The organism is Blautia sp. OM07-19 (assembly GCF_003481595.1).
In the GTDB taxonomy this organism is placed as follows: Bacteria; Bacillota; Clostridia; order Lachnospirales; family Lachnospiraceae; genus Blautia_A; species Blautia_A intestinihominis.
The window spans coordinates 57,672-115,342 of the sequence record NZ_QULA01000005.1; the positions used below are offsets into that span (position 1 = coordinate 57,672).

The 57,671-nt window shown below is 45.5% G+C and carries 50 protein-coding genes and 1 riboswitch (2 of these 51 cut by a window edge); of the genes, 40 read left to right on the forward strand and 10 right to left on the reverse strand.

Going from position 1 to position 57,671, the window contains the following annotated elements; all coding sequences use genetic code 11:
- The 5 genes from DXC01_RS05455 to DXC01_RS05475 form a co-directional block, all read left to right on the forward strand.
- Positions 1–1,002, forward strand: the final stretch of a protein-coding gene (locus DXC01_RS05455) for a penicillin-binding Tp47 domain C-containing protein (RefSeq protein ID WP_118698466.1). Its footprint begins 2,715 nt before the window's first position; the window shows 1,002 of its 3,717 coding nt (coding positions 2,716–3,717); its start codon lies off the left edge, out of view; it ends in the stop codon at positions 1,000–1,002.
- A gap of 85 nt (positions 1,003–1,087) precedes the next feature.
- Positions 1,088–2,878: an FMN-binding protein gene (locus DXC01_RS05460; RefSeq protein WP_022214062.1), complete on the forward strand. Its 1,791-nt coding sequence runs from the start codon at positions 1,088–1,090 to the stop codon at positions 2,876–2,878.
- A 39-nt stretch (positions 2,879–2,917) separates the two neighbouring features.
- Entirely contained in the window at positions 2,918–3,481 is a 564-nt protein-coding gene (locus tag DXC01_RS05465) for an FMN-binding protein (protein ID WP_022214061.1), read from the forward strand.
- Positions 3,481–4,320, forward strand: coding sequence for a 4Fe-4S binding protein (locus tag DXC01_RS05470; RefSeq protein WP_118698467.1), 840 nt, complete (start codon positions 3,481–3,483; stop codon positions 4,318–4,320). Before DXC01_RS05465 ends, DXC01_RS05470 begins: the two co-directional genes overlap by 1 nt.
- 144 nt (positions 4,321–4,464) lie before the next feature.
- Positions 4,465–5,511 carry an FAD:protein FMN transferase gene (locus DXC01_RS05475; protein WP_118698468.1) on the forward strand — a complete coding sequence of 349 codons (1,047 nt, stop codon included), beginning with the start codon at positions 4,465–4,467 and terminating at the stop codon, positions 5,509–5,511.
- Positions 5,512–5,666: 155 nt separating this feature from the next.
- Here DXC01_RS05475 and DXC01_RS05480 read toward each other — a convergent pair whose 3' ends face one another.
- Together DXC01_RS05480 and DXC01_RS05485 are read right to left on the reverse strand one after the other, a co-directional pair.
- On the reverse strand, positions 5,667–6,152 hold the full coding sequence (locus DXC01_RS05480) for a Gx transporter family protein (protein WP_022214058.1): 486 nt from the start codon (positions 6,150–6,152) through the stop codon (positions 5,667–5,669).
- Between the two features lie 30 nt (positions 6,153–6,182).
- Positions 6,183–6,551: a NusG domain II-containing protein gene (locus tag DXC01_RS05485; protein WP_022214057.1), complete on the reverse strand. Its 369-nt coding sequence runs from the start codon at positions 6,549–6,551 to the stop codon at positions 6,183–6,185.
- 329 nt (positions 6,552–6,880) lie between these two features.
- Between DXC01_RS05485 and secA the strand changes: the two genes are divergently transcribed.
- Entirely contained in the window at positions 6,881–9,457 is a 2,577-nt protein-coding gene (gene secA, locus DXC01_RS05490; protein ID WP_118251843.1) for a preprotein translocase subunit SecA, read from the forward strand.
- A 99-nt stretch (positions 9,458–9,556) separates the two neighbouring features.
- Here the strand turns inward: secA and DXC01_RS05495 are convergent, their stop codons facing one another.
- The gene (locus tag DXC01_RS05495; RefSeq protein WP_118698469.1) at positions 9,557–10,789 is read right to left on the reverse strand and encodes a dicarboxylate/amino acid:cation symporter; all 1,233 of its coding nucleotides are present in this window, start codon (positions 10,787–10,789) and stop codon (positions 9,557–9,559) included.
- Between the two features lie 178 nt (positions 10,790–10,967).
- Positions 10,968–11,507, reverse strand: coding sequence for a nitroreductase family protein (locus tag DXC01_RS05500; RefSeq protein ID WP_118698470.1), 540 nt, complete (start codon positions 11,505–11,507; stop codon positions 10,968–10,970).
- A 233-nt stretch (positions 11,508–11,740) separates the two neighbouring features.
- Here DXC01_RS05500 and DXC01_RS05505 point away from each other — a divergent pair, with 233 nt between their 5' ends.
- The 7 genes from DXC01_RS05505 (at position 11,741) to rhaD (ending at position 19,307) form a co-directional block, all read left to right on the forward strand.
- Positions 11,741–12,757: a LacI family DNA-binding transcriptional regulator gene (locus DXC01_RS05505; RefSeq protein WP_118698471.1), complete on the forward strand. Its 1,017-nt coding sequence runs from the start codon at positions 11,741–11,743 to the stop codon at positions 12,755–12,757.
- A 272-nt stretch (positions 12,758–13,029) separates the two neighbouring features.
- The gene (locus DXC01_RS05510; RefSeq protein WP_118698472.1) at positions 13,030–14,304 is read left to right on the forward strand and encodes an ABC transporter substrate-binding protein; all 1,275 of its coding nucleotides are present in this window, start codon (positions 13,030–13,032) and stop codon (positions 14,302–14,304) included.
- A 20-nt stretch (positions 14,305–14,324) separates the two neighbouring features.
- Complete coding sequence (locus DXC01_RS05515; protein WP_199704971.1) at positions 14,325–15,233, forward strand: carbohydrate ABC transporter permease; 909 nt, start codon at positions 14,325–14,327, stop codon at positions 15,231–15,233.
- Between the two features lie 12 nt (positions 15,234–15,245).
- On the forward strand, positions 15,246–16,082 hold the full coding sequence (locus DXC01_RS05520; RefSeq protein WP_199704973.1) for a carbohydrate ABC transporter permease: 837 nt from the start codon (positions 15,246–15,248) through the stop codon (positions 16,080–16,082).
- Between the two features lie 56 nt (positions 16,083–16,138).
- Complete coding sequence (locus tag DXC01_RS05525) at positions 16,139–17,035, forward strand: aldo/keto reductase (protein ID WP_118698474.1); 897 nt, start codon at positions 16,139–16,141, stop codon at positions 17,033–17,035.
- 41 nt (positions 17,036–17,076) lie between these two features.
- Positions 17,077–18,159 carry a Gfo/Idh/MocA family protein gene (locus DXC01_RS05530; protein WP_118698475.1) on the forward strand — a complete coding sequence of 361 codons (1,083 nt, stop codon included), beginning with the start codon at positions 17,077–17,079 and terminating at the stop codon, positions 18,157–18,159.
- Positions 18,160–18,473: 314 nt separating this feature from the next.
- Complete coding sequence (gene rhaD / locus DXC01_RS05535; protein WP_022214046.1) at positions 18,474–19,307, forward strand: rhamnulose-1-phosphate aldolase; 834 nt, start codon at positions 18,474–18,476, stop codon at positions 19,305–19,307.
- Here the strand turns inward: rhaD and DXC01_RS05540 are convergent, their stop codons facing one another.
- Complete coding sequence (locus DXC01_RS05540) at positions 19,308–20,135, reverse strand: helix-turn-helix domain-containing protein (RefSeq protein ID WP_022214045.1); 828 nt, start codon at positions 20,133–20,135, stop codon at positions 19,308–19,310.
- A 101-nt stretch (positions 20,136–20,236) separates the two neighbouring features.
- Between DXC01_RS05540 and DXC01_RS05545 the strand changes: the two genes are divergently transcribed.
- From DXC01_RS05545 to DXC01_RS05555, 3 genes are all read left to right on the forward strand, one after another.
- Positions 20,237–21,040 (forward strand): transglutaminase-like domain-containing protein, encoded by an 804-nt coding sequence (locus DXC01_RS05545; protein WP_118698476.1) that lies wholly within the window; start codon positions 20,237–20,239, stop codon positions 21,038–21,040.
- A 178-nt stretch (positions 21,041–21,218) separates the two neighbouring features.
- On the forward strand, positions 21,219–22,067 hold the full coding sequence (gene dapF / locus DXC01_RS05550; protein ID WP_022214043.1) for a diaminopimelate epimerase: 849 nt from the start codon (positions 21,219–21,221) through the stop codon (positions 22,065–22,067).
- A 411-nt stretch (positions 22,068–22,478) separates the two neighbouring features.
- Positions 22,479–23,279 (forward strand): MBL fold metallo-hydrolase, encoded by an 801-nt coding sequence (locus DXC01_RS05555; RefSeq protein WP_118251878.1) that lies wholly within the window; start codon positions 22,479–22,481, stop codon positions 23,277–23,279.
- 138 nt (positions 23,280–23,417) lie between these two features.
- Here DXC01_RS05555 and DXC01_RS05560 read toward each other — a convergent pair whose 3' ends face one another.
- Positions 23,418–23,693, reverse strand: a complete 276-nt coding sequence (locus DXC01_RS05560) for a type II toxin-antitoxin system RelB/DinJ family antitoxin (protein ID WP_118698477.1) — start codon at positions 23,691–23,693, stop codon at positions 23,418–23,420.
- A gap of 194 nt (positions 23,694–23,887) precedes the next feature.
- On the opposite strand from DXC01_RS05560, the gene prfB reads away from it, so the two are divergent.
- The 6 genes from prfB to DXC01_RS05590 all read left to right on the forward strand — a co-directional run bounded on the left by prfB (position 23,888) and on the right by DXC01_RS05590 (position 31,177).
- Positions 23,888–25,013 (forward strand): peptide chain release factor 2 gene (gene prfB / locus DXC01_RS05565; RefSeq protein ID WP_118251841.1). Its coding sequence is split into 2 segments (ribosomal slippage): positions 23,888–23,962 and positions 23,964–25,013, totalling 1,125 coding nucleotides; the frame shifts between segments, so codons are not numbered across the junction.
- Positions 25,014–25,181: 168 nt separating this feature from the next.
- A complete protein-coding gene (locus DXC01_RS05570; RefSeq protein ID WP_022214039.1) occupies positions 25,182–25,634 on the forward strand; it encodes an ACT domain-containing protein in 453 nt (150 codons plus the stop codon).
- 32 nt (positions 25,635–25,666) lie between these two features.
- Positions 25,667–26,881 carry a homoserine dehydrogenase gene (locus tag DXC01_RS05575; RefSeq protein ID WP_022214038.1) on the forward strand — a complete coding sequence of 405 codons (1,215 nt, stop codon included), beginning with the start codon at positions 25,667–25,669 and terminating at the stop codon, positions 26,879–26,881.
- 22 nt (positions 26,882–26,903) lie between these two features.
- On the forward strand, positions 26,904–28,112 hold the full coding sequence (locus DXC01_RS05580) for an aspartate kinase (RefSeq protein ID WP_022214037.1): 1,209 nt from the start codon (positions 26,904–26,906) through the stop codon (positions 28,110–28,112).
- A gap of 77 nt (positions 28,113–28,189) precedes the next feature.
- A complete protein-coding gene (locus DXC01_RS05585; protein WP_022214036.1) occupies positions 28,190–28,978 on the forward strand; it encodes a DUF975 family protein in 789 nt (262 codons plus the stop codon).
- A gap of 45 nt (positions 28,979–29,023) precedes the next feature.
- The gene (locus DXC01_RS05590; RefSeq protein ID WP_118698478.1) at positions 29,024–31,177 is read left to right on the forward strand and encodes a Tex family protein; all 2,154 of its coding nucleotides are present in this window, start codon (positions 29,024–29,026) and stop codon (positions 31,175–31,177) included.
- Between the two features lie 646 nt (positions 31,178–31,823).
- On the opposite strand, the gene DXC01_RS05595 is transcribed toward DXC01_RS05590, so the two are convergent.
- The 3 genes from DXC01_RS05595 to DXC01_RS05605 form a co-directional block, all read right to left on the reverse strand.
- Positions 31,824–32,618, reverse strand: a complete 795-nt coding sequence (locus DXC01_RS05595; protein WP_118251839.1) for an ABC transporter ATP-binding protein — start codon at positions 32,616–32,618, stop codon at positions 31,824–31,826.
- The gene (locus DXC01_RS05600) at positions 32,618–33,538 is read right to left on the reverse strand and encodes an ABC transporter permease (RefSeq protein WP_022214033.1); all 921 of its coding nucleotides are present in this window, start codon (positions 33,536–33,538) and stop codon (positions 32,618–32,620) included. The genes DXC01_RS05595 and DXC01_RS05600 overlap by 1 nt, the downstream gene beginning before the upstream one ends.
- A gap of 93 nt (positions 33,539–33,631) precedes the next feature.
- The gene (locus DXC01_RS05605) at positions 33,632–34,696 is read right to left on the reverse strand and encodes an ABC transporter substrate-binding protein (RefSeq protein WP_022214032.1); all 1,065 of its coding nucleotides are present in this window, start codon (positions 34,694–34,696) and stop codon (positions 33,632–33,634) included.
- Between the two features lie 363 nt (positions 34,697–35,059).
- Between DXC01_RS05605 and DXC01_RS05610 the strand changes: the two genes are divergently transcribed.
- From DXC01_RS05610 to DXC01_RS05675, 14 genes are all read left to right on the forward strand, one after another.
- Positions 35,060–36,217 (forward strand): BMP family ABC transporter substrate-binding protein, encoded by a 1,158-nt coding sequence (locus tag DXC01_RS05610; protein ID WP_417192302.1) that lies wholly within the window; start codon positions 35,060–35,062, stop codon positions 36,215–36,217.
- Positions 36,218–36,295: 78 nt separating this feature from the next.
- Complete coding sequence (locus DXC01_RS05615) at positions 36,296–37,834, forward strand: ABC transporter ATP-binding protein (RefSeq protein ID WP_022214030.1); 1,539 nt, start codon at positions 36,296–36,298, stop codon at positions 37,832–37,834.
- Positions 37,827–38,906: an ABC transporter permease gene (locus tag DXC01_RS05620; protein WP_022214029.1), complete on the forward strand. Its 1,080-nt coding sequence runs from the start codon at positions 37,827–37,829 to the stop codon at positions 38,904–38,906. Before DXC01_RS05615 ends, DXC01_RS05620 begins: the two co-directional genes overlap by 8 nt.
- A 12-nt stretch (positions 38,907–38,918) precedes the next feature.
- Complete coding sequence (locus tag DXC01_RS05625; RefSeq protein ID WP_022214028.1) at positions 38,919–39,899, forward strand: ABC transporter permease; 981 nt, start codon at positions 38,919–38,921, stop codon at positions 39,897–39,899.
- A gap of 127 nt (positions 39,900–40,026) precedes the next feature.
- Positions 40,027–40,183, forward strand: a riboswitch (FMN riboswitch).
- A gap of 150 nt (positions 40,184–40,333) precedes the next feature.
- On the forward strand, positions 40,334–40,969 hold the full coding sequence (locus DXC01_RS05630; RefSeq protein ID WP_118698479.1) for an ECF transporter S component: 636 nt from the start codon (positions 40,334–40,336) through the stop codon (positions 40,967–40,969).
- 76 nt (positions 40,970–41,045) lie between these two features.
- Positions 41,046–41,651: an NUDIX hydrolase gene (locus tag DXC01_RS05635; RefSeq protein ID WP_022214026.1), complete on the forward strand. Its 606-nt coding sequence runs from the start codon at positions 41,046–41,048 to the stop codon at positions 41,649–41,651.
- A 229-nt stretch (positions 41,652–41,880) separates the two neighbouring features.
- Positions 41,881–44,049, forward strand: coding sequence for a PTS transporter subunit IIABC (locus DXC01_RS05640; protein WP_118698480.1), 2,169 nt, complete (start codon positions 41,881–41,883; stop codon positions 44,047–44,049).
- A gap of 27 nt (positions 44,050–44,076) precedes the next feature.
- A complete protein-coding gene (locus tag DXC01_RS05645; protein WP_118698481.1) occupies positions 44,077–44,913 on the forward strand; it encodes a PRD domain-containing protein in 837 nt (278 codons plus the stop codon).
- 45 nt (positions 44,914–44,958) lie between these two features.
- Positions 44,959–45,216 carry an HPr family phosphocarrier protein gene (locus DXC01_RS05650; protein WP_022214023.1) on the forward strand — a complete coding sequence of 86 codons (258 nt, stop codon included), beginning with the start codon at positions 44,959–44,961 and terminating at the stop codon, positions 45,214–45,216.
- A gap of 60 nt (positions 45,217–45,276) precedes the next feature.
- Complete coding sequence (gene ptsP, locus DXC01_RS05655; protein WP_118698482.1) at positions 45,277–46,908, forward strand: phosphoenolpyruvate--protein phosphotransferase; 1,632 nt, start codon at positions 45,277–45,279, stop codon at positions 46,906–46,908.
- A gap of 227 nt (positions 46,909–47,135) precedes the next feature.
- The gene (locus tag DXC01_RS05660; protein WP_118251832.1) at positions 47,136–47,579 is read left to right on the forward strand and encodes a Fur family transcriptional regulator; all 444 of its coding nucleotides are present in this window, start codon (positions 47,136–47,138) and stop codon (positions 47,577–47,579) included.
- 35 nt (positions 47,580–47,614) lie between these two features.
- On the forward strand, positions 47,615–48,610 hold the full coding sequence (locus tag DXC01_RS05665; protein WP_118698483.1) for a metal ABC transporter substrate-binding protein: 996 nt from the start codon (positions 47,615–47,617) through the stop codon (positions 48,608–48,610).
- Positions 48,611–48,681: 71 nt separating this feature from the next.
- On the forward strand, positions 48,682–49,389 hold the full coding sequence (locus tag DXC01_RS05670; protein ID WP_022214019.1) for a metal ABC transporter ATP-binding protein: 708 nt from the start codon (positions 48,682–48,684) through the stop codon (positions 49,387–49,389).
- Between the two features lies 1 nt (position 49,390).
- Positions 49,391–50,227, forward strand: a complete 837-nt coding sequence (locus tag DXC01_RS05675) for a metal ABC transporter permease (protein ID WP_118251829.1) — start codon at positions 49,391–49,393, stop codon at positions 50,225–50,227.
- A gap of 103 nt (positions 50,228–50,330) precedes the next feature.
- On the opposite strand, the gene DXC01_RS05680 is transcribed toward DXC01_RS05675, so the two are convergent.
- Positions 50,331–50,852 (reverse strand): hypothetical protein, encoded by a 522-nt coding sequence (locus tag DXC01_RS05680; protein ID WP_022214017.1) that lies wholly within the window; start codon positions 50,850–50,852, stop codon positions 50,331–50,333.
- Between the two features lie 261 nt (positions 50,853–51,113).
- Between DXC01_RS05680 and DXC01_RS05685 the strand changes: the two genes are divergently transcribed.
- The 4 genes from DXC01_RS05685 to DXC01_RS05700 form a co-directional block, all read left to right on the forward strand.
- Positions 51,114–54,272 carry a response regulator gene (locus DXC01_RS05685; protein WP_118698484.1) on the forward strand — a complete coding sequence of 1,053 codons (3,159 nt, stop codon included), beginning with the start codon at positions 51,114–51,116 and terminating at the stop codon, positions 54,270–54,272.
- A 67-nt stretch (positions 54,273–54,339) separates the two neighbouring features.
- Positions 54,340–54,888: a DUF362 domain-containing protein gene (locus tag DXC01_RS05690; RefSeq protein ID WP_118251827.1), complete on the forward strand. Its 549-nt coding sequence runs from the start codon at positions 54,340–54,342 to the stop codon at positions 54,886–54,888.
- A gap of 245 nt (positions 54,889–55,133) precedes the next feature.
- Positions 55,134–57,194: an ATP-binding protein gene (locus DXC01_RS05695; protein WP_118698503.1), complete on the forward strand. Its 2,061-nt coding sequence runs from the start codon at positions 55,134–55,136 to the stop codon at positions 57,192–57,194.
- A 122-nt stretch (positions 57,195–57,316) separates the two neighbouring features.
- Positions 57,317–57,671, forward strand: partial view of an ROK family transcriptional regulator gene (locus tag DXC01_RS05700; RefSeq protein WP_118251826.1) — the beginning only. The gene runs 749 nt beyond the window's last position; 355 of the gene's 1,104 nt are visible here — the first part of the coding sequence; the start codon lies at positions 57,317–57,319; its stop codon lies off the right edge, out of view.

Sequence of the window (57,671 nt, forward strand, 5' to 3'; positions counted from 1 at the left end):
GCAAATATTGACAAACAGACACAGAATGGCGTTGATGAGCAGATTACACATCTGAGAGAAGCAATTGATTCACTTGTAAAAGCTGAGTTCAAACTTAACGTTGCTTCAGGAACACTTTATACTCAGGATAAAACATCTACAACCCTCAAGGTAACAACCAACCTGGCAGGAACTGTAACATGGAAATCCAGCAATACAAAAGTTGCAACTGTAGACTCCAAGGGTGTTGTAACAGCCAAAGCAGCAGGTACAGCAAACATCACTGCTACTCTGAATGGAAAAACAGCAACTTACAAAGTAACTGTCAAGAATGCAATGTCCATCAACAAAACAGCTGTCACAGTTTATGTTGGAGGAACACCTGCTTCCTATACACTGAAAGCAACATCTGCAATCGGTGGAACAGTAAAATATGCAACAAGCAACAAGAGCGTTGCAACTGTAAGCTCCAAAGGTGTTGTAACAGCAAAGAAAGCAGGTACAGCAGTAATCACAGCTACAGCCGGAAAAGCAAAGATCACCTGCAAAGTAACTGTTAAGAATCCGAGCATTGCAGCAAAAGCAGCAAAAACAACTATTTATACAAAAGGTCAGACTTCTACAACAATCGCAGTGACCAAGAGCGGTGTTTCCGGAACTGCGAAATTTACAAGCAGCAACAAGAACATTGCAACCGTAGATTCCAAAGGTGTTGTAAGAGCGAAAAAAGCCGGAACCGTTAAGATCACAGTTCAGGTAGGAAAGCTGAAAAAGGTAGTAACGGTATCTGTTAAAAATGCATCTCTGAAACTTTCAAGAACAGCAGCAACAATCAACAGAGGCAAAACAACTACCATCAAAGTAAGTGCAGTTCCAACTGGAAAAGTTACTTACACAAGCAGCAACAAAGGCGTTGCAACTGTAACTTCCAAGGGCGTTGTAAAAGGCGTTAAGAAAGGTACAGTAGTTATCACTGTGAAATGCAGCGGCATGACAGCAAAATTTAAAGTAACTGTAAAATAAAAAGTTATAAAGTCAGCACAAAAGACGGGGGCCGTTTTTTAACAGCCCCTGCTTTTGTACGTTTTGAGATAATACAGGAGACACTATGAAAAAACAGGACAAAAAGGATTTTCCGGACAGAAAAAATTATATCAAGCTTCTTCCGGCAGCGGCAGTGATCGCAGCAGTGGCGGTGACTGGTGTTCAGGGAAAGGCCGGAAGTACGCAGAAAGTACAGTCAGAGAGTGCCGATGTTAAGGATGCAGAAGAACTGACCGGGCTGATTACAACAGCATATTCCTATGAGGATTTTTCAGATGGAACTTCTTCTTCAGCAAAAACAGGCAAAACTGCTTCCAAAAAGGCAAAAGCCGGAATCAAAAAAGGAACGGCAAAAACACTTCCGGATGAATCTCAGAAAACTTCTGCGACAGGACAGGGAACTACATCTACTCCGACTGTATCCGTTCCGGAAGGCGGATATAAGGATGGTACTTATCAGGGAAGCGGCACAGGATTTGGAGGCACGGTCAGTGTTCAGGTAACGATTTCCGGTGGAAAAATTACTTCGATTGATGTTCTGAGTGCCTCCGGCGAAACTCCCTCTTATTTTGCCTCTGCACAGGGGGTGATCAGCAGGATGATCTCCGGTCAGACTCCGAATGTTGATGCTGTCAGTGGAGCAACCTATTCCTCCAATGGAATCATTCAGGCAGTACAGGATGCTCTGTCAAAAGCGGCGAATACAGATGCAAAGACAACACCGACACCAACCGTGAAGCCGGTCGTAACAGCAAAACCAACACCAAAACCGGCATCTATTCCGAAACCGGCAGAAAATGTGACCTATAAAGACGGAACATACAGCGCAGAAGCAGAAGGCTTTGACGGACCGGTTAAAGTGACAATTACCATCAAAAACGGAAAAATCACAAAAATCACAAATACAAATACAGATACGAAGGAATATTTTAGCAAAGCATGGTCTAAGATTCAGCCTGCAATTCTCAAGAAGCAGGGCGTATATGGCGTAGATACCGTAAGTGGAGCAACTTTCTCATCCAATGGTATTCTGGAAGCTGCTCAGAAAGCACTGGCGAAAGCAGAGACAACAACTGCCAAACCGACTGTGAAACCAACAGCTACGCCTACTCCGACAGCAGAACCAGATATCCCAGAACCAGATACACCGACTTCTGAATATCAGGATGGTACTTACACAGGGAGAGCAAGAGGGTATTCTGGATTTGTCTATATTACAGTAACTATTAAGGATGGAAAAATTATAGAACTGACGAATACGAACACAGACACAGATTCTTTCTTTAAGAAAGCATGGAAAGTATTACAGCCTGCAATTCTGGAAAAACAGTCTGTAGATGGAATTGATACCGTAAGCGGAGCAACGTATTCTTCGAATGGAATTCTTGGTGGAACCCAGAAAGCACTGGAAGGTGCAAAAATTACGCCAACCCCAACAGAAACCCCAGTTCCAACAGTGACACCGGAAATTACTGTTACACCAACTCCAACGGTAATACCAGAAGCAACTCCAACACCGGAACCGACTGCTGTTCCGACAGAGACTCCAACACCGGAACCGACTGAAGAACCGGCAGGAAGATACAGAGATGGAACTTACACGGGAAGCGGAGCCGGAAATTATGGAGCAGGAAGCGTAACAGTAACAGTTACTATCTCCGGAGGACAGATTGTTGAAGCATCCTACAGTACACTTGATGATGAAGAGTATTTTGATGAAGCATGGAATTCTATTTATAATCAGGTAATGGGAAGTCAGTCAGCTGACGGTCTGGATGCTGTATCTGGGGCAACTTTTTCCTCACAGGGCATTATTCAGGCATTTCAGAATGCACTGAGTCAGGCTCAGAATTAACACATATTAAAAAATAATCAACAGGAGTAACGAGAAAAAATGAAATACCATAGTTTTTATATGCGAGTTCTGTGCCTGATCCTGATCATCGGCGCAGTCCTGGGCTATAATTTTATGCAGAAAAATGATACACAGGCACAGGAGATCACAGAGCTTACAGACCGCGTGAGTGCGCTGGAAGAACAGCAGCAGGAAATGCTGACTGCCCTCGAAGATGCGGCAAAAGCGCAGGAAGAAGCCAAGGCTGCAGCCGCAAACGCTTCTTCAAAGGAGACAGCAGGTGATATCACAGCTGCGGACAGCAGCAATGCAGACATATCTGATGCTGATAATGTATACAAAGACGGAACCTACACAGGTGAAGCACAGGGATTTGGTGGAACCATTCAGGTTCAGGTAACACTTGCCAGCGATGAGATCACCGACATCCAGGTGACAAGCGCACCGGGCGAGGATTCTGCTTATCTCTCACAGGGAGAGGGCGTTATCAGCTCCATTCTCTCCGCACAGAGTACAGATGTTGATACCATTTCCGGAGCAACCTTCAGCTCTACCGGAATCATCAATGCAGTTGTAGATGCATTAGGAAAGGCGGAAAACTGATGAAAAAAAGGCAGAGAAAAGTCCGTCTGATCCGGGCTGCCATACAGCTTGTATTTTTCATTGTGGCACCGGCACTTTTTTCCACCGCGTTTGCGGGAGTTAAGTCGATCTTTCAGGCGATCGCGGCAGGACAGCCGGTGACATGGAATTCCTTCCTCGATGTTACAGGCGCACTGCTTCTGATCACGGTACTGTTCGGAAGACATTTCTGCGGATATGCGTGTGCCTTTGGTTCTCTGGGAGATGCCATGTACGAGCTGACCTTATTTATCCGCCAGAAAGTTTTTCATAAGAAAGGCAGACATGGATATCCGGAAAAAGTGGTTCGCTGTCTGCAGAAAGTGAAATATATCCTTCTGGCATTTATCCTCCTTTCCATTTTCACCGGATGGTATGCAAACCTCCAGGGAATGAGCCCGTGGGATGTATTTTCCATGCTGACAGCGCGGAAACTTCCAAATGCCTCTTACAAGATCGGAATCATCTTACTTGTCCTGATCCTGATTGGCATGTGTACACAGGAGCGTTTCTTCTGCCAGTTCCTGTGCCCGATGGGAGCTGTTTTTGCGCTGATGCCGATCCTGCCGTCAGCGTTATTCAAAAGAGACCCTTCCAAATGCCCTGCCAAATGCGGTCTCTGCAAAAAACGCTGCCCTGCACATCTTGATATTGACGGAGATACCCCTCTTTCCGGTGAATGTATCTGCTGTCATGCGTGCGAGGCAACCTGCCCGCGTAAGAATATCCAGATCGGACAGGAAGTGGAGGAACTGAAAGAAGAAGCAGCAGTTTCAAAAACACCAGTGAAGCGAGAGAAAAGTGCAGCTGTTTCAAAATAATGGTGAAGTTACTGCGAATAGTAACAAGTTAATAATATATAACTTGCCGCAAAAACAAAACTGTGGTAAGATATAACCGAAAAATTAAAACGCATTCGTTGTATGTCACAGCGGATGCGTATTTCGGTTATAAAGGAGAAATATATGCGTAATTTTCATAAAAAAATCGCCTGTACACTGACAGGTGTGATGCTTTGTGGCACGCTTATGGGAGCAGTGCCGGTTCTGGCGAAAGATGCGGAGAAATATACAAATACAGATTTTGCGATGGATACGGTAGTTTCTGAGACGCTGTATACAACAGGAGATGACCTGAACGCAGAGATCGGAAATAAGCTCCGGGAGATCGAAAGCGGACTTCTGTCCTGGACGGACGAGGACTCACAGATTTCGAAGCTGAATGCGGCAGCGGGGGAGACGACAGAAGTTTCCGATGAGCTTGCCGGGTATCTTGCACAGATCGAGCAGCTTGCTGATGATTCAGGTGGAGCTTTCGATCCGACACTTGGCAAGGTGATCCGTCTGTGGGATATCGACGGCGAGGACCCGCATGTGCCGGAGCAGTCCGAGCTTGAAGCACTTCTTAAGGATGTTGGCTATCAGAACGTGACTCTGGATGGGAACAAAGTCACTCTGGCAGAGGATACCACTCTGGATCTGGGTGCGACCGGCAAGGGGATTGGTTGCGATGTGATCTCAGAATTTCTCAAAGACCAGAAAGAAGTCGAGGGAATGATCCTGAACCTGGGCGGCAGCAGTGTCATGGCTTATGGACAGAAACCAGACGATTCCCCATGGAAAGTAGCAGTCACAGACCCGAGAGACACAGAAGGTGATTATCTCGGCGCGATCACGATCAAAGGCGGCGAGTTCCTTTCTACCTCCGGTGATTACGAGAAATATTTCATGGAAGACGGCAAACGCTACCACCACATCCTGGACCCGAAGACGGGCTATCCGGTATGGAACGGATTAGATTCCGTGACGATCGTCTGCGACAATGGACTTCTGGCAGACGGACTCTCCACCGCATGTTTCGTTCTTGGAATGGATGATGCAATGGAACTGCTGGAGAAATATGATGCAGATGCAATGTTTGTGGATGAAGACAAGAATATCTATTTGACGGACGGGATGAAAGAACGATTTGAGTTAATGAAGAACACCTACACCGTAAAGGTTGTGCAATAGTTCAGGAGCAAATGTGATTTTGCGATGCTTTATTTTGGTGTTAAAATTATTTTGAGCATCGAGAAATGAATTATACTTTAAAAACGATGCATAAGACCAAGGGGACGGGTACAGTGGCGATTTAGTGCCATTGTACCCGTCCCCTTGGGTTTTTCCTAGAACCGAATACGTTTCAAAACCTCACTTGTCAGAGTCCCGATCAGCAATCCGGTGATCACCCCGGAGATCAACAGCGCCGGCGCATAATAAATCAGCCCGGACGTCATCGTGATCAGACTCGCAATAATAAGCTGCCCGATATTATGTGACACGCCCCCGGCGACGCTGATTCCAAGAATGCTGAAGCCAGATTTTTTCTTCATAAGAGTCATAACGGTAAGACTGAGTGCAGCCCCGGCGAGGCTGTAGAGGATACTGAACAGATTTCCAAACATAAACCCGATCACAACGATCCTCACAGCGGAGACAAGTGCCGCTTCCTTCCATGTATATTTCTCAAGGATAAAAAGTACCGCAAGGTTTGCAAGTCCAAGTTTCATTCCCGGAATCCCCGCAAAAAACGGGATCAGCGATTCTACATAGCCAAAGATGATCGCAACTGCGGCAAACAGTCCTAGATTGGCGATTTTTTTCTGGTTCATAATGTTTTCCTTTGTAAAGTAGAATAAGGGTCAGACAACAGTGTCAAATTCCGGTGAGGTTTCATCGGAACCGGAACCCTTTTCCCCCTCGATCACAACTTTGTTCGGCAGGCAGACGATCGTTCCGCCGGTGCTGTCAACGGCTTTCTGTTTTAGGCAGAGATGGTCCGGACAGTCGGCCTCGATCATTTTGACCTCGCCGTTTTTTATTTCGCATACATTGGTATCTCCGATGGAGATCACCTGATCCTTTGAAAGAGAATACGTGCCATATTCTTCACCATCTACCGTGATCCGGATCGAACCGTAATGCCCCTGACGCACCAGATACATCCCGCCCCACAGGATCAGGGCAAAAACTACGATACCAATGATAAATGTCAGTTCTTTTTTCTTCAAATAAATAAACCTCTGTCTTAGATAAATGTTAGTTTGTTACGGTTTACAGGTTCCCATATAGAATCAATCATAGCATATCTGTCTGTGTATGACAAGAAAAAGTTAGCACTAACGAACAGGAGCGGATTTGCCAAAAATCTGGACACATTTTGTTTATTAAAAATTCATTGTTTTCCCTCTATGAAAGTGGTAAAATAGAGAAGATGTGACGTTAAGGTGTTAAGTAAGCCATAACGAGTAACTGCCGGGCGGTCATGAAACCGTGGGCAGGAGTTGTAGAATGGGAAATAAGAAGAACAAACAAGAATAAAGACAAACAGGAGTAAAGTATGAATATATTTTCAAAAGTATTCGGGACACGTAGTGAGCATGAGGTAAAGAGAATCATGCCACTGGTAGAGAAAACAGAATCTCTTCGCCCGGAAATGCAGAAATTAACAGATGAACAGCTGAGAGACAAGACCAGAGAATTCCGTAAACGTCTGGACGAGGGAGAGACACTGGATGATCTTCTTCCGGAGGCTTTTGCAGTTGTTCGTGAAGGTGCGAAACGAGTTCTTGGCATGGAGCATTACCGTGTACAGATCATCGGTGGTGTCATTCTCCATCAGGGTCGTATCGCTGAGATGAAGACTGGTGAAGGTAAGACCCTCGTGTCTACCCTTCCTGCATACCTGAATGCCCTCGAAGGCAAGGGTGTCCATATCGTAACTGTCAACGACTACCTGGCAAAACGAGATGCTGAGTGGATGGGTAAAGTCCATGAATTCCTCGGACTGACTGTAGGCGTTGTCCTCAACGACATGAAACCGGAAGAGCGCCGTGCAGCATACGGATGCGACATTACTTATGTAACAAACAACGAACTTGGATTCGATTATCTTCGTGACAACATGGTTATCTACAAAGAGCAGCTTGTACAGAGAGATCTGCACTATTGCATCATCGATGAGATCGACTCCGTCCTGATCGACGAGGCACGTACACCTCTTATCATTTCCGGACAGAGCGGCAAATCCACCAAACTTTACGAAGTATGCGATATCCTGGCACAGCAGCTTGAGCGTGGTGAAGCCAGCCATGAGATGACCAAGATGGCAGCTATCATGGGCGAGGAAGTTGTCGAGACTGGTGATTTCGTTGTCAATGAGAAGGACAAGATCGTCAACCTCACCGAGCAGGGTGTCAAGAAGGTTGAGAAATTCTTCAATATCGAGAACCTGGCAGATCCGGAGAACCTGGAGATCCAGCACAATATCATCCTTGCACTCCGTGCACACAACCTGATGCATAAGGACCAGGATTACGTAGTTAAGGATGACGAGATCCTGATCGTAGATGAGTTTACCGGACGTATCATGCCGGGTCGCCGTTATTCTGACGGACTTCATCAGGCGATCGAAGCAAAAGAGCATGTCAAGGTCAAGAGAGAGAGCAAGACTCTTGCTACTATCACATTCCAGAACTTCTTCAACAAATATGACAAGAAGGGCGGTATGACCGGTACAGCACTTACCGAGGAGAAAGAATTCCGTGATATCTATGGAATGGACGTTGTAGAGATCCCGACTAACAGACCGGTACAGCGTAAAGACCTCGAAGATGCCGTATACATGACCAAGAAAGAGAAATTCAACGCAGTCGTAGAGGCTGTTAAGGAAGCATATGCAAAGAAACAGCCGGTACTGGTTGGTACGATCACCATCGAGACTTCCGAGCTCATCAGCAAGATGCTCCGCCGCGAGGGAATCCCGCATAAAGTCCTGAATGCGAAGTTCCATGAACTTGAGGCAGAGATCGTTGCACAGGCAGGTCAGTCCGGTGCTGTTACCATCGCGACCAACATGGCAGGTCGTGGTACCGATATCAAGCTCGATGACGTTGCAAGAGAAGCCGGCGGTCTCAAGATCATCGGTACAGAGCGTCATGAATCCAGACGTATTGATAACCAGCTCCGTGGACGTTCCGGTCGTCAGGGAGATCCGGGTGAATCCCGTTTCTATATCTCTCTTGAGGATGACCTGATGCGTCTGTTCGGTTCTGAGCGACTGATGAAAGTATTTACATCCCTCGGTGTTGCAGAGAATGAGCAGATCGAACACAAGATGCTTTCCAACGCGATCCAGAAGGCACAGGAGAAGATCGAGTTCAACAACTTCGGTATCCGTAAAAACCTTCTCGATTACGACCAGGTAAATAACGAGCAGCGTGAGATCATTTATGCAGAGCGCCGTCAGGTACTGGATGGAGAGAACATGCGCGATGCCATCTACAAGATGATCACAGATATCGTAGACAGTACTGTAGATATGTGCTTCTCCGATGATGTAGATTCCGAAGAGTGGGATCTGGATGAGTTCAACACAGCACTGCTCCCGATCATCCCGATCAAGGCTTTAACTAAGGAAGATGTCAAAGGCAAGAAGAAAGACGAGATCAAGCACGAGATCAAAGAAAAGGCTGTCAAACTCTACGAAGCCAAAGAAGCAGAGTTCCCGGAAGCAGAGCAGCTTCGTGAACTGGAACGTGTCGTTCTCCTGAAATGCATCGACAGCAAGTGGATGGATCACATCGACGACATGGAGATTCTCCGTCAGGGAATCGGCCTTGTAGGATATGGTCAGAGAGATCCGGTTGTTGAGTACAAGATGAGCGCTTACGAGATGTTCAACAACATGATCAGTGCGATCCAGGAAGATACTGTCCGTATGCTGTATCATGTAAATGTAGAGCAGAAGGCAGAGCGTGAGCAGGTTGCCAAAGTTACAGGAACCAACAAGGATGATTCCTCCGCAAAAGCTCCTGTTCAGCGTAAAGAAGACAAGATTTATCCGAACGATCCATGCCCGTGCGGAAGCGGCAAGAAATACAAACAGTGCTGCGGACGTAAATTAATGAAAGCATAATAGAGCAGATAATAAAGAAGCTGCATCCCCGTTGGAGTGATTCCGATGAGGATGCAGCTTTTTGCATAGGTGATATTTGATTTTTCAATATCAGAGAGTTTATTTCCCAGCTTTTGCTCTGCGGGCATCTTTCTTTGATTCCAGGTTGGAAACGACCATAGTGCAGGCAGCATCACCGGTGATGTTGACAGTGGTACGTCCCATATCAAAGATACGGTCAACACCGGCAACAAGTGCGATACCGTCGACCGGAAGACCTACAGAAGTAAGCACCATCGCAAGCATGACCATACCGGCACCAGGCACACCAGCAGTTCCGATAGAAGCGAGAGTTGCTGTGAGCACGATAGTCAGCATCTGAGAAAGTGTCAAATGGATTCCGTAGCAGGATGCGATAAAGATCGCACAGACGCCCTGATAGATCGCAGTACCGTCCATATTGATGGTAGCACCGAGTGGAAGTACGAAGGATGCGATCTCACGTTTGGCACCAAGTTTCTCAGTACATTCCAGGTTGATCGGCAGGGTTCCTACGGAAGAAGCACTGGAGAATGCAAACATGATCGCCGGAAGCATGCCCTTGAAGAATTTCAGCGGGCTCATTCCACCGAGTGTTCCGACAGTCAGTGAATAAACAACTACAGCATGTACAACATAGCAGATATAAGCTGCGAGAAGTACCATAGCCAGGGAACCGATGATTGCCGGACCGTTGGTTGCGATAACCGGACACAGCAGGCAGAAGACACCGATCGGGGACAGTTTCAGGATCATTTCCATACATTTCATAAAGATCTCATTCAGATCATTGAATGCGTTTACAACGCGGACGTTTTTCTCACCGACGAGGATGATCGCGAAACCAAGGATGATCGCCATTACGATAACCTGCAGCATGTTTGCTTCTACCATCGGTGAAACGAAGTTGGATGGAAAAATATTTACCAGCGTATCCATGAAGGAAGTTGCCTCAGCAGCCTCATAGGCCAGGTCTGTGGTAGCAACTACAGGAAACAGTCCTTTGAACAGGTTTCCACCGGTTAGACCGATTGTAACGGCAAAAGCAGTTGTGCACAGATAAAAAACAACTGTTTTGAGACCGATAGATCCAACTTTCTTGATATCACTCATGGAAATGATACCGCACATGATGGAAAACAGTACGATCGGAACGACGATAAACTTGATCAGGTTCAGGAAAATCGTTCCAAACGGTTTGATGTAAGATTCGGCGAAGCTGGCATGACTCTGCATCAGAAGACCAGCAATGATCGCCAGGACCAGTGCAATAAAAATCTGCATGGCCAGGGACATTTTTTTCTTTTCTTTCATTAATAGTTCCTCTCTTTCTTTCCCTTTTGTACAGGTTTCGGGTATAAAAAAGGCATCGCAAATAAACGCAATGCCTTCATCGCCATCACCTGACAATTCATTGTATCATATGTACAAAAAAGATACAATACAGAGTCAAAAATTGGCTAAATTTGTATTTGTTGTCTATGACAACGAATTAGAAGAACTTCGCGATCGCATCCAGTTCCTTGCGCGGCGGACGTGCCGGAGATTCGGCTGCCTTGCCAACTGCAATAACAGACACAACAGTTTCTGTCTCTGGAATATCAAGGAGTTCGCGGAGTTTATCAGATTCACGAATTCCCATGATCAGAGTGGAAAGTCCCAGATCTTCCGCTTTGAGGATCAGGTTTTCATTCTGCAGACCAAGATCATAGCATCCCCATCCGTTTCCAAGTTCATTGTCGGCGGTACCATCTTTCTGGAAACCGGCGCGGTCATGTACGAAGGTTGTTACGATCAGCGCAGCATTCTCGGATTTACCCGCATTTCCCGCACCCGGAAGGCAGGTTGCACGGATCTTGTCGACTATTTCTCTGGAAAGAACACAGTAGTAACGTCCTGTCTGAGAGTTTTTCCAGGACGGAGCCTCCTGCGCGGCACGGATCAGCGCTTCCATCTGTTCTCTGGTCACTTTACTGTCAGCCGCATATTTGCGGACAGTTCTTCTGGTTTCTATTAATTTCTGAAATTCCATGGTGAGTCCTCCTTGATGTGATAACTTTGTACAACGTCATTTTAACATAGCGATAAAGGGGATTCAATGAGAAGTTTATGTATGCACAATTCACAAAAACCAAAAGAATAACTTATATAATCTATACAAAGTTGTGTTTTTTTCCAAAAAGCAATTGACGTTCACTTAAGAGAGTGCTACTATGACACATGTAAGGAAAACCTTTTCCTAACAAACCAGCAAGGAGAATCAGAATGGCAGTTACGATAGAAGATATTGCCCGGGAAGCCGGTGTATCGATTGCGACTGTATCCAGGGTGATCAATAAGACGAAGCCGGTAAGTGCAGAACTCCGTGACAGAGTCTACGAAGTGATTGAGAAGAATCATTTCAAGCCCAACAGCCTTGCACAGGGATTGATCACAAAGAAGACCAATACGATCGGTATTATCGTACCGGACATTTCCAATGCAGTTTTTGGTAAACTCACCAAGGGAATCAACAGTGTTTTTGCCCAGGAAGGCTATACTGTTGTCCTCTGTGAATCACAGGGTGAACTTGAGAAAGAACTGAAATTACTGGGAATTCTGGAGGAGAAGCAGATCGAAGGCCTGCTTTTTGCCGGAGTTGATGTAAACCACACTCTGGTAGAGCGCATGCGCAAGAGAAATTATCCGGTAGTCCTGGTGACACAGGAAGCTTCGGAGGATGAGGAAGCAGTGCACACTGTGATCCACAATAATGTGGAGGCGATGTACGATGCGGTGAAGTTCCTTCTGGACAATGGCCATGAGCGGATCGCCTATCTCGGCGGACCGAAGAATGACTTTTCATCTGGCAAGAAGCGTGTCATTGGCTATAAGAAAGCACTGGAAGAAGCAGGAATAGAAGTGAAGGATTCCTACATTGCCCAGGGAGATTTTTCTTTTGAAGCGGGATATCAGGGAATGAAGAAGCTCTATGAGGAGAACAGTAAGCTCCCGACGGCAGTAGTCACCGGAAGTGATGTGATCGCAGTAGGAGCAATCCAGTATCTTGACAACATGAGAGTGAAGATTCCAGATGATATTTCCATCATGGGATTTGATGATTCTGAATTTGCAACTTACATCAAGCCGGAGCTGTCAACCGTGCGGATCTCTTACTATGATGAGGGAGTCAAGGCGGCGGAGATGCTCAGGGAACTGATGGATGGCAGCACAGAAGCACCAATGAAGGAGTATGTGCCCCACAAGATTATCCGAAGGAGCACGACAAAGAGTCTGAACTGAATACAGGAAAGAAGAGCTGTATAGGAGCAGCTCTTACTTTTGAACGAACAGGAAAGCGCTTTCCCTAAAGATTATGCAGATTATACAAAAGAAAATCACAAATATTAGTGATTATAACAAACAGAAAAACGATGAAACCTTATTTTTTTACGACTAAATGTAAACGTTTTCCTAAACGTATAAATATCATTCCGACAGTTCAGAGACATTCTTAAATTAAGAGATCTATAAAAAACACAATATATATTTTCATTCATGAAGGAGGAAACAACATGAAAACAAAACAGTGGAAAAAAGCAGCAGCACTTATGTCAGCAGGAGCAATGACCGCATCCATCTTTGCGGCACCATTGGCAGTAAAGGCAGACGATAAGGTAACAATTTCATTTTCCTTTGACCAGGGCGTTGGCGAGGCAACCCAGAAGATGGTAGATGCCTACAACGAAAGCCAGGACAAAGTGGAAGTACAGACTGTCATTCTCCCGCAGGATGCAAACACAGTTCACGATGATTTTGTAAACAAGCTTGCTTCCGGAGATACCAGTGTAGATGTAATGGGACTTGATGTAACTTATATCAGCGAGTTTGGTTCTGCAGGATGGCTGGCAGATCTCTCTGATCTGGTAGATCCTTCTCTGACAGAGGGAATGCTCACAGGTCCGGTAGAAGGTGCAACGATTGATGGCAAACTTGTAGCAATGCCATGGTTCACAAACTCAAGTGTCCTTTTCTATCGTACGGATGTCCTTGAAGATCTGGGTGCAGAAGCTCCGGATACCTGGGAAGGCTGGATGGAGCTGGCAGACAAGGCAAAAGGTGTAGATGGCGTGGAATATGGAGCTGATTTCCAGGCAGCACAGTCCGAATCTCTTGTATGCAACTGGGTGGAATATGTATGGGGTAATGGCGGAGATATTCTGGACGAGAACGGAACTCCTGTTGCAAACTCCGAAAATAATGTAGAAGCAACAGAGATCATGAAGAAACTTGTTGATGATTATGCACCGGAAGGAATCACAACTTATTCCGAAACAGAGAGTGAGCAGGTATTCAAAGAAGGCAAATGCCTCTTCATACGTGACTGGTCAGGATTCTGGTCAAGCGGACAGGATGAAGGTTCCAAGGTGACAGGAAAAATTGGCGCAACTACACTTCCGGTCGGACCAAGTGGTGAAGATTCTCACACCTGCCTCGGTGGACTTGATCTTGTGATCAACAACAACGTTGACGATGCACACAAAGAGGCAGCAGCTGATTTCATTTCCTACATGGCAAGTGCAGATACACAGAAAGAAATGACTCTGATCTCTTCTCAGCCGCCAGTTGTAAAATCTGTTTATGAAGATGCTGATATCCTGGAAGCAATCCCATTCTACTCTGATTTTGCAGACATCATCGCAACAGGAAAATCCAGACCGCAGACACCAAAATATGCAAAAGTTTCCGATGCGATCCAGAGAAATGTACACCAGGCACTCACCGGCGAGATGGAAGTCAAAGATGCACTTGATACACTCCAGAGCGAACTGGAAGAGCTTACAAAATAATAAAATTTTAAGGGAGAGGAATGAGCACAATGAAAAAGGGACGTGGTTCACTGGAAAAAACAGAATCCAGGGATGCATGGATTATGATGACACCGGCTCTTATTGTTCTGGCGATCGTGGCGGTTTATCCGATACTTCGTACATTCTGGCTGAGTCTCCATGAGATGGTCCTGACTGATCCGACGAGCGGGTATCCGTTCGTCGGACTGGGAAATTATATAAAGATTTTTCAGGATTCCAGAGCATTGACGGCACTTGTATTTACACTGAAATTTACTGTTGTGACAGTATTTTTTGAGACGATTCTCGGCTTTATTTCTGCGATGATCATGAATCAGGGATTCAAGGCAAAAGGCTTCGTCCGGGCAGCGATCCTGATCCCGTGGGCGATTCCGACCTCTGTTTCTGCAATGATGTGGAAATTTATCTACAACGATCAGTATGGACTTTTTAATGATGTATTGTGCCGCCTTGGGGTGATCGATGATTACAAAGCATGGCTCAGTACTTCAAGTGGTTCCTTTATGGCGCTGGTCATCACGGATATCTGGAAAACAGCGCCGTATATGGCACTTCTGATCCTTGCAGGGCTGCAGATGGTTCCGGATGATCTCTATGAAGCGGCAAAGATTGACGGTGCAAATGTAATTCAGCGTTTCATTTATGTCACGCTTCCAAACGTCAAAACGACCGTCCTCGTGGCAATGCTGTTCCGTACCCTGGATGCTTTCCGGGTATTTGACCTGATCTCCGTTATGACAGGAGGCGCGAACGGAACGGAGAGTGTGTCTGTGTACGCATACAATAACCTGATGAAATTCCTTGATTTTGGATATGGTTCTTCCCTGGCAGTGCTGATCTTTGTAGTTGTATTCCTGATCAGCGTGATCTATATGAAATTTATGGGAAACCGTCTGACAGAGATGTAGGAGGTGGACATTGTGCAGAAATCAAAGAGCATAGCAGGAAAAATCTTATTCGCAGTGTTTGTGATCGTTTTTGTCGGAATCATTGTCCTTCCTTTTTTCTGGCAGTTTATGACTTCGATCAAACCTCTGTCGGAGATCTCAGCAATTCCGGCGAAGTGGATCCCGAGCAAGATCCACTGGGACTTTTACAAAAATGTATTTACGAAACATCCATTTGGAAGATATCTGCTGAACAGTTTTATCGTGGCACTTTCCACAACGGTACTCAGCATTCTAATCGGTGCTTCCGCAGCATATGCACTTGCGAGACTTCGCTTTAAAGGTAAAAAGATCATGCTCATGGCGATCTTAAGTATTTCCATGTTCCCGACGATCGCAACCTTAAGCCCGATCTATCTTCTTCTGAAAAACCTGAAGCTTCTCAATACATATGCAGGTCTGATCATTCCGTACATCACCTTTGCCCTGCCACTGTCGATCTGGCTTCTGACGAACTTTTTTGCACAGCTTCCGAAGGGATTTGAGGAGGCTGCAGCGATCGATGGCTGTTCCAGAGGTAAGATTTTCTTCACGATCATGCTTCCTCTGATCAAACCGGCAACTTTTTCTGTGGCACTGATCGTCTTTATCAATGCATGGAATGAGTATCTGTATGCACTGACTTTTATGACAAATGACAATATGAGGACAGTACCGGTAGGTATTGCACTTTTCCCGAGCAATTACGAGCTTCCGTGGGGCGACATTGCGGCAGCGACTGTTGTAGTAACCGTTCCGCTTATCATTCTGGTACTTATTTTCCAGAAAAAGATCATCGCAGGTCTGACCACCGGCGGTGTAAAAGAATAATAGTAGCTGTGAGGGTACTGAACAGTTACAAATAATAAACATCAGGAGTGAGCATTATGAAAAAAATCAAATTATCAGAAAATCTGGAATTATCTCAGGTAGTTATGGGATGCATGAGAATCGCAGATTCCAATCTTACCGAAAATGAACTTTTGGATCTTGTAGAAAAATGCCTGGATATGGGAGTGACCTCCATTGACCATGCACCGGTATACGGCGGCTATACCTGTGAAAAAATCTTTGGAGATGCGGTACTTCGGAAACGTCCGGAACTGAGGGACAAGATGCAGCTTATCACAAAAGCTGGTATCGTATGCCCGGGACATTATGGAAACAAGACCATTTACTATAACAGTACAAAAGAAGAGATTCTGAAAGAAATGGACGAATCTCTGGAAAAACTGGGAACAGATCATGTAGATCTTCTACTGATCCACAGACCTGACCCGCTGGCTGATCCGGCAGAAACTGCAGATGCATTGGAAACTGTTGTAAAGCAGGGAAAAGCCCTGAATATTGGTGTTTCAAACTTTTTGCCGTCCCAGATGACGATGCTTCAGAGTTATCTGAACATTCCGCTTGTGACAAACCAGATGGAGCTTTCTGTCAAAAACACTGAGAACTTCTTTAATGGAGTAGTTGACGATGCATTTACAAGAAGAATCCCTCTGATGGCATGGTCTCCGCTTGGAGGTGGTGATGTATTTAAGAGTACCGATGAAAAATTTGTACGTCTGCGTACTGTACTTACGGCAATCGCAGAAGAGCATAAGACTACGATCGACGCAGTGATCTACGCATGGCTGTTTGTTCATCCGGTAAGAATTGCGGCGATCACAGGAACTATGAATGCAGACAGAATCCAGAAAGCCGTGGATGCGACAGAACTGGAACTTTCTTATGATGAGTGGTATCAGATTCTGGAAGCATCCAGAGGATACGCTGTACCGTGATGAAAATTAGTTGACATAAATGATCTTGGGAGGACAGAAACGTGAGTAAAATTCGTTTTGGACTGATCGGTTCCGGCTGGAGAGCAGAATTTTATATTCGCATTGCCAAAGCCCTGCCGGAAATGTTTGATCTGGCAGCAGTGATGATAAGAAGTAAAGAAAAAGGTGAGGCTTTTTCTGCAAAATTCGGTGTAAAAGTAGTCAATACACTGGATGAACTTGTGGAAAAAGAGCCGGAGTTTGTCGTAATGGCAATCAAAAGAGGAATCGTCACAGAAAATCTGATCACTTTATTTGAGAGAGGGATCCCGGTGCTGACGGAAACACCTCCGGGAGAAGACGTGGAAGCACTGCATCAGCTCTGGGATGCTTATCAGAAATATCAGCCAAAAGTGCAGGTGGCAGAACAGTATTTCCTGCAGCCGCTCTATGCATCCTGGTACAAGGCAATCTGTGATGGAAAGCTTGGTGAGGTAGAAAATATCAATATTTCTTCACTCCACGGTTATCACGGTGCGAGTATCATCCGGCAGTTCCTTAGAACAGGATTTGAGAACTGCAGGATTTACGGAAAACGTTACTGGTTTGATGTGACGGAAACATATGGAAGAGAGGGCATGGTTTTTGATGGAGAGGTTGTCAAATGCTCCAGAGATCGTCTGACGATGGAATTCGACAATGGCAAAGTGGCATATTTCGACTTTTCTGACCCGGCGCAGTATCACTCTTTTATCCGCACCAGACAGCTTACCGTGCAGGGAACACGAGGTGAGATCGATGATCTTACTATTCGCTATCTGAATGCGCAGAATATTCCGGTCACACAGGATCTTCGGAGGATTGATCTTGGCGTATATGGAAATCAGGAATGGTCACATTATGCGGTTATGCTGGGTGAGGAATTTTTGTTCCGTACACCGTTTATCAATGCGAGATTCAACGATGACGAGATCGCAGTTGCTTCCTGTATGGTAAAAATGCATGAGTATATCAACGGCGGTGAAGAATTTTATGGAATGGCAGATGCACTGCAGGATATGTATATCTGCCTCAAGATGGATGAAGCTCTGGAACATCCGGTGACTGTAGTAGAGACTCAGACACAGCCATGGGCGCAGAAATAAACCAAAAAACAGGATCCTGACGTTATAAAATGCTTGTAAACAAAAGCACTGAATCTATCAAGAAACATTTCTTTTGAAGTGATGTTTCTTGATGAATTTGGTGCTTTGTTTTTGTGGTTTTGTGTAGTATTGCAGAAAGAACTGTGAAAACCACATGTGATTTGTGACTATTTTTTGAAAAAACCTCTTTACAAACCACATAAAACAATATATAATGCAGACATAAACAAAAAGAAACCACACAAAATTAAAATAAAACAGGCACAAAACCACAAAGATACAAAAACAACAAAAACAGACAGGAGAGTATTAAAATGAAAATTCTTGAATCTAAATTCGTAAAAGGCTTTATCAAAATGGCAGATGACGGTTATCAGCAGGGATGGCATGAGAGAAACGGTGGAAACTTAAGCTATCGTCTGAAACCGGAAGAAGTAGAGATGATCAAACCGCGACTGAATGCACCGGGAGAATGGGAAGAGATCGGAGTGGAAGTTCCGGGTCTGGCAGGAGAGTTTTTCCTTGTGACAGGAAGCGGTAAATATTTCCGAAACATCATCGTGGACCCGGAAGTATGTCTTGCGATCATCGAGCTGGATGAGACAGGAACGAAGTACAGGATCCGCTGGGGACTTGTCGAGGGCGGCAGACCGACCAGTGAGCTTCCGACTCATCTGATGAACCATGAAGTGAAGAAGAAACTGACAAACGGAAGACATCGTGTTATCTACCATGCACATACCACAAATACGATCGCGCTGACTTTCGTACTTCCACTGGAAGACAAGGTATTCACAAGAGAACTGTGGGAATCCGCAACAGAGTGTCCGGTTGTGTTCCCTGATGGTGTCGGAGTGATCGGCTGGATGGTTCCGGGCGGAAGAGAAATTGCTATCAAAACAGCAGAACTGATGAAAAAATACGATGTTGTCATCTGGGCACATCACGGAATGTTCTGTTCCGGAGAAGATTTTGACCTGACATTCGGTCTGCTCCACACAGTAGAGAAATCTGCAGAGATCCTGGTCAAGATCCTCTCCATGTCACCAAACAAGCTCCAGACTATCACACCGGATAACTTCCGTGCTCTGGCAAAAGACTTCCACGTAAGCCTGCCAGAAGAATTCCTCTATGAAAAAGAAAAATGATCATCGCTGTGTTGGCACTGTTCCGAACTGCTTTTTGTAAGCACGGACAAACGTAGTGTAATCCCGAAAGCCGCTCATCTGGGCGGCTTTCATTATGGGCATTCCCTGGGAGATCAGAGAGCGGGCGTGAAGCAGGCGTTTGCTGACGATGTAGTTGTGGATCGTGTAGCCTGTTTCTTCTTTGAATTTCCGCATCATATGATATTTGCTGAAGAAAAACTTCCCGGCGAGACTGTCGATCGAGAGGTCTTCTGCCAGATTTCGATTAATATATTTCAGAAGCTGCTCCACCTGGGAGTCCGAAGAGTAGGATTTCCGGTCTGGAGCAGTACTGCTTTTGAGGAAAATCCGGTTGATGTAGACCATAAACTGTGTAAAAAGTGCCTCACTTAAGAAATTATCCCCAAACTGGTCACCACGCAGGGACTGCTCGATCTCGGGCAGCAGGTCTTTGAGGCGTTCCTGGAGGGCAGAATCCAGACGGACAAGGTTGAAGCTGCGGTCGTTGGCTTTCTGGAAACAGGTGTTGAGCTCTGGACGTGACAGATCTTCACGAAGCCAGAAAATATAGCGTTCATATGGCACCGCCGGGTCGATCTCCGGCTTGTGGATCGCACCCTGGCTGACCAGAAGAATGTCCTGAGGTTTGAGGTGGTAAGCTTTTCCTTCTATATGATAAGTAACTTTGCCAGAGACAAAGACGATGATCTTGTGAAAATCATGATAATGCCACTCAAACTCCCGGTCTGTACGGTCATTGATATGAAACAGCCGGAAATCCTCCTTGAGATAGCCGGTTTTTGCAAGGGAATACTGCGAATAGTCCATGGGAAGCCCTCCTGATTTGTTTGCTTTCTATTATAAAGAAGTATTCACTGGAAAAGAAGTGGTGTATAATAAAAAATATCATTTTATACAGGGAGAGAACAATGAAGGAGAAAGCATGGAAAAATGTAATAGCTGTATTGATAATAGCGCTGGCACTTATGGCGGGAGGTATAAATGTATCTGCCGCATCCGGGATTACGATTCGACAAGGCAAAGTATATCAGAATAATAAAGTGTATACCGGATGGTTCAGCCAGAATAATGGAAAGTATTATTCTGTAAAAGGAATAAGAGCAAAGGGATGGAAGAAAATTTCGAATAAATATTATTATTTTGACCGAAACAGCAGGCTTATCACGAATCACATTGTCGGCTCAAAAACGACTGGATACTTTTATGTGGACAAAACGGGTGTAAGGGTTACAACGAAAGAAATCCGTCAGGCAGTTGCTTTTGTCATGAGATACTCAAAGGCAACAGATCTGCCTTCTAAACGTCTTAGAACCTGTTTCCGTACACTGCTTAATTATCCTTATTATAATATGACAGATCACGCACCACGGGCAAATCAGATTGCTTCCTGTGCAGGTTACATGTTTACTTACAGAAGAGGTGACTGCTATTATTATGCCTCTACAATGGCATATATTGCAAGAGTTCTGGGCTATGATGCGCGTGTGGCGTGTGGTGCAGTTACTGCAAGAGGACCATATGCCGCATTGTCTCCACATGGATGGTGCGAGGTAAAATATGGAAATGCATGGAAAATGCTTGACTGTAGTATGCAGCGGGCACACACAAACAAGAATTTATGCCTGGTCACGAGAAAACAGTATCCATTTCGCCTGAGATGTGATAGGGTGTGTACAATGAAATCCAGTTATGGAACAATTAAATGGGCATGATTAGGAGGCTGTGAACGGGTCAAACAATAGCATGACCGCATTTTTTGCAAGGTATAGAGCAGTTTATTCTATATACATTGTAAAAAATAGCTTATATACTGGAACTATCGAATGGTTAAATGAATTGCGGGTAACGATAAATCCATAATATAAGCAAATCAAGCGGGAGGGCATAGCAATGACAGACTGCATTACAATGATAAAATATCAGGGACTTGGAAATGATTATCTGGTACTGGATCCGAACAAGAACCGTGTACAGCTTCAGGGCAAAAAGATTGCTCTGATGTGTCAGAGAGGTTTTGGACTCGGTGCAGACGGTGTTCTGTACGGACCGGTGGACATCAATGGAAAAATGGGCGTGCATATCTACAACTCTGACGGAAGCGAAGCGGCGATCAGCGGAAATGGTGTCTGTATTTTTGCAAAATACCTTCTTGACCATGAATATGTCAAAGAGAAAAAATTTGAGATCGAAACTTTGTCCGGTTCTATTGAAGTGGAGTGCCTGAACAGCCGTGCTACAGAATTTCGTGTAAACATGGGAAAGGCATCCTTCCTTTCCAGAGAGATTCCAGTGACTGGCGAGGTGCGTGAGGTTATCAATGAGGACTTTACCTTCAACAACAAAGATTACAAGGCAACCTGTCTGACGATCGGTAATCCACATTGTATCATCTTTATGGATGAGGTAAGTGAAAAAGCAGCCAGAGAACTTGGACCATATGTGGAAAACGCCGATGAATTTCCGGAGAGGATGAACCTCCAGATCTGCCGTAAGATTGACACCGGCAATCTCGACATCGAGATCTGGGAACGCGGCTCCGGCTACACCAAAGCTTCCGGTACAGGAAGCTGCGCCGCAGCAATGGCTGCATACAAACTCGGTTTCACCGAAAACCGCATCAACATCAACCAGCCAGGCGGCATGATCCAGATTGACATCCACAAAGACGGCACCATCTACATGACCGGAAGTGTGGGATATGTTGCGGATATGAGCGTGGCGGAGAGCTTTTTCTCATAAGATACAATTCAAAATATAATTTAATGATTATCAGGCATGTTGGGCATCGGGTGAAGGCAAGCAGGTTATTTCCGATGCCTGATATGTCTGATATATCAAGAAACCGGCATCGATTTACAGGATTAATTTATTTCCGATGCCTGATCGGATCATTATGTCAACTTATTGGCATCGGATTTTCTGGATTATATATTTTTCGATGCTTAAGCGACATATTGTTTCGATGTGAGAATAATAGAAAATTGTTAATGATATAAATAAGAAAAATCTATAATTGATTGCATCAGGGAGACGGCAAATGCTGTTTCCTTTCTTTTGTACTTATGATAAAATATATCAGAAAAATATTGAATCGTAATTGTGAGGGTACTGAACAGTTACAACCGATACGAAAGAGAGGTTCACGCTTTTATGGATATTACAATGCTGGGAACAGGAAATGCAATGGTAACTGAGTGTTACAATACATGTTTTGTGCTGAGAGATGGGGATAAGCATCTGCTGGTTGACGGCGGTGGTGGAAATACACTGCTTGCACAGCTTAAACATGCCGGATTTGACTGGATGGATATGCGCGAGATCTTCGTGACACACAAACACGTAGATCACATCATGGGTGTTGTCTGGATGATCCGTATGATCTGCCAGCATATGAAACAGGGACAGTACGAAGGTGAGGCAACAATTTACGGACACGAAGAGGTCATCCGCATCCTCAAGGAAATGGCAGAGATGCTTTATCCTAAGAAACAGACCTGCTACATCGGAGACCGCCTGCATCTGGTAGTCGTAGAAGACGGAGAAGAAAGAACCATCATGGGACATAAGACGACATTCTTCGACATCCAGTCCACCAAAGCGAAACAGTTTGGCTTCTGCATGGATATGGGCAATGGCGAGAAATTCACCTGCTGTGGTGACGAACCATACAACGAATGTGAGAAAAAATACGCCGAAAACAGCAAATGGCTCCTTCACGAAGCATTCTGTCTCTTCGACCAGGCAGACAGATTCCACCCATACGAGAAACATCACTCCACAGCCAAAGACGCCAGCGAACTGGCAGAGCAGCTCGGCGTACAGAATCTGATTCTCTACCACACCGAGGACAAGAACATCGCCCGCCGCAAAGAACTCTACACAGAAGAAGGAAAGAAATACTTCCACGGAAATCTTTTCGTCCCGGAGGATCTGGAGAGAATAGAATTATAGTACATATAAATCCCCATCATGCATATAAACATTGGAAAGTTTCATGTATGATGGGGACTTGCTTTATTTATCTCTATAATGCGAACCACACTGAGCAATCAAAATTAGATTATTTATTCAAAATCCTGCCATGCTTCATCAGATCATGCTTTTATCATCCATATTTACCTCATGTATCGTACCGCCGGTGGTTTCAAGTTGCTCTATTGACTTCTTAAGTCGTGCAATATTTGCAGGACTGTAGAATGGATCGCTGTCAGCGGTGATCTCGAATGGGATTCTGCGTTCACGAACTGCTTTTTTGGCGAAGACACAGAATGCTGTTGTCATACTCATGCCAATGTCAGAACAAAAGGCTTCAAACTGTTTCTTAAGTTCTGCATCCATACGGATATTTACATTTGTCTGAGCCATTGAAATTCCCTCCTTTATACAAATTTTGATACTTATATTGTATGTAATATTATATACAATGTCAATAAAATGATGAGTTAAAAATGCAAAAATAAAAAATGGATTCGTGGCTTTTCACACTGCAAATCTTGCAGTTTCACCCAATCTATGGTATGGTATTACAGTATATGAATATATAGAAAGAAGGTGAAGCTGTGGTTGAATTAGATCAGTTCAAGAGTATTCTTGCAACATACACAGAACCATTAGTGGAAGTGAGGGATTCACTTTGACCTCGCTAACAAAGAGCAGAGGGTTGAAGAATTAGAGCGTGAAATGGAAGCACCGGACTTCTGGGATGATGCAGAGGTTTCACAGCAGAAGATGAAAGAACTCAAGAGCATGAAGGACGACATGGAGACATACCACAATCTGGAGACCCAGTTGGAAGATATGGAAACCATGATCGAGATGGGCTATGAAGAAAATGATCCGGAGATCATTCCGGAGATTCAGGAGATGCTCGACGAATTCCAGAAGGATTTTGACAGCATCCGTGTTAAAACATTACTGTCAGGAGAATATGACAGCGAAAATGCGATCATCAAGCTCAATGCCGGAGCAGGTGGAACAGAAGCCTGTGACTGGTGTGGAATGCTTTATCGTATGTACAGCCGCTGGGTAGACCGCAAGGGATTCAGTATGGAAGTGCTTGATTACCTCGACGGCGATGAAGCCGGTGTCAAATCCGTTACCTTCCAGGTCAACGGAGAGAATGCTTACGGCTATCTCAAATCCGAGAAAGGTGTACACCGTCTTGTCCGTATTTCTCCGTTCAATGCAGCAGGCAAACGCCAGACTTCCTTCGTATCCTGCGATGTTATGCCGGATATCAAGAAAGACCTGGATGTAGAGATCAACGATGACGACATCCGTATCGATACCTACCGAAGCAGCGGTGCCGGTGGACAGCATATCAACAAGACATCATCCGCGATCCGTATTACACATTTCCCGACAGGAATCGTAGTACAGTGTCAGAATGAACGTTCTCAGCACATGAACAAGGACAAAGCCATGCAGATGCTGAAAGCCAAACTTTTCCTCCTCAAGCAGCAGGAAGCAGAAGCGAAACTTTCCGGTATCCGTGGTGAAGTAACCGATATCGGCTGGGGAAATCAGATCAGATCCTATGTTATGCAGCCATACACCATGGTCAAGGATCACAGAACAAGCGAAGAAACCGGAAATGTAGACGCAGTTCTTGACGGAGACATCGATCCGTTCATCAACGCCTACCTGAAATGGATCGCATTAGCCAAGAAACCGGCTGAATCATAAGGCAAAAAAGCCTTGCAGACTTTGCAGAGGTGTGATAACATATCCCTCATAGGAAAACAGTTGTCTTTTGAAAACGGACATCTCCTGAGAGGGATATGTGTTTCATCAAATGGATAAAGAGTTGCTGTGAACAGTAACGATAAAGTCAGCAGAGACAGGAAGGTCATAATGGGAAAAACAACAGAAAAAAAGAAGTATTTTGTAGTCAGGGAGCGAGCGGTTCCGGAAGTTTTGTTGAAAGTGGTACAGGCAAAGAAATTACTCGATTCAGAGAAAGTGAGCACTGTGCAGGAAGCAGCAGAGCAGACCGGTATCAGCAGAAGCTCCTTTTATAAATATAAGGATGATATTTTTCCTTTTCACGAAGAAGCCAGAGGAAAGACGATCACTTTCATCATTCAGATGGATGATGAACCGGGAATCTTGTCTGTTGTGCTTCAGACCATTGCACGTTTCCATGGAAATATCCTGACGATCCATCAGAGTATTCCGATCAATGGAGTGGCAACCCTCACACTCAGCGTGGATATCCTGCCGGGTGAGGGAGACGCAGAGGCTATGGTGGATGAGATCGAACAGAGAGATGGAATACATTATCTGAAGATCCTCGGAAGAGAATAACTATAAGAAAGAACGCAGGAGGAAACCAAGCTATGGTAAATATTGCAGTATTAGGATACGGTACAGTAGGAAGCGGTGTGGTAGAGGTTATCAACACCAACCATAACAGCATCAATAAGAGAGCCGGCGCAGAGATCAACATCAAATATGTACTGGATCTGAGAGATTTCCCGGGAGATCCGGTAGAGAAAGTCCTTGTTCACGACTATGACGTGATCGCAAACGATCCGGAGGTAGACATCGTAGTAGAAGTTATGGGAGGAATCGAGCCGGCATACACCTTTGTAAAACGTGCCCTCGAATCCGGCAAAAGCGTCTGCACCTCCAACAAAGCCCTGGTAGCCAAACACGGCCCGGAACTTATGGAGATCGCACGCGAGAAAAACATCAACTTCCTGTTTGAAGCAAGCTGCGGTGGTGGAATCCCGATCATCCGTGCACTGAACTCTTCTCTGACAGCAGATGAGATCGATGAGATCACAGGTATCCTCAACGGAACCACCAACTACATGATGTACAAGATGAGCACAGAAGGCTGCGAATTTGATACAGTTCTCAAGGAAGCTCAGGCAAAGGGATACGCCGAGGCAGACCCGACAGCCGATGTAGAGGGATATGATGCATGCCGTAAGATCGCGATCCTTTCTTCTCTGGCATACGGTAAATTCCTGAATTACGAGGATATTTATACCGAAGGAATCACCAAGATCACACCAGAGGATATGCAGTACGCAGAAGAACTTGACATGACGATCAAACTTCTCGGTACCAGCCGCAAGATCGGAGACGATTCTTTCTACGCAATGGTAGCACCGTTCCTGGTAGGTAAGAGCAGCCCGCTTTACAGCGTAAATGACGTATTCAATGCAGTATTTGTCCATGGCAATGTCCTTGGTGATGCAATGTTCTATGGAAGCGGCGCAGGCAAACTTCCGACAGCAAGCGCAGTAGTTGCTGACGTAGTAGACGAAGCAAAGCACCTCCACAAGAACATTATGACAAACTGGTCCAGCAAACCGCTTGAACTGATTCCGATGGATGAAGTTGAGGGAAGATTTTTTGTAAGAGTCGAAGGCACAACCGTAGACCAGGTAGAAGCTGTTTTTGACGACGTTGAGATCGTAAATCTCAAGAACCTCCCGGGTGAATTTGGATTTATCACCACCAAGATGAAACAGGGAGAATATAAAGAAAAAGTTCAGAAATTAAATGGCAGTGTGGTCACTATGATCCGTGTCAAAGACTGACATTTTTTTCGGGGGAGAAACTATGTTAATAGTAAAAAAATTCGGCGGCACTTCAGTTGCAAACAAAGAGCGTATCTTTAATGTCGCCGGAAGATGCATAGAAGAATACAAAAAAGGCAATGATGTGGTGGTAGTTCTTTCTGCAATGGGTAAATACACAGATGAACTCATCACTATGGCAAAGGATATCAATGAGAAACCGCCGAAGCGTGAGATGGATATGCTTTTTACGATCGGAGAGCAGATGTCCGTGGCACTGATGTCCATGGCATTCGATAAACTGGGCGTTCCGTCTGTTTCTCTGAACGCATTCCAGGTCGCAATGCATACTACAAGCGTTCACGGAAATGCAAGACTCAAGAGGATTGATACCGAAAGAATCAAGAGAGAACTGGAAAACCACAAGATCGTTGTTGTGACAGGTTTCCAGGGAGTCAATAAATACGATGATTATACAACGCTTGGAAGAGGCGGCTCCGATACGACAGCAGTTGCTCTGGCAGCGGCACTTCATGCAGATGCCTGCGAGATCTACACTGACGTAGACGGCGTATATACAGCAGATCCGCGTAAAGTTCCGACAGCCCGCAAGCTCAAGGAGATCACTTATGATGAGATGCTGGATCTGGCAACACTTGGTGCCGGAGTGCTCCACAATCGTTCTGTGGAAATGGCAAAGAAATACGGCGTACCGCTCGTGGTACGTTCCAGTTTGAATACAAGCGAAGGAACTGTTGTAAAGGAGGAAGTAACAGTGGAAAGAATGCTGATCAGCGGAGTTGCGCTTGATACAGATGCAGTAAGAATCGCCGTGATCGGTCTGAAGGATACCCCGGGCGTGGCGTTCAGATTATTTGATGTACTGGCAAAGAAAAACATCAACGTAGATGTGATCCTTCAGTCTATCGGACGTGCGGGAACCAAGGATATTTCCTTCACCGTAGATGACAAGGATCTGGATGATGCAATGGCAGTCCTTGATGAAAACAAAGCAAGACTTGGATACCAGGAACTTCATTCTGAGAGAAATATTGCCAAACTTTCTATTGTCGGAGCCGGAATGATGAGTAATCCTGGTGTTGCGGCAAAGATGTTTGAGAGTCTTTATAATGAGGGCGTCAACATTAACATGATCTCCACATCAGAGATCCGCGTGACAGTTCTTATCAACGAAAAAGACGGTGTAAGAGCGATGAACGCAGTACATGACGCATTTAACCTGGCAGATTAAATAAAATGGAAGGAATTTCATCTCTGTGGTTTCAGGGGTGGAATTCCTTCGTTGTTTACAGAAAACAGGAGTCAAAAATGAAAAGAAACCGAAAATACTGGAAAACAAGTGCCAAGGCAGCTCTCAGAGGAAACTGGATCATCGCGATCGCGGGAATGCTGGCTTATATGGCGGTGAACTTTCTGGGAAATGTCCTTTCGCTGGAGCTTTTTCCGGGAAATTCTATGCTGGAGATCGCAGCCGGGCAGATTTTTGTATTTGTTGTGTCGCTGATCGCGATGGTATTCGGTACAGGATACAGCTATATGATGTTGAATATGAGCAGAGGCAGGGAGTTCAGCCTTGGAAATCTTCTGTATATGTTTCATAATCAGCCGGACAGAGTGCTGATCGCGGCATTTGTAATGGCACTTCTGAACACAGTTTCACAGCTTCCGATCTATTTTGCGGTATATCTGACCGATCCAGGAAGCACGATCGAAGCGCAGATGAACTGGATGCAGATGATCATGGGAATCATGATCCTGAGTGTAGTACTGAATGTACTTATCACAGTACCGCTTGCGCTCAGTTTTTATCTTCTGGCAGATAATCCGGAGATGGGAGGAGTAGAGTCCCTGAAACAGAGCATGCGTTTGATGAAGGGACATATCTGGCAGTATCTTATGCTGCAGCTAAGCTTTGCACCGCTGCTGATCGTGTCGCTTCTATTCATGGGGATTCCGCTTCTGTGGGTACTTCCGTATATGGAAGCGTCTGAAACGGCTTTTTACAGAGATATTCTGGGAGAGTTTGATGAGCCGGAGAAGAAGGAAGAGTCTTTTTACAAAAATACGGCATCAGACGATTATAATGCAGAAGCATAGTTATTAAGCAGATTTATTTACGGGCACAAAAGGAGATTTTTATTTATGGATATTATTCAGGTGATAACCGACGAACTTAAAGTACAGAAATGGCAGGTAGAGGCTGCTGTAAAGCTGATCGATGAGGGATGTACGATCCCGTTTATTTCCCGTTATCGTAAAGAAGCGACAGGCTCTCTGAACGATGAGCAGCTCCGTACCCTGCACGAAAGACTTCTTTACCTGAGAAATTTGGAAGATAAGAAAAATCAGGTACTTACAAGCATTGAAGAGCAGGGCAAACTGACACCGGAACTGAAGAAGCAGATTCTGGATGCCAAGACCCTCGTAGTAGTAGAGGACCTTTATCGTCCATACCGTCCGAAGAGACGTACAAGAGCGATCATTGCGAAGGAAAAAGGACTTGAGCCGCTGGCGAATATCATCATGCTTCAGATGACAAAGAAACCGCTGGAAGAGGAAGCTAAAGCTTTTCTTTCTGAGGAAAAAGGCGTAGAGACCGTAGAGGACGCGCTGAACGGAGCGAAGGATATTCTGGCAGAGACGATTTCTGATGAGGCAGATTATCGAATCTATATCCGTGACCTTACCATGAAAAAAGGTTCTGTTGCATCTGCAGCGAAGAAACCGGAAGAGTCTTCTGTATATGAGATGTACTATGAATTTGAGGAGCCGATCAAGAAGCTTGCCGGACATCGTGTGCTCGCCCTGAACCGTGGTGAGAAGGAAAAAATCCTCACAGTCAAGGTAAATGCACCGGAGGAAGAAATTCTTGGCTGGCTGCAGAAGCAGGTCCTGGCAAAGGATAATCCGATCACAACACCGGTTCTCCGTGAAGTAGTGGAGGACAGCTACAAGCGTCTGATCGCCCCGGCGATCGAGAGGGAGATCCGTAGCAGCCTGACAGAAAACGCTGAGGACGGTGCGATCCATGTCTTTGGAAAAAACCTTGAGCAGCTTCTGATGCAGCCTCCGATCGTAGGCAAAGTTGTCCTCGGCTGGGACCCGGCATTCCGTACAGGATGCAAGCTGGCAGTCGTAGATCCTACCGGAAAAATGCTGGATACGACTGTGATCTATCCGACAGCACCGACTAATGAGAAGAAGATCCAGGCGGCAAAAGATACACTTAAGAAACTGATCAGGAAATACAATGTTTCTCTTATTTCTCTTGGAAATGGAACAGCGTCCAGGGAGTCTGAGCAGATCATTGTGGAACTGCTTAAGGAAATCCCGGAGAAAGTTCAGTATGTGATCACGAATGAGGCTGGTGCTTCTGTATATTCCGCGAGCAAGCTGGCAACAGAGGAGTTCCCGAATTTTGATGTGGGACAGAGAAGTGCGGCTTCCATCGCAAGACGTCTTCAGGATCCGCTTGCAGAGCTCGTTAAGATCACACCGCAGTCGATCGGTGTCGGACAGTATCAGCATGATATGAACCAGAAGAAGCTTGGTGAGGCACTGAGTGGAGTTGTTGAGGACTGTGTAAATAAGGTTGGTGTGGATCTGAATACGGCGTCTGCATCGCTTCTGGAGTATATTTCCGGTATCAGCAAGGCGATCGCGAAAAATATCGTTGCGTATCGTGAGGAGAACGGCAGGTTTGAGAGCCGTCGTGAGCTTCTCAAGGTTGCGAAGCTCGGACCGAAGGCGTTTGAGCAGTGTGCAGGATTCGCGCGTATCACAGGCGGCAAGAATCCACTGGATGCAACGAGTGTGCATCCGGAGAGTTATGAGGCAGCGCAGAAGCTTCTGGAAAAACTTGGCTATGCACCGGAGGATATCACGGTTGGCAAGCTGAGCGGAATCTCAAAGCAGATCAAAAATTACAAGAAGCTCGCAGAGGAGCTTGGCGTAGGAGAGCCGACACTTCGTGACATCGTTAAAGAGCTGGAAAAACCGGCAAGAGACCCACGAGATGAGATGCCGAAACCGGTTCTGAGGACGGATGTACTTGATATGAAGGATCTGAAAGAGGGTATGATCCTTAAGGGTACAGTGCGAAATGTGATTGATTTTGGAGCTTTCGTAGATATCGGAGTGCATCAGGATGGACTGGTGCATATTTCTGAGATGAGTGAGAAATATATCAAACATCCGCTTGAGGCAGTGTCTGTTGGAGATGTTGTGGATGTGCGCGTGATCGGCGTAGACCTCAAGAAAAAAAGAATCAGTCTTTCTATGAAGGGAACGAAGTAGGAGACGGTATATGCGTGGTCGTGTGGGGAAGACCGCTCCGGGGCTGGGCGTTTGCTCCGGGGAACGGTTTCGTCACCTAGAAACACTAAGGCGTGGAAAATATGCTAAAACCATACAGAAAAGCCCGCAAACTCGCTGTCGCTCAGACAGAGCGGTCTTTTCTGTATAACGCATATTTTCCACGCCTAACTGTTTCTACGGCTCCTGCAGATGTTCCCCATCTCAAACGCCCAGCCCCTCCGCTCCGCCCCTCAAGACGCACCATAATACCGGAATGGGGATGAAGGGGGACGCGGTACGCGAACGGCCGTAGGCCGTTATGTACCGCTGAATATTTGAAGAGCGTAGCTGCACGCGCGGAACGCGCGGCGGAGCGAACCTAGTTGACCATTTGGCTGGGGGAAAAGTCAGCAGTCAAAAATGGCATGGGAAGGCAAACACTCTGCAGGAGTCCATGGAAGCACTTAGGGATGTTCTGGCTGCGTTATTCATAGAAACTGCACTGTTTGAGCGAAGCGAGTTTGCAGTTTCTATGAATGCTTTTAGCAGACAGGTTATCCCTTAGTACTTCCGGACGACGAAGCCGGTTTGAATTCCCATGCCATTTCTTGACTGCGTCCCTTTAACAACCACACAGCCCACCAAATCAACTCAGCAGAGCGGAGTCATTACTGAATTCCTGGCCGCTGGCTTTTTCGAATTGGTCGAGGAGGTCGCGTACGGTCAGTTTCTTTTTTTCTTCACCCTGGATATCCAGGATGATCTTGCCTTCCATCATCATGATCAGACGATTTCCATGGATGATCGCGTCCTGCATATTATGAGTGATCATCATTGTAGTCAAGTGATCCCGGTTTACGATCATTTCTGTGATCTCAAGTACCTTCGCCGCTGTCTTTGGGTCGAGTGCTGCGGTATGTTCGTCCAGCAGAAGCAGCTTCGGCTTCTGAAGCGTAGCCATAAGCAGTGTCAGCGCCTGTCTCTGTCCACCGGAAAGAAGTCCGACCTTGGAAGTAAGACGGTCCTCAAGTCCCAGACCAAGGATCTTAAGTAATTCTTTATATTCTGCACGTTCTGCCTTTGTGATACCGGGTTTCAGCAGACGAAGTTTTCCACGACGTTTCGCCAGTGCAAGATTTTCTTCGATACCCATTGTAGCAGCAGTACCAGTCATAGGGTCCTGGAAAACACGTCCCAGGTAGGCTGCTCTCTTATGTTCTGATAATTTCGTAACATCAACACCATCAATGATGATATGTCCTTCATCGACCATCCATGTACCCGCAACTGCATTCAGCATGGTAGATTTACCGGCACCATTTCCACCGATAACTGTAACAAAATCTCCTTCATTCAGAGTGAGGTTCAGACCGTTCAGAGCCACTTTTTCATTGATAGTTCCAGGATTAAAAGTTTTGTAAATGTTTTTTAGCTCAAGCATCAGTTGTTACCTCCACGTTTCGTAGGTTTTGAAAAATATTTTGCTTTCCAGTAAGGTACAGCAAGGAAGATCGCTACTACAAGTGCAGACAGCATCTTCAGAAGGTCTGTATCGATTCCGAGCCAGATAACAGTCTGGAGTACCAGATAGTAGAGGATAGAACCAAATGCAACGCTCAGAAGACGAAGAGCAAAGTTGCGGAAGATCTTTCCGAAGATCGCCTCGCCGATGATAACAGCAGCAAGACCGATAACGATCGCGCCACGTCCCATGTTGACATCAGCGAATCCCTGATACTGTGCAAGAAGTGCACTGGAAAGAGCAACCAGTCCGTTGGAGATCATAAGTCCGAGTACCTTGCATACATCTGTGTTGATACCCTGTGCACGGGACATATTCGGGTTACATCCGGTAGCACGGAGAGAACATCCGAGTTCAGTACCGAAGAACCAGTACAGGATCGCGATCAGAACAACGATAAAGATTGCAACGATCAGAATTGTATTCTGATAAAATGGAACATTTTTGACATTTCGAAGGGAAACAAGAAGGTTGTATTTGTTTCCGTTGACTGCCTGGTTTGCTTTGCCCATGATCTTGAGGTTGGCAGAGTAAAGACCAAGCTGTGTCAGGATTCCGGCAAGGATCGCCGGGATTCCCATGAAAGTGTGGAAGATTCCTGTTGCAAGACCGGCAAGCATTCCTGCGCCGGTTGCAGCAAGCATGGATACCCAGATGTTATGACCGCTCATAAGCATCATAACGCAGACAGCACCTCCGGTACACATGGTACCATCAACAGTAAGGTCGGCTACGTCCAGAATACGGAAAGTAAGATAGACACCGATTGCCATGATCCCCCATATCAGACCCTGGGCAGAAGCACCCGGAAGTGCATTGATTAAGCTCATAATGTTCATTTTTATAGTTCCTCCTGATGACACAGAAAGCGAGAAAGGTTATTCCTCTCCCGCTGTCAGTGTGAATTTGTGATTTTAGATTAATTGTCAGAATTATTCAGCTTCTTCAGCAGTATCTTCCTCTGCTGTGTCGTCTGCTGCTTCTGCATCAGCATCCTCGGATGTTTCTTCTTCGTCTGCTGCATCGTCAGCACCGATTGCCACATAGTCATCCGGAACTGTGATTCCAAGTTCGTCACAGATCTCCGGGTTGTATTCTTTGGTGAACTGTGGAGCATATTCGATTGGCATTGTGGAAATGTCTTCTCCGTCAACGAGAACTTTGAGTGCCATTTTACCTGTAGCAACACCAAGGTCATAGTAGCTGATGGAAAGAGTAGCAACACCGCATCCCTGGCAGATACCTTCTTCACCGGCGATTACCGGAACTTTCTCCGGAAGGCAGATGTTGTTGATGATCTCTGTGTTGGAAGCAACTGTGTTATCTGTTGGTACGTAGATCACATCGCTTTCTGTAGCAGCTGTAGTAGCTACGGAAGAAAGGTCGTTGGAATCTGAGAATGCGTAGTAAGTGCAGGTGTATCCTAATTTTTCAAGGGCATCCTTTACTGTATCTACCTGGTACTGGGAGTTTGCTTCTGCGGAGCAGTAAACAAGTCCGACGTTCTTTGCATCCGGGAACAGTTCGTTGAGCATTGCTGCCTGCTGATCCAGTGGAGCAAGGTCAGATGTACCGGAAATGTTGGTTCCAACAGTTCCGTCGAAATCGTCAAGGTCAAGTGCAACACCATATTCGGTAACTGCAGTACCAAGGATCGGGATATCTGCTGTACCAGCTGAAGCTGCCTGAAGTGCAGGAGTTGCGTTTGCAAGGATCAGGTCTACACCGTCAGAAACGAAGTCTGTGATGATAGTAGAACAGGTATTGGAATCACCCTGTGCGTTCTGCTCATCAAATGTAACTTTGTCGCCAAGTTCTTCTGTGATGGCATCCTTGAATCCCTGTGTTGCTGCGTCAAGTGCCTCATGCTGTACAAGCTGGCAAATACCGATGTTGTAAGTTTTATCATCTGCATTATCTGCTGCGAATACGCTGACACCGCCCATGCCAACTACCATTGTTGCAGAAAGAACACCTGCTAAAATCTGCTTTTTCATATTTTAAGTCCTCCTGTTTTGTTGATTCACACTTGAATCGAATTAACTTTTTAAAGTATAACGCTTTAACGCGAAAAAGTCAAGGAGAAATGCTGAGACTTCAGACAAAACCGCCAAAGATTTCCTATTTAAGATTATGCGAAATAAAATACAAAAAAAATTAGGGTGTCAAATAAATAATGCGTTTTTGTTCGAATTTATTGACAATTTGCAGATCGGAATGTATAGTAAAAGCACTTGCAAAGAGGCGTAACAGAAAGTGTTGTGCCTCTTTTGTTCGGTGAACTGTAGGTAGAGGAGTAAAAAGAGAAAATGGAGGAAAGAAGAATGAAAAAAGCATTGGCAATCGGACTTGCAGCAGCAATGGCAGTTTCTATGACAGCACCTGTATATGCAAGTGATGACAGCGAAAGTGGCGCAGGAATCGCAAAGGAAGACATCAAGATTGGTGCGATCTATATCGGAGATGAGAACGAAGGCTATACAGCAGCTCATATGGCTGGTATCGACGAAATGGTAGAGAACCTTGGACTGGATGATTCACAGGTCATCGAGAAAACTCTGATCGGTGAAGACGAAGGATGCTACGATGCAGCAGCAGACCTTGCAGACCAGGGATGTCAGATCATCTTTGCAAACAGCTTTGGACATGAAACTTATATCCTTGAAGCAGCAGGAGAATATCCGGACGTTCAGTTCTGTCATGCAACAGGAACTCAGGCAGCATCAAGCGGACTTTCCAACATGCACAACTACTTCACAAATATTTATGAAGCACGTTATGTATCCGGTGTAGTAGCAGGTCTGAAACTGAATCAGATGATCGAGGACGGCACTATTACAGAGGATAACTGCAAAATGGGTTATGTAGGTGCATTCCCGTACGCAGAGGTTATTTCCGGATACACTTCCTTCTACCTTGGAGCTAAGAGCGTATGCCCGTCCGTAACAATGGAAGTTAAATACACAAACAGCTGGGCAAGCTTCGACCTTGAGAAAGAATGTGCAGATGCCCTGATCTCTGACGGATGTGTTCTGATCAGCCAGCATGCAGATACAACAGGTGCTCCTACAGCATGTGAAGCAGCAGGCGTTCCTTGCGTTGGATACAACATTGATATGACATCCGTTGCTCCTAACACAGCACTTACATCCGCATCCATGGACTGGGGTGTATATTACACATATGCAGTACAGTGCATGCTTGATGGCACAGCAATCGATACTGACTGGTGCAAAGGCTTCTCCGATGGTGCAGACAAGATCACACCACTCAACGAGAACGTTGTAGCAGAAGGAACAGATGAGAAAGTAAAAGAAGTAGAAGACGCACTTGCAGACGGATCTCTTCATGTATTTGATACCTCTACATTCACAGTAGATGGCAAAGAACTTACTACCTATAAGAAAGACGGCAGCGACACAGAATACGTTTCTGACGGATACTTCCATGAATCCGAATATGGTTCTGCACCGGCATTCGATGTAGCGATCGACGGAATCACTTCTATTACAGAATAAGAATTGAAACAGGCAGGGCTGCTCGTCAGCAGCTCTGCTTTTTTCTTGTCTATAGACAGAAAAAAGGAGGGAATGACAGTGGGAGAAACTTATGCACTTGAACTTAAGGATATTTCCAAGCGTTTTGGATCCGTCCAGGCGAATGACCATGTAAATCTCACGCTGAGAAAATCAGAGATTCTTGCGATCCTGGGTGAAAACGGAAGCGGCAAGACAACTCTCATGAATATGATCTACGGAATTTATTATCCGGATGAAGGACATATTTTTGTAAATGGCAAGGAGGTAACAATCTGTTCGCCGAAGGATTCCTACGAACTTGGAATCGGTATGGTACATCAGCATTTCAAACTGGTAGATGTACTGACAGCAGCCGAAAATATCGTCCTGGGTCTGCCGGGCAAGGCAAGACTCAATATGAAAAAGATCACAGAGGATATCCAGAAACTGGTCAACAAGTACGGATTTGACCTAGATCTTTCAAAGAAAATCTACGAAATGTCCGTTTCCGAGAAACAGACCGTCGAAATCGTAAAGATGCTTTATCGTGGTGCCAGGATCCTGATACTGGATGAGCCGACAGCCGTGCTGACACCGCAGGAAGCCGACCGATTATTTGATATCCTTCGTAACATGAGAGATGACGGATGTGCGATCATCATTATCACGCATAAACTGCAGGAGGTTCTTGCACTGTCTGACCGCGTGGCGATCCTCCGTAAAGGCCAGTATATTGACACTGTGGAAACTGCCCAGGCAAATGTGCAGAGCCTTTCTGAAATGATGGTTGGCGCAAGAGTTGACCTGAATATCGAGCGTCCGAAGCCGGAGAATATAAAGCCGCGCCTGGTCATTGAAGGCGTAAACTGTAAGGACAAAGACGATGTCAAAACTCTGGATGATGTAGATCTGACAGTAAACACAGGTGAGATCCTTGGTATTGCCGGTATTTCCGGAAGCGGCCAGAAGGAACTTCTGGAGGCGATCGCCGGTCTGCAGGATGTAGAAAGTGGTTCCATCCGACTTCTGGATGACAATGGAAGCGGAATGGAACTTTCCGGAATGGATTCCATTTCTATCAATGAAGCAGGAATCAGTCTTGCTTTCGTTCCTGAGGACCGTATCGGTATGGGACTCGTCGGAGACATGGATATGACCGATAATATGATGCTTAGAAGCTACCGCAACGGCAAAAGTCCTTTCCTCGACCGTAAAGGTCCGAGAGCCCTTGCACAGAAGATCAAAGATCAGCTTGAAGTCATGACACCGAGTATTTCCGCTCCGGTCCGCCAGATGTCCGGTGGAAATGTCCAGAAAGTTCTGGTTGGACGTGAGATCGCACAGAACCCGAAAGTTCTCCTTGTCGCTTTCCCGACACGAGGCGTGGATATCAACACTTCTCATGTTATCTATCAGCTTCTGAACGAACAGAAGAAAAAAGGCGTTGCAGTTGTCTGCGTCATTGAGGATCTGGACGTTGTACTGGAACTCTGTGACCGTATCGCAGTTCTCTGTGGCGGCAGGATCAGCGGAGTGGTTGACGGAAGAACAGCGACCAAAGAAGGAATCGGTCTTCTCATGACGAAGCACGAAAAAGGAGGGGCTGTCAATGAATAAAGAACCTTTCTTACAGGTAAGTAAACGAAGAAACAAAGCCGGATGGCAGGAAAGACTTCTGATCCGTTTTATCGCACTGATCCTTGCACTGATCGTGTGTGGTGCAGTGATCGTGGCACTTGTCAAAATGAATCCGGTAGATGTATACAAGGCAATCTGGGATGGAGCCATGGGCTCCGAGCGCCGTATCTGGCAGACGATCCGTGATACGATGATCCTTCTGTGTATCGCGATCGGTCTTGCACCGGCATTCAAGATGAAATTCTGGAACATCGGTGCAGAAGGCCAGATCCTGATCGGTGGAGCATGCTCTGCAGCAGTAATGATCTATGCAGGGGACAAAATGTCACCGATTCTGCTTCTGATCGTAATGTTTATTGCAAGTGCCATTGGCGGCATGATCTGGGGAATGATCCCGGCAGTATTCAAGGCATACTGGAATACCAATGAGACACTGTTCACACTGATGCTGAACTACGTTGCGATGCAGGTCGTTACCTACTGCATTGTTTTCTGGGAAAATCCAAAAGGATCCAATACAGTCGGTATCATCAATCAGGCAACACAGGCAGGATGGCTGCCAGAACTCTTTGGACAGAAATATGGATGGAATGTGCTGATCGTCCTGATCCTGACAGTCGGTATGTTCATCTACCTGAAATACTGCAAACAGGGTTATGAGATCGCTGTAGTCGGTGAGAGTGAAAATACCGCCAGATATGCAGGTATCCATGTAAAGAAAGTCATCATCCGTACCATGGCAATTTCCGGTGCGATCTGCGGTATCGCAGGATTTGTAATTGTCAGCGGCGCGAGCCATACGATCTCTACTGCGACAGCAGGTGGCCGCGGATTTACAGCGATCATCGTTGCGTGGCTTTCCAAATTCAATACCTTTATTATGGTAGCTGTTTCTTTTGGTATCGTATTCATGGATCAGGGTGCTGTTCAGATTGCGACACAGTATGGACTGAACGAGAATGCATCTGATGTAATCCTTGGAATCATTCTGTTTTTCCTGATCGGAGCAGAATTTTTTATCAATTACAGAGTAAAGCGTGCAAAGAAATAGGAGGAAGATGCAATGAGTGTACTGACCATTTTTATTCAAAAAGCAATTGTCCAGGGCATCTGTATTCTGTATGGTGCGCTTGGAGAGATCATGACGGAAAAATCCGGTAACCTGAACCTTGGTATCCCGGGAATCATGTACATGGGAGGTATCGCCGGACTGATGGGAGCCTTCCTTTATGAAAAAGACAATCCGAACCCGAATGCTTTTGTCGGAGTTCTGATATCGTTTGTATGTGCATTTGCATGTGCAATGATCGGTGGACTGATCTACAGTATCCTGACGATCACACTTCGTGTAAACCAGAACGTAACAGGTCTTGCCCTTACCATCTTTGGTACTGGATTTGGTAACTTCTTTGGTGGTTCCATCTCCAAACTTGCCGGTGGTGTCGGACAGATTTCTGTTAAGGTAACAGGAAGTGCCTATACGGCAAAAATCCCTGGCTTATCCAAGATCCCTGTAATTGGACCGATCTTATTTAACTACGGATTTATGACTTATCTCTGTGTGATCGCAGCGATCGCACTGTCATTCTTCTTATTTAAAACGAGAATGGGACTGAACCTCCGTGCGATCGGTGAGAACCCGGGAACTGCAGATGCAGCCGGTATCAACGTTATCAAATACAAATATCTGTCAACCTGTATCGGTGCAGGCCTGGCAGGACTTGGCGGGCTGTATTTCGTAATGGAATACTCCGGTGGAACCTGGACAGATAACGGCTTTGGTGACCGTGGATGGCTTGCAGTCGCACTGGTTATCTTTGCACTGTGGAAACCGCTCAATGCGATCTGGGGAGCATTCCTCTTTGGGGCACTTTACATCCTGTACCTGTATATTCCGGGACTCGGAAGAAGCATGCAGGAAGTATTCAAGGCTCTTCCATATGTCGTAACCATCATCGTTCTGGTATTCACAAGCTTCCGAAAGAAGAAAGAACATCAGCCGCCGGCTGCACTGGGACTTCCGTATTTCCGCGAAGAACGATAAGAATATAGTATTAAATTCATAGAGACACTGATATATTTTTGAAAATGTTTTTCAAAATTGTCAGTGTCTTTATTATTTTCTATTGCATTGTAAGAAAGTTGGTTGTATAATATCTCTCAGATAAAAGAAAATTCTTCGGGGCAGGGTGACTGATTTACAGAAGATCGGAATTCCCTACCGGCGGTATAGTCCGCGACCCGCGTAATGCGGCTGATCTGGTGACTGGCTTACAGAGAGTCAGAATTCCGGAACCGACAGTAAAGTCTGGATGAGAGAAGAACACGAATAATTCATACGTGCTCAGTACCCCGGGAAGATGATTCCGGGGATTTTTTATGCTGCAAAACCGATTTCTTTTTACAAATAAGAGTCGTTTGCCACAGCATAGCGTAGAATTTTCTTTTAAAAAAAGATAATTCAAAGGAGAGAGAAGTATGAGTGAACAGGTTTTAAGAAATGGAAATGTAATGCAGAGGAGCCGTACCCGGACGATCACACAGGTTGCGATGCTGGGAGCCCTTGCAGGTATCCTGATGAATTTTGAATTTCCAATTCCGTTCCTGGCGCCGTCTTTCTATCAGCTGGATTTCTCAGAAATCCCGGTACTGGTAGGAGCTTTTGCGATGGGACCGGTAGCAGGTATTTTTATCGAGCTTGTCAAGATTCTGGTGCATCTGGTAACAATGGGAACTGTAACAGCAGGTGTTGGTGATTTTGCAAACTTCCTTTTTGGATGTACATTTATAGTACCGGCAGGACTGATCTACAGACTCCACAATGTAAAGAGCCGTAAGCATGCAGTTATGGGAATGGCAGCAGGTACAGTACTGACAACAGCAGCAGCCTGCCTGATGAATGCATTTGTTCTTCTTCCGGCATATGGTAAAGCATTTGGTATGCCAATCGAAGCTTTCATCGAAATGGGAGCAGCAGTAAATCATTCCGTAAACAGTCTTCTTGGTTTCGTTGCACTGATCATTGTTCCATTTAACTTATTCAAATATATCCTGATGTCAGTGATCGTGTTCTTTATTTACAAACGAATCCGCGTAGTTCTCAAGGGCGACTGATTCATTCACACCGGAGAACACACAGTATAATATTGCACGGTAGATTCGTGCAGGAAAGAAGGTTCTCTATAATAATATGGGAAAAATTCATGATGTACAAAAACTTACAGACAACCGTTTCGTCAATCTCTACCATGTAGATGCGACCAGCGTACATAATACACCGGTATCTTATTACGTGGCATCCAGAGCAAAGGACATTCCATCCCTCAAGATGAAGACCGGACGCAATGATCCGGACGGAGTGATCATTTACAGTGTTTACGGCGAGAAGAAGGATAAGGTTGTTCTGATCCGCCAGTACCGCTATGCGCTGGGCGGTTACATCTATGAATTCCCGGCAGGGCTTGTAGAGCCGAACGAGGACTTTCACGAGGGCGCTGTCCGCGAGATGCACGAGGAGACCGGACTGAAACTCGAACCGCTCAAAGTAGACCCGGCTTATGAGAAGCCATACTTTACCACGATCGGCATGACAGACGAATCCTGTGCAACCGTTTATGGCTATGCCAGCGGCGAGATCAGCAAGGCAGCCCAGGAGGACACTGAGGAGATCGAAGTCGTCCTCGCAGACCGCGACGAGGTCAGAAGGATCCTTAAGGAAGAAAATGTTGCCATCATGTGTGCTTACATGCTGATGCATTTTCTGAAGGACGAGGAGCCTTTCGCCTTCCTCAGATAAAATTAAAAAATAATAAAAAGAGTAGCTTGACAAAGCGTTTATGACCATGTTATATTTTGATTGGTTGTAGTGTGTAACTCGATTTAGGAGGCATTAACTATACATAACAAGGAGTGTTTATGTGTATTAGTGCCTTTTTTTTGTATAAAAACTTACATAATACGCATACTCGCTTCTTAACAATAAATTTAGGGATGTGCCAAAGGCACAGGAAAAAGGAGTATGTGAAATGAAGGACAAGATTTTTAGTGTTCTGCAGCGAGTGGGACGAAGCTTTATGCTCCCGATCGCAATCCTTCCGGTAGCCGGTCTTCTTCTCGGAATCGGAAGCTCATTTACCAATGCAACCACGATCGAAACGTATCACCTGACAAGTATTCTCGGTGAGGGAACGATTCTGAACGCCCTCCTGATGATCATGAACAAGGTAGGAAGTGCAGTATTTGATAACCTCCCCTTGATCTTTGCTGTAGGTGTTGCAATCGGTATGGCAAAAAAAGAAAAAGAAGTATCCGCTTTATCAGCAGTTATCGCGTATTTCGTAATGAACACAGCGATCAACGCAATGCTGACCATTACAGGACAGATCCTTGACAACGGCGAGATCGCTGAGTCTGTACTGGAAGGAACCATCACTTCTGTATGTGGTATCCAGTCCCTGCAGATGGGTGTGTTTGGAGGTATTATCGTAGGACTTGGTGTGGCGGCACTCCACAATAAGTTTTACAGAATCCAGCTTCCGAGTGCACTGTCATTCTTCGGAGGCACGAGATTTGTACCGATCATTTCCACAATTGTATATATGTTTGTGGGAATTCTTCTTTACTTTGTATGGCCGGTTGTCCAGAACGGAATTTACGCACTGGGCGGACTGGTAACAGGTTCCGGATATGTAGGAACCCTGATCTTCGGACTTATTAAGAGAGCTCTGATCCCGTTTGGTCTGCATCACGTATTCTACATGCCTTTCTGGCAGACAGCCGTAGGCGGTACGATGGAAGTTGCCGGACAGATGGTTCAGGGCGGACAGAATATTTTCTTTGCACAGCTTGCTGATTCTGCAAATATTGCACATTTCAGCGCAGATGCAACCAGATATTTCTCTGGTGAGTTTATCTTTATGATTTTTGGTCTTCCGGGAGCAGCACTGGCTATGTATCAGTGTGCAAAACCTGAGAAGAAAAAAGCTGCCGGCGGTCTTCTTCTTTCCGCGGCACTTGCATGTATGGCAACAGGTATCACCGAGCCTCTGGAATTCTCCTTCCTGTTTGTTGCTCCGGCACTGTTTGCAGTACAGGTAGTTCTTGCCGGAACAGCATACATGATCGCGCATATGCTGAACATTGCGGTAGGACTTACATTCTCAGGCGGACTGCTCGACTTCTTCCTGTTTGGTATCCTTCAGGGAAATGCCAAGACAAGCTGGATGAGAGTAATCCCGGTTGGTATTATTTATTTCTTCTTATATTATTTTATTTTCAAATTCATGATCAAGAAGTTCAACTTCAAGACTCCTGGTCGTGAAGATGATGACACAGAAACAAAACTTTACACAAAGGCCGATGTAAATGCCCGCAGAGAAGCAGGACAGGCAGGAGCAGCAGCTTCTGAAGACGCTGTCAGCGAAGCGATCACAAGAGGTCTTGGCGGTAAGAAAAATATCAGTGATGTCGACTGCTGTGCAACCAGACTTCGTTGTACAGTCAAAGATGCTTCCAGAGTAAACGACGGAATCCTCAAGGCAACAGGAGCATCAGGCGTGGTACACAAAGGACAGGGCGTTCAGGTCATCTATGGGCCAAACGTAACAGTAATTAAGTCAAACCTTGAAGACTATCTGGAAACTGCACCGGATACTTATGCGGAAGCAGAAACTACAGAGAGCGTTCAGGAAACAGCAGACAAGACACAGGAAGCAAAAGAACAGAAGGTCGTAGAGAGAATCGTGATCTCCAGCCCGATCACAGGACTGGCAGCAGATCTTGCTACTGCACCGGACGAAGCTTTTGCTCAGAAAATGATGGGCGATGGTGCCGTTGTAACACCGGAAGATCCGTTTGTACGAGCTCCGGAAGACGGCGAAGTTGCATTTGTTTTTGACACAAAACATGCCATTGGATTCGTGACAGACTCAGGAATCAGTCTGCTGATCCATGTGGGAATCGATACTGTAAAACTGAACGGCGAGGGATTTGAAGCACTGGTAGAAAGCGGTCAGACAGTCAAGAAGGGTGATCCGATGCTCAAGCTGGATCTGGAATACCTGAAAGCGAATGCACCTTCTATCACATCACCGGTTCTTTGTACAGAACTGGAGGATAATCAGAGAATCCATCTGCTGCAGGAGGGTCAGATCAAAGCCGGAGAACCGCTCTTTGAGATCGAGGTTCTTCAGTAAGAACGACCCTGGATGGGGAAGAGACGGATGAAGTACAGGATAGCAAAATTATTAAATCACAATTCTTTTATCGGACTTGAAGGAAATTCAAATCAGGAATGCCTGATCATGGGCAAGGGAGTTGCTTTTGGCAAGAAAGTGGGACAGACGATCGAAGTGCCACAGGATACCAGAGTCTACTCACTCAAAGAACTGACAGAGCGCGGGGATGCCAGAGAGATCATTAATTCAGTTTCTCCGGTATGTCTGGAACTTGCGAATGAAGTGCTCAGAGAAGCAGAGAAGGAATTCGGCAAGGTTGACCGTTCGATCCTTTTTCCGATGGCAGATCATCTTGATTTTGCGATCCGGCGTATCCAGAAGGGAGAGCAGATCAGCAATCCTCTCACGGAAGACATCCGTATCCTGTTTTACAAGGAATACAAGGTGGCTGGCTGTATAGCACCTCTTCTGAAGCAAAAACTTCAGATAGAGCTTGATGAACATGAGACGGGTTATATCGCCCTTCATGTTCACTCAGCCATTGTAGATGAAAAGGTTTCACAGTCCATGGAGATCGCCCGGACTGTCCGGGAATGTATTTCTCTTGTTGAGAAAGAAACAGGCAATTCCATCGATGTGATGTCACTGGCATATAACCGTCTGATGAACCATGTACGTTACATGGTGGCAAGAACGATTCACGGTGAGAAACTCAAGATGAATCTGAACGAATATATGTCCGTAAAGTTCCCGGAGGCATTTGATGCAGCCGAGAGGATCTGTCATGAGATGGAGAAGCGTCTGGGACTGCCGATGCCGGATATCGAGATCGGCTACCTGGCAATGCATCTGGAGCGCATGCTGGACAGTGAGACCGAATAAAAATGTTTATTAATAAAAATATATAAAGAAGAGGAGAAAAACAACATGAAAACATTCGAGTACACAATCAAAGACGAACTGGGAATCCACGCAAGACCGGCAGGACTTCTTGTAAAAGAAGCAAAGAAGTATGAGTCCGAGTGCACAATCACAAAAGACGGCAAAACAAAGAAACTTACACAGCTTATGATGCTGATGTCCCTCGGTGTAAAACAGGGCGAAACTGTAACTGTAACAGCTGAAGGTGCTGACGAAGACGCTGCAATTGCAGGCCTCAAAGAATTCTTCGAAGCAAATCTGTAATCAGTCCGATCCAAAACCTGGAATGGGTGTAACATAACAGTAATGCAGGAGGAAGTAAGGATGCAGTGTTTTCAGGGAAAATCTGTTTATAAAGGAATAGCTATGGGACCGATCGTGGTTCTCAAGAAAGATGATTATCAGGTCAAAAGAACCAGGATCGAAGACCCGGAAGCAGAAGTGAAGCGTGTGGATGCTGCACTGGAGAAATCCAAAGAGCAGCTCCAGAAATTATATGACAAGGCAGTCAAAGAAGTTGGTGAGGCCAGCGCAGCCATTTTTGAAGTACATCAGATGATGCTTGAGGATGATGATTATCTGGAAGCGATCCAGAATACCATCTGCACAGAGCAGGTCAATGCAGAGTATGCCGTAGCAACAACCGGTGACAATTTTGCAGAGATGTTCGCATCTATGGATGACGATTACATGAAAGCGCGTTCCGCAGATATCAAGGATATCTCCGAGCGTCTTGTACGTAACTTAAGCGGACAGGAGGACACAGATTTAAGCTCTATCGATCCGTCTGTGATCGTAGCTGATGACTTAAGCCCAAGTGAAACTGTTCAGATGGACAAGGATAAGATCCTTGCATTTGTGACTGTTCATGGTTCTACCAACTCTCATACAGCGATCCTTGCCCGTATGATGAACATTCCGGCTCTGATCGGTGTTCCGATGGATCTTGATGAACTTAAGACCGGTATGACAGCAGTCGTAGATGGCTTCGAAGGAACCGTTACCTTTGATCCGGACGAGGAGATCAAAGCACAGACTGAGAAGAGAATGGAAGAAGAAGCAGAGAAACTCAAACTTCTTCAGGAATTAAAAGGCAAAGAAAACGTAACCTTAGATGGACACAAGATCAACATCTATGCGAACATCGGAAGTGTTGGTGACATCGGTTATGTCCTCGAGAATGATGCCGGCGGAATCGGTCTTTTCCGAAGCGAATTCCTTTATCTTGGAAGAAACGACTTCCCGACAGAGGAAGAGCAGTTCCAGGCTTACAAGCAGGCAGTACAGATGATGGCTGGCAAGAAAGTTATCATCCGTACCCTTGATATCGGTGCTGACAAACAGGTAGATTATTTCAACCTCGGAAACGAAGATAACCCGGCTCTGGGATATCGTGCGATCCGTATCTGCCTGACACAGCCGGATATCTTTAAGACACAGCTCCGTGCACTTCTCCGTGCCGCTGTTTATGGAAATCTTTCCATCATGTATCCGATGATCACTTCCACAGAGGAAGTAAAGAAGATCTATGAGATCGTAGCAGAAGTAGAAGCAGAGCTCAAAGAGCAGGAGATCCAGTATAAACTTCCTGAACAGGGAATCATGATCGAAACTCCTGCAGCAGCGATCATCAGCGACAAGCTTGCTGAGATGGTTGACTTCTTCAGTATCGGAACCAACGACCTGACCCAGTACACCCTTGCTCTTGACCGTCAGAATGCGAAACTGGATGACTTCTATAATCCTCATCACGAAGCAATCCTCCGCATGATCCAGATGGTCGTAGACAACGCACACAAATGCGGCAAATGGGCAGGAATCTGCGGCGAACTTGGTGCAGATGCAACCCTTACCGAGCAGTTTGTACGCATGGGCGTAGACGAGCTTTCCGTAGCTCCGTCCATGATCCTCAAACTTCGTAAGATCGTCCGCGAGATGAAAAAAGTGGAAGATTGATCAATAGTGTGGAAAAACAGACTCTCGTCTGACACGGCGAGGTGGATAACACCTCGCGTGCCGGGCGGGAGTTTTTTTGTTTGCGAAATAAGAAAAAATGAAAATGAAAACCGTTTTCATATTGACACATCATCAGAATGTGCTATAATATGAAAACGGTTTTCAATTTGTATAAAAATATCAGATATAGATTTGTTTGCCGGGCATTCCGGCGGAAGGAAGATATTATGGGAAGTAAAGCACCTTATCAGACAAAGCAGATGGCACAGCTTTTATCATATCTCAGGACCGTGGAGGGAACACATGTGACGGTCGCAGATGTCTGTCTGCATTTTAAAGAACAGGGAATTACGATCGGAACAACGACAGTTTACCGCAATCTGGAGAAGATGGTGGAACAGGGGCTGGTCGCCAAATACAATGTGGACGGGACGAGCAGTGCCTGTTTTGAATATCTCGGAGCAGAGGAACACTGTCACAAGACATCCTGTTTCCACTGCAAATGTGAGAAATGTGGAAAACTGATCCATCTTCACTGTGAGGATGTGGTTAAACTGGAACAGCATCTGATGGAGAGCCACGGATTCCAGATGGACCCGTGCAGGACAGTTTTTTACGGAATCTGCGAGGACTGCCGGAAATCCGAAGCAGTTCATATCAAAGGAAAATAAGCAGATAATAATTATAGAAGAAAAGGAGCAGACCAATGAAAAAATGGATCATGAGTTCGCTGGCGATCCTGCTGGGAATCTTAAGTATCAGCATTCCTCTGGCGGGAGTGCGTACAGCGGAAGCAGGAACAACAGAGGACTCAGGCAAAAAATTAAAGATCGTGACCACCATTTTTCCAGAATACGACTGGACACGGGCAGTTCTTGGAGACCGGGAGGCGGATGTCGACCTGACCATGCTTCTTGATAATGGAACAGACCTTCACAGTTTCCAGCCGGCAGTGAAGGATATCATGAAAGTATCAAGCTGCGACCTTCTGATCTACGTGGGTGGCGAGTCCGACCAGTGGATCGAGGATGCTCTGGAATCGGCTCAGAATAAGGATATGAAGACAATCAATCTGATGGAAGTTCTCGGCGATACCATCAAGGAAGAAGAAAACGTTGAGGGCATGCAGGAAAGTGGCCATGGACATGAAGACGAGGATGAGAAGGAATACGATGAGCATGTCTGGACATCCCTCCGAAATGCGTCAGTGATCTGTGGCATCATCGCGGAGACACTTGAAGAGATGGACCCTGAAAATAAAGATGTCTATGCATCCAACGCAGCGGCTTATCAGGAAAAACTTTCTAATCTGGATACAGAATACCAGAATACAGTGGACAGCGCGAAACAGAACACACTTCTCTTTGCAGACCGCTTTGCATTCCGCTATCTGGTGGATGATTACGGACTGAATTATTATGCAGCCTTTTCCGGCTGTTCCGCGGAGTCTGAGGCAAGTTTCAAGACAGTGACATTCCTTGCCGAAAAGCTGGATGAACTGGGACTTAAAACCGTGCTGACCATCGAGAAATCAGATGACCGGATCGCGCAGACCGTGATCGAAAACACCAAAACGAAAGACCAGAAGATACTGGAACTGAACTCCATGCAGTCGATCACATCCGATGAGATCGCTGACGGTGTGACGTATCTTTCCGTGATAGAAGATAACCTGGATGTTCTGAAGGAAGCACTGAACTGATAATAATTGCAGGCGGTGGACAGAAGCCATCTGCCTGATACGACAAACTGTCCATGACAGGAGGGACAACAATGGCACAGCTTACATGCAAAAATCTTACACTTGGATACGATAACCGGGCGATCCAGGAAGATCTGAATTTCTCCATCGACGCAGGTGATTACCTCTGCATCGTAGGAGAAAACGGTTCCGGTAAATCTACATTGATGAAAACACTTCTCCATCTGCAGCCGCCGATCAGCGGCACGATCGAACTGGGAGACGGACTTAAGAAAAACGAGATCGGATATCTCCCACAGCAGACCCTGGTGCAGAGGGATTTTCCGGCATCAGTGCGGGAGATCGTCCTGTCCGGATGCCAGAGCCGCTGCGGACTGCGACCATTTTATAACAAAGAAGAAAAGCGTGTTGCGCAGAAAGCAATGGAAAAAATGATGATCCAGGATCTTGCCGATCATTGCTACAGAGAGCTTTCCGGCGGGCAGCAGCAGAGAGTCCTTCTCGCAAGAGCACTCTGTGCAGCACAGAAGATCCTTCTTCTCGATGAGCCGGTCTCCGGTCTGGATCCACGAGTGACCGCAGAGATGTATCAGCTTATCAAGGATCTGAATAAGAAAGATGGAATTACGATCATTATGATCTCGCACGACATTGCGGCGGCAGTAAAATATGCAACACATATCCTGCATATCGGAGAGCACTGCTTCTTCGGTACCAAGAAACAATATCTCGAAAGCAGTCTGGGCAAAGCATTCACCGGACAGGAAGGGGAGGAATAAGATGTTTGAGACACTTCATATGTATTTTCAGTATCCGTTCGTGCGCTACGCACTGATCGTAGGTGTACTGATCGCACTGTGCTCCTCCCTTCTGGGCGTGACACTGGTATTGAAGAGATTTTCTTTCATCGGTGACGGACTTTCCCATGTGGCATTTGGTGCCATGGCAATTGCGTCCGTACTGAACATCACCAACAATATGCTGTTCATCCTTCCGGTGACTGTGATCTGTGCGATCCTGCTTCTTCGTGCAGGACAGAACACAAGGATCAAGGGAGATGCGGCGATCGCGATGATCTCCGTCGGCGCGCTGGCGATCGGTTATCTTCTGATGAATCTTTTTTCTACAAGTCCGAATATTTCAGGGGATGTGTGCAGTACGCTGTTTGGCTCCACTTCCATCCTGACCCTGACAAAAGGCGAGGTATGGCTGTGCGCGATCCTCTCTATCGTAGTTGTGGCGATTTTTATCTTATTTTATAACAAGATCTTTGCAGTGACATTCGACGAAAACTTCGCAAAAGCGACCGGAACCAGGGCGAATGCCTATAATCTTCTGATCGCGGTTGTGATCGCAGTGATCATTGTTCTGGCAATGAATCTGGTTGGATCACTTTTGATCTCAGCACTGGTGATCTTCCCGGCACTTTCTGCGATGAGATTATTCAAATCTTTCCGCTCTGTGACGATCAGTGCGGCGGTGATGTCTGTGATCAGTGCAACTGCCGGAATCCTGATTTCAATTTTGGCAGGAACGCCGGTCGGATCTACGATCGTGGCAGTGGATATTGCAGTATTTCTGGTCTCTTATGGGATCGGAAGGATCACAGGAAGATAAATTGTTTATAGTAACAAAATATCTCAGTCAGAGCCGGAGCTCCAACTGAGATATGGATGAACAGATATGGAATCATTGATAGCGGAATGCTTGCAGAGATCAATCAGATTTCTACGAGGATTCCGTGTTCTTTATCATAACGGCAGTATTTGCCATGCTCAGAGATAAACGGCTGATAGGTATCTGTACGTGTGTCCTTGACATAAACAACACCAGTCGCGATCATCTGCACGAGAGAAAATCTCTTGCTGAGGCTTGAAATCCACGCATAAGTCTTGTTATCACCGGAATCAGCAGCGAGAAGGCTGTAACCGCCTTCACATGGTTTCAGAGAGAAGTAGATCTTCTCTGGTTTGGTACTCTCGGTGAAGACCTGGCTGGTTATGTAAGAGGAGAAATTTTTCTTTACAAATGCCTGGAAAGAATGCAGTGTATAAACCTCTCCACTGACTTCATCCGTAATTCTGTCCCCGCGCTCCAAACGGTTCTTGATCAGTGTCAGGACCTCGATTGTCCAGTTGATAAAAGAAATACTGCTGTAGCTCATGCTTTCCTGAAGCTGATCGATCAGTTTCTTTGACAAAACATTTGATTTCGTCGCCTCGTTAAAAAGTTCTTCGTTCATAAAATACACCCTCCGTCATAGTTTTTACGTTCCAATTGATATTTTTTATTATAAATTGATATTGTGCAAAAAGCAATGAAAAACCATTAAAATAGAATGAAAATTATGTAAAACTCACATATCATGAATTGTACAAAATGCAACACACCACGGGATCTGGGGAAACTCAGGTCCCATTTTTGTTGCCAAAAAGCAGGGAATCGGATAGAATAATAACAAATACTAAAAAATGTTTTGGATGTTTAACAGGACGGATATTTAATGAAAGAAACAGAGAAAAAACAGACGCATTTTTTGCGTATTGCAATGATGGTCCTTACGACGATACTGATCGTATTATTTTTTATGATCATGTCTATGGTGGGCAAGATCCAGGGAACGGCCCGTGTCATTAACTATGCGGGACTGGTGCGCGGCGGCACGCAGCGTATGGTCAAGCTGGAGATTTCCGGGGAGCCGCAGGATAAGATGTATGAGACGATCTCGTCCTATATTGAAGGACTGCGCTATGGAAGTGACAAGTTAAATTTTGTGCGTCTTGCGGATAAGAATTTTCAGAACAATATGGACGAGCTTGCACAGTGTTTTGAAGAAGAACTCAGAAGTGAACTTCTCCTTGTCAGGGAAAAAGGTTACGAGAACACCGATATTATTTCGAAGAGCGAGCATTTTTTCCAGATTTGTGACGAGGCGGTCAGCTACGCGGAAGTTTATTCCCAGAAAAAAGCCACAGCCCTGGATAAACTGGAAAAAGTAGTTTTGGCGGATATCCTGGGCCTGGTTCTGATCATCGGAACAGAACTTGTCAAGGCAGTCCGTTTTGCCGCACAGAACAGGATCCTTCAGAAAAAAGTCTACCTCGATGAAGCAACCGGGCTTCCGAATAAGAATAAATGTGAGGAGATCCTTAATGCTCCAGATCCGATCCCGGCAGATGAACTGGTTGCGATGTGCGTATTTGACCTGAATAATCTGCGAACGATCAACAATAATCTTGGTCATGACAAAGGTGACGAATACATCCGTTCTTTTGCAATACAGCTTCGCGAGGCTGTCCCGGAGGAATTTTTTGCAGGGCGTGACGGCGGTGATGAGTTTATAGCTGTCCTTAAGGGACTTGACCACAATGGTGTTCGGGAATGTCTTCAGAATATCAGGGATCATGCGGCAGAATACTCCCGCAAAAATCCGGAAATGCCGATCAGTTATGCGGCAGGTTACGCATTGTCGAGTGATTTCGACGGCTGTACTATGAGAGACCTGTTCCGTTTTGCGGACAAAAACATGTACATTGACAAGAATAGGGCAAAGATGGAAGAAGCGGCAGCGAAGCAGAAGATGAATATTCAGATCCTTGAGAACATCTCTGCACAGGGCTATGAATTTTCGAGCTGCATGTACTGTGATGCTTTGCTGGATCAGTATTATGTGCTGAGATCCGGTTCGAAATTTTTCCTTGCAGATGACGGAAGTTACTCCGGTGCCGTTGAGCAGATCATACAGGAACTTTCTACAGAGGAGAACAGGAAAGATCTCCGTCTTCAGCTTCAGATCGAATACCTGAGCGAGCATCTGACAAAAGATTCCGGGAAATTTGAGCTTCCATATCAGTATCAGTACGGCGAAAATGTGTACCGTGGCAGAATGACGCTTCTGTATCTCAACGGGACAGAGGATGGACGACTGCATCATTTTATCCTGGGATTTGAGACTTTCCAGAACCGAAATGAGAACGAGGCGAACGAAAAACACCGGCTGGCACGTTATTACGAGCAGCTTCGGCAGTCGATCGTGGAGAATGGAAACTACGCGGAGGCACTTTTGCAGACAGCACATTCTGTCTATACAGTAGACCTGACGAATGACAGGCTGGAGAGTGCTTTTTATCATACGAAATCAAAAAAAATTACTTTTGAGGTTCAGACACCATGTTCTTACGATGATTATTGCAGCGAGCGCAGAGCCTATATAACAGAAGACACCATGGAAAATTACCGTATCGTGGATTCTTCTTCCAAGCTTCTTCAGCGATTTGAGACGGGTTCCAGGCAGGTAACAGTGGAATACCGCGAAAAGAGTGATGATAACGCTCTTGTCTGGCTCCAGAAAACCGTTCTGATGTCCAGAGACACCGTATATGACTCAAAGACCAACAAAGAAAGTACAGTAGTTCATGGCATCATTCTGTTCAAAAACACTTCAGAATTCCATGAAAAAGAAGTAAAAGAAAACGAACGTCTCAAGATCGCGATCGAGGAGGCTGATTCCGAAAATCGTGCCAAGACAGAATTTATGAACCGCATGAGCCACGATATCCGCACGCCGATCAACGGAATCATGGGAATGCTCGACATTATCCACAAAAACCGTCAGGATGAGACAAAGGTCGATGACAGTCTCGACAAGATCCAGCTTTCAACAAGACATCTTCTGGAACTGGTAAATGATGTTCTGGATATGAGCAAACTGGAAGCAGGCAGACTTGATATCAAAGAAGAACCGTTTGACCTTACTGAACTGATGAATGAGGTGGCAGCACTGATGGATTCACAGGTCATGCAGACGGGACTTGTCCACAGAAAGCACAGAGGAACTATCAGGCATACTGCATTGTATGGAAGTTCTCTGCAGCTTCGCCGGATCATGCTGAATCTTATGAGTAATTCCGTCAAGTATAACAAGCCAAACGGAACGATCGACACATATGCGACAGAAATTTCGGACGATGGAGAGACAGCTCTTTATGAGTTCCGTATCGTAGATTCCGGCATAGGAATGAGCCGGGAATTTATAGAGAATGAGCTGTTCAAGCCTTTTACCCAGGAAGAAAACGATGCCCGGACGCAGTACCGTGGAACCGGTCTCGGAATGTCTATCGTAAAAGCACTGATCGACCGGCTTGGCGGTACGATCAAGGTTGAGAGCACTCTTGGCGAGGGAACGGATATCACATATCAGCTTCTATTCAAAATTGATAAGAATGCTTCAGAACAAAGCGAGTCACAGAACTGTGCGGGGGCAAAAAATCTCGAAGGTATGAAGATCCTGCTGGTCGAGGACAACGAGATCAATATGGAGATCGCAGAATTTTATCTCACAGAACTTGGTGCGAAGATTGACAAGGCATGGAATGGAAAAGAAGCTCTTGAGAAGTTTGAAGCTTCGGAACCACATGGCTACGATGTTATTCTCATGGATATCATGATGCCGGTCATGGACGGGATCGAGGCAGTCAAGGCAATCCGCGGGCTGGACCGCGAAGATGCAGGAACGATTCCAATTTTCGCCATGACAGCACAGGCTTCCTCGGAAAATGTCCGCAAATGTCTGAATGCAGGAATGGACGGACATATCCCGAAACCAATAGAAGCCTCAAAACTGGGAAGCACAATTCTGAAGGTGAAAGTACACCGAAATTAACTTTTTTGCAGAAAGATATTGACCTCAACCTGATTTCAGGGTCTATAATAAAATTATTTATGATTCCATGCTTGTCCTGACACATTTCAAAGGACATACCATGGGTGGTTTCGGTGGATCCAACAAGAACATTGGTATCGGCTGTGCAGACGGACGTATCGGCAAAGGAATGATCCACACCGTAGAAGGTTCCTCTAATATGTGGAGCATTGCAGAGGAAGAACTGATGGAGCGCATCACAGAATCTTCCAAAGCAACGGTAGATCATTTCGGTAAACAGATCGCATACATCAACTGTCTGAGAAACATGTCTGTTTCCTGTGACTGCGAAGGTGTCGGAGCAGAACCGGTCGTTACACCGAACATCGGAATTCTTGCATCCACAGATATCCTTGCAATCGACCAGGCGTCTGTCGACCTGGTATTTGCACTTGGAGAGGATGACCGCAAAGCACTGGTAGAGAGAATCACAACCCGCCATGGGCTTCGCCAGCTTACCTACATGAAAGAAATGGGCATGGGAAATGACCGCTATCACCTGATCGACATCGACAATGATGATGCTGAGATCACACTGGCAGATGCCGTCAAAGACGTTGTTCCGTTCGAAGGATGATCTTTCAAAAAAGATAACTCAAATAGCAGATGATACAAAAACTGACCCGTCGGATTTCCTGGCGAGTCAGTTTTTTTGCATATATATCGAAGAGCCTTTCACTGATTAGTATTTGCTGGCGTGTTTGCCAGAAAGAACTGGATTTATACGCCGGATTCCATTATAATAAAAAGCAGCGAAGAATGAATCTGCGTGAGAATGTTTTTACTTACTCAGAAATTTACGAAAATGATGAGAAGAAAGATATGCAAACAAAGAAAGATACCAAAATAATGAGAGTCCGGGCGCTCCTTGTTTTCTGTATTACTTTTTTAATTACCATTGGCTGTATCTATCTGGTGAATCTGAATCAGGAAAAGAGAGAGAAACTTAAGGCATCCTATACTGCCGAGACGACTGTCGGCAAGGTAGAAGCACAGTTAAATAAATACCTGTCAGAGTCAGAACTCATGAAGAAGCTCATAGAAGAGAAGCATGAGATCACGGACGAAGAGTTCTCAGAACTGTCTCAACTGATGCAGGATGAGAACTACGTGATATCAGCGCATGAGCTTGCAAAGGATGGCGCAGTTTCACAGGTATACCCTCTTGAGGGAAATGAACAGGCAATCGGTCTGGACATACTCAGAGATTCCGAGCGAAAAGTAGCAGCCAACCTTGCGAAAGACAGTGGAGAATACACGATCGCAGGACCATTTGATCTGGTACAGGGAGGAGTCGGAGCACTTCTTTTTGATCCGATTTACACAGCGGATGAATCGGGAAAAGAGCAGTTCTGGGGATTTTCTATTCTGGTCATCGACTGGAATAAATTTATCCAGGAAACAGAACTGAACAAACTTGAGAATGCAGGATACCATTACCAGATCTGGAAGAAAGACATAGATACCGGGAAGAAAGTTGTCATTGCGGAAAGTGACAATGAAACACTGAAAAATTCAATGGAAGTTGCCTGCTCTGTACCAAACGATACCTGGTATTTTGATATTGTACCGGAGAACGGATGGATCAGCAATATCCAGAAGGCACTGACAATACTGATCGCAGTAGCAATTGCGATATTGCTGGCAGAGGGATATATGCAGTTTCAGATGCGACGTTATCGTGAATATATTCATGAGAAAGAACTGGAGAAAGCTGCCGAAGAAGCCAGAATCGCGAATGAAGCAAAGACATGTTTCCTCTTTAATATGAGCCACGATATCCGTACACCGATGAATGCGATCATCGGTTTCTCAGACCTTCTGGAGAAACATGCGGATGATCGTGAGAAGGTTGTGGAGTATATTGGCAAGATCAAGTCATCGAGTTCATTTTTACTTTCATTGATCAATTATGTGCTTGAGATGGCACGGATCGAAAGTGGTGAAGCGGAGCTGAAACCGGAAGTAGGATGTTTTAAGGATCTTGTGAATTCTCTCCAGGCGGTTTTTGAGCCGGAACTCCATAAGAAAAATCTTAAGTACACCTGTATACTGAATTCAGACCATCCGTATGTGATCTGTGACAGGACCAAAGTAAGAGAGATCCTGCTTAATATCGTAAGCAATTCGATCAAGTACACACCGGATGGCGGCAGTATTGTAGTTGATATTTTAGAATTCCACTATTCCAAAGAGGGACACACTTCATTCAGGATCGTAGTTGCCGATACCGGAATTGGAATGAGTGAGGAGTATCTGCCTCATATTTTTGAGGAATTTACGAGAGAAAGAACGACTACAGAGAGTCATGTGACCGGTACAGGTCTTGGACTTCCGATTGTCAAAGCACTGGTTGACCTGATGGGCGGAACTATCAATGTTTCGAGTAAAGCCGGAAAGGGGACCAAGACAACCATCGTCCTGTCTTTTCCGACAGCGACAGAAGAGCAGATCCAGTCCAGGAAGGAAGAACAATCCGGTCAGATATTCCGGAATTTCAAAGGCAAACGTATCCTGCTGGCAGAGGATAATGAACTGAACGCAGAGATTGCGATGGAACTTCTCGGAGAAAGAGGTCTTGAGACAGAACACGTAACAGACGGTGTTAAATGTGTGGAAACCCTGAAGGCGAAACCGGAGGATTACTATGACCTGATCCTCATGGATATTCAGATGCCGCACATGGATGGTTACGAGGCAACCAAAGTGATCCGGGCGCTTAACGATCCAAGAAGCCGCATCCCGATCATAGCCATGACCGCCAATGCCTTCGAAGAAGACCGCCAGAGGGCTTTCGAAGCAGGTATGGACGGACATATTGCCAAGCCGATCAGTATAAATGTACTTTTCTCGACGCTGGACGAGGTGCTGGGAAAATCATAATTTCAAACACAATACATAAGGTACCATCTGACATTTGTCGGGTGGTATTTTTGTGCTTTACAAATGTCAAAAGAAAAGTTATGATTCTTTTATAAAATAATTGATAAAAGAGGTCGGCAAAAATGGCTGGAACAGATAAAAAAACTATCACAAGATCCAGAATCCTGAATTATGTGATCAACAATCAAATAACATCCAAGGCAGAAGTATCCAAAAATCTGAACTTGAGTATGCCCACAGTTCTTTCAAATATAAATGATCTGATCGCAAAAGGAATCATTATAGAAACCGGAGAATATGAATCTACTGGTGGACGCAAGGCAAAAAGCATAGGAATCAATCCGTCCTACAGATATTCTGTAGGAATTGTGATCACAGCAAATCATGTGGGGATAGTACTTGTAAACCTGAAATATGAAATCGTGAAATTCAGGCGTGTCCGTATGAAGTTTTCACCGGATGCATCTTACTGTCAGG

Coding starts and splice junctions, on each gene's coding strand:
- DXC01_RS05460 (WP_022214062.1), top strand. CDS start 1,088: ATGAAAAAACAGGACAAAAAGGATTTTCCGGACAGAAAAAATTATATC.
- DXC01_RS05465 (WP_022214061.1), top strand. CDS start 2,918: ATGAAATACCATAGTTTTTATATGCGAGTTCTGTGCCTGATCCTGATC.
- DXC01_RS05470 (WP_118698467.1), top strand. CDS start 3,481: ATGAAAAAAAGGCAGAGAAAAGTCCGTCTGATCCGGGCTGCCATACAG.
- DXC01_RS05475 (WP_118698468.1), top strand. CDS start 4,465: ATGCGTAATTTTCATAAAAAAATCGCCTGTACACTGACAGGTGTGATG.
- DXC01_RS05480 (WP_022214058.1), bottom strand. CDS start 6,152: ATGAACCAGAAAAAAATCGCCAATCTAGGACTGTTTGCCGCAGTTGCG.
- secA (WP_118251843.1), top strand. CDS start 6,881: ATGAATATATTTTCAAAAGTATTCGGGACACGTAGTGAGCATGAGGTA.
- DXC01_RS05495 (WP_118698469.1), bottom strand. CDS start 10,789: ATGAAAGAAAAGAAAAAAATGTCCCTGGCCATGCAGATTTTTATTGCA.
- DXC01_RS05500 (WP_118698470.1), bottom strand. CDS start 11,507: ATGGAATTTCAGAAATTAATAGAAACCAGAAGAACTGTCCGCAAATAT.
- DXC01_RS05505 (WP_118698471.1), top strand. CDS start 11,741: ATGGCAGTTACGATAGAAGATATTGCCCGGGAAGCCGGTGTATCGATT.
- DXC01_RS05510 (WP_118698472.1), top strand. CDS start 13,030: ATGAAAACAAAACAGTGGAAAAAAGCAGCAGCACTTATGTCAGCAGGA.
- DXC01_RS05515 (WP_199704971.1), top strand. CDS start 14,325: ATGAGCACAATGAAAAAGGGACGTGGTTCACTGGAAAAAACAGAATCC.
- DXC01_RS05525 (WP_118698474.1), top strand. CDS start 16,139: ATGAAAAAAATCAAATTATCAGAAAATCTGGAATTATCTCAGGTAGTT.
- rhaD (WP_022214046.1), top strand. CDS start 18,474: ATGAAAATTCTTGAATCTAAATTCGTAAAAGGCTTTATCAAAATGGCA.
- DXC01_RS05540 (WP_022214045.1), bottom strand. CDS start 20,135: ATGGACTATTCGCAGTATTCCCTTGCAAAAACCGGCTATCTCAAGGAG.
- DXC01_RS05545 (WP_118698476.1), top strand. CDS start 20,237: ATGAAGGAGAAAGCATGGAAAAATGTAATAGCTGTATTGATAATAGCG.
- dapF (WP_022214043.1), top strand. CDS start 21,219: ATGACAGACTGCATTACAATGATAAAATATCAGGGACTTGGAAATGAT.
- DXC01_RS05555 (WP_118251878.1), top strand. CDS start 22,479: ATGGATATTACAATGCTGGGAACAGGAAATGCAATGGTAACTGAGTGT.
- DXC01_RS05560 (WP_118698477.1), bottom strand. CDS start 23,693: ATGGCTCAGACAAATGTAAATATCCGTATGGATGCAGAACTTAAGAAA.
- DXC01_RS05570 (WP_022214039.1), top strand. CDS start 25,182: ATGGGAAAAACAACAGAAAAAAAGAAGTATTTTGTAGTCAGGGAGCGA.
- DXC01_RS05575 (WP_022214038.1), top strand. CDS start 25,667: ATGGTAAATATTGCAGTATTAGGATACGGTACAGTAGGAAGCGGTGTG.
- DXC01_RS05580 (WP_022214037.1), top strand. CDS start 26,904: ATGTTAATAGTAAAAAAATTCGGCGGCACTTCAGTTGCAAACAAAGAG.
- DXC01_RS05585 (WP_022214036.1), top strand. CDS start 28,190: ATGAAAAGAAACCGAAAATACTGGAAAACAAGTGCCAAGGCAGCTCTC.
- DXC01_RS05590 (WP_118698478.1), top strand. CDS start 29,024: ATGGATATTATTCAGGTGATAACCGACGAACTTAAAGTACAGAAATGG.
- DXC01_RS05595 (WP_118251839.1), bottom strand. CDS start 32,618: ATGCTTGAGCTAAAAAACATTTACAAAACTTTTAATCCTGGAACTATC.
- DXC01_RS05600 (WP_022214033.1), bottom strand. CDS start 33,538: ATGAACATTATGAGCTTAATCAATGCACTTCCGGGTGCTTCTGCCCAG.
- DXC01_RS05605 (WP_022214032.1), bottom strand. CDS start 34,696: ATGAAAAAGCAGATTTTAGCAGGTGTTCTTTCTGCAACAATGGTAGTT.
- DXC01_RS05610 (WP_417192302.1), top strand. CDS start 35,060: ATGGCAGTTTCTATGACAGCACCTGTATATGCAAGTGATGACAGCGAA.
- DXC01_RS05620 (WP_022214029.1), top strand. CDS start 37,827: ATGAATAAAGAACCTTTCTTACAGGTAAGTAAACGAAGAAACAAAGCC.
- DXC01_RS05625 (WP_022214028.1), top strand. CDS start 38,919: ATGAGTGTACTGACCATTTTTATTCAAAAAGCAATTGTCCAGGGCATC.
- DXC01_RS05630 (WP_118698479.1), top strand. CDS start 40,334: ATGAGTGAACAGGTTTTAAGAAATGGAAATGTAATGCAGAGGAGCCGT.
- DXC01_RS05635 (WP_022214026.1), top strand. CDS start 41,046: ATGGGAAAAATTCATGATGTACAAAAACTTACAGACAACCGTTTCGTC.
- DXC01_RS05640 (WP_118698480.1), top strand. CDS start 41,881: ATGAAGGACAAGATTTTTAGTGTTCTGCAGCGAGTGGGACGAAGCTTT.
- DXC01_RS05645 (WP_118698481.1), top strand. CDS start 44,077: ATGAAGTACAGGATAGCAAAATTATTAAATCACAATTCTTTTATCGGA.
- DXC01_RS05650 (WP_022214023.1), top strand. CDS start 44,959: ATGAAAACATTCGAGTACACAATCAAAGACGAACTGGGAATCCACGCA.
- ptsP (WP_118698482.1), top strand. CDS start 45,277: ATGCAGTGTTTTCAGGGAAAATCTGTTTATAAAGGAATAGCTATGGGA.
- DXC01_RS05660 (WP_118251832.1), top strand. CDS start 47,136: ATGGGAAGTAAAGCACCTTATCAGACAAAGCAGATGGCACAGCTTTTA.
- DXC01_RS05665 (WP_118698483.1), top strand. CDS start 47,615: ATGAAAAAATGGATCATGAGTTCGCTGGCGATCCTGCTGGGAATCTTA.
- DXC01_RS05670 (WP_022214019.1), top strand. CDS start 48,682: ATGGCACAGCTTACATGCAAAAATCTTACACTTGGATACGATAACCGG.
- DXC01_RS05675 (WP_118251829.1), top strand. CDS start 49,391: ATGTTTGAGACACTTCATATGTATTTTCAGTATCCGTTCGTGCGCTAC.
- DXC01_RS05680 (WP_022214017.1), bottom strand. CDS start 50,852: ATGAACGAAGAACTTTTTAACGAGGCGACGAAATCAAATGTTTTGTCA.
- DXC01_RS05685 (WP_118698484.1), top strand. CDS start 51,114: ATGAAAGAAACAGAGAAAAAACAGACGCATTTTTTGCGTATTGCAATG.
- DXC01_RS05690 (WP_118251827.1), top strand. CDS start 54,340: ATGCTTGTCCTGACACATTTCAAAGGACATACCATGGGTGGTTTCGGT.
- DXC01_RS05695 (WP_118698503.1), top strand. CDS start 55,134: ATGCAAACAAAGAAAGATACCAAAATAATGAGAGTCCGGGCGCTCCTT.